Here is a 57671-nt window from a genome sequence, read left to right on the forward strand (position 1 = left end):
GCGCCGATGGTACTGCAGGGGGGACCCTGTGGGAGAGTAGGACGCCGCCGAACAATTCGTGGGAAAACCCCCGCATCGATGATGCGGGGGTTTTCTGCGTTTAGGGTGTTGCCATGCGCTACGACCTCGTCATATTCGACAACGACGGCGTCCTCGTCGACAGCGAGCCCCTTTCCAACCGGCTCCTGGCCGCCTATCTCACCGAGCTCGGGCACCCGACGTCGTACGAGGACTCCATTCGGGACTACATGGGGTCGGCGTTGCATCGGGTTCACGAGCTGATCCTGGAGCGGACGGGGCAGCGCCTGCCGGAGGACTTCGACGACGTGTTCCACGCGCGTGTCTTCGCCGCGTTCGAGCGGGAGTTGCGGCCGGTACCCGGAGTCGTCGGCGTCCTGGAGAAGCTGGCCGCGGACGGGGTGCCGTACTGCGTGGCGTCGTCGGGGAGTCACGAGCGGATCCGGGTCGGGCACCGGGCGACGGGACTGGACCGGTGGTTCGGCGAGGACCGGATCTTCAGCTCCCAGGACGTGGGGCGGGGGAAGCCGGCGCCGGACCTGTTCCTGTACGCGGCCGAGCGGATGGGCGTCGCGCCGGAGCGGTGTGTGGTCGTCGAGGACTCGCCGCTCGGGGTGCGGGCGGCCGTCGCGGCCGGCATGGACGTCTACGGGTTCACCGCGATGACGCCGGCCGGGAAGCTGGCGGGAACCACACATCTCTTCTCGGACATGGGGGAGTTGGCCGACCTGCTGGCCTGACCGCCCGGGAACGCCCGCCCGGCGGGCTCTCCGCGTGCTTCCGCGCACCCCGGTGACGCTGAGCCCCGGCGGAGCTGAGCGGGATTCACCTTTGGCCGGATCTACCCACAGGTAGTCCGGAGCCCTACGCTCGCCGCCATGACTGATGTGCTGCGGCGCGGCAGGGTCTCGCTGGCGTTCGGTTTCTTTGCGCAGGGCGTGGCGTTCGCTCTGCTGGTGACGCGGATTCCGGCCGTCCAGGACCGGTACGGGGTCTCCGACGCGCTGCTGCCCGTCTTTCTGGCCGCTGTGCCGATCCTGGCCGGGGTGGGCAGTGTCACGACCGAGCACCTGGTCAAGCGGGTGCGGCCGAGCCGGGTGCTGCGCTGGTCGCAGCCGGTGGTGCTGCTGGCGCTGCTCGGGGTGGGCTCCGGTGACCGGATGGCCGGGCTGGGTGCTGCGCTGGCCGCGTTCGGGCTGGCGGTGGGGGCGCTGGACGCGTCCATGAACATGCTCGGGGTGAGCCTGCAGCGGGCGTACGGCCGCAGCATCATGCTCAGCTTCCACGCCGCCTACAGCCTCGGCGGGATCGTCGGCGCCTCGTTGGCGTGGGCGGGGGCGCACTGGCATGTGGCGCTGTGGGTGTCGTACCTGCCGGTGGTCGCGGTGCTGCTGCCGGCGGTGCTGGCGGGGAGCCGATGGTACGTCGACGGGGGCGGCGGGCCGGCCGAGCCGGAGGACCGCGCGGGCGGGAGCCGGAGCGGCGACGGAAGCGGAAGCAGCGATGGGAGCAGCGGTGGGAGCGGCAGGGGAGGCGTGGTCTTCAGGCTGCTGCTGCCGCTGTGCCTGGTGATGACGTTCGCGTACATCGGGGACTCGACCGTGTCGAATTGGAGCGCGAAGTACCTGCGGGACGTGCTCGGCGGCTCCGAGCAGATGGCGACGGTCCCCTACAACGTGTACATGGTGACCACGCTGCTGGGGCGGTCGCTCGGCGACTTCGGGGTGCGGCGGCTGGGGGCCGTGACCGTCGTACGGCTCGGCGCGCTGGTGGCGGCGGGCGGGTTCGCGGTGGTGGCCGTGGCGCCCGGGCCGTGGGTGGGGATGCTCGGGTTCACTCTGCTGGGGCTGGGGTTGTGCGTGCTGGTGCCGCAGACGTTCGCGGCGGCCGGGCGGTTGTTCCCCGGGGCCTCGGACGCGGCGGTCGCGCGGCTCAATGTCTTCAACTACGTGGGTTTTTTGGTGGGTTCGCCGTTGGTGGGGGCGCTGGGCGATGCCTGGAGCTATCGGGGGGCGATGCTCGTGCCGATGGTGTTGGTGCTGGTCACATTGGTGTACGCCCGGTCGTTCGCGCCTCAACGAGACCGATACGGTGGCGGACATGAGCGGCCGCGCACAGCTGATGTGGGACGAGGCAGTAACGGGCTATGACTTCGGCCGGGACCATCCGATGGATCCCGTCCGGCTCCACCTGACCCGCAGACTCGTCGACGCCTTCGGGCTCGACCGGGAGGTGGACGTGGTGGCGGCCAAGGCGGCCGGGGAGTCGACGCTGCGGCTCGTCCACCGCGAGGACTACATCGAGGCCGTGCGGGCCGCGTCCGCCGATCCCGCGTCGGCCGACGGGTCGTACGGGATCGGAACCCTGGACGACCCCGCCTTCGCCGGGATGCACGAGGTGTCCGCGCTGATCGCCGGGCAGTCGGTCGGGGCGGCCGAGGCCGTGTGGCGCGGGGAGGCCCTGCACGCCGTGAACTTCGCCGGCGGGCTGCACCACGCCATGCCGGGCGGTGCCTCCGGCTTCTGCATCTACAACGACGCCGCGCTCGCCATCGCGCGGCTGCTGGAACTCGGTGCCGAGCGGGTCGCCTACATCGACGTCGACGTGCACCACGGGGACGGGGTGCAGGCCGTGTTCTGGGAGAACCCGCGGGTGCTGACGATCTCGCTGCACGAGCATCCGCGGACCCTGTTCCCGCAGACCGGGTGGCCGGAGGAGACGGGGGCCGAGACGGCGCAGGGGTCGGCGGTGAACGTGGCGCTGCCGGCCGGCACCGGGGACGCGGGGTGGCTGCGGGCGTTCCACGCCGTGGTGCCCGAGCTGATCGCCGACTTCCGGCCGCAGGTGCTGGTGACGCAGCACGGCGCGGACACCCACTTCGAGGACCCGCTGGCCCACTTCGCCGTGTCGCTGGACGCGCAGCGGGCCGTGCAGGTCGCCTGCCACGACCTGGCGCACGAGTACGCCGACGGGCGGTGGGTCGCGCTCGGCGGCGGCGGTTACGCGGTCGTCGAGGTCGTGCCGCGGTCCTGGACGCACCTCGTGGCCATCGCCGCCGGGCGGGAGATCGCGCCGGAGACGGTGATCCCCGAGAGCTGGCGCCAGGAGGTCTTCGCGCGCACCCGCCAGCTCGCGCCGGCCCGGATGACCGACGGGCGCTGGCCGGTGCCGTGGGCGTCCTGGGAAGCGGGGTACGACCCCGCCGACCGGTTGGACCAGGCGGTGCTGGCGACCCGGCGGGCGGTGTTCCCGCTGCGGGGGCTGCTGACGTAGCGGGCGGGAGGGCGGCCGGGCGTCCGGGGCTCCTGGCGTCCGTGTCTTCCGGTGTCCGGACCTCCTGGCGTCCGTGCTTCCGGTGTCCGTGTCTCCTGTTGTCCAGGTGGTCCAGGTGGTCCAGGTGGTCCAGGTGGGCCAGGTGGGCCAGGTGGTCCAGGTGTCCCGGTGTTACGCCGACCGTGCGGTGTTCCCCCGTTCCCCCGCCGCGCTTGTCCTCCGTCCGTCACCATCGCTTCCGTGTCGAGCCGTGCCGCCCTCCGCGCCCATCTGCTGGCCGCCCGCCTGGCCGGGCCGGTGGCCACCTCCCGGGAGGAGAGCCTGCGCCGGTACCGGCTGTTCGCGGCCGGGGACCCCCGGGTGCTGATCGGAATCGATCCCGAACGGGTATGGGGGGAACGGGAACTGGTCGAGCTGATGGCGGAAAAGTGTGGGGGCTCGGCCGATCCGGGCCATGTGTCCGGCCAGGACGTGATCGACCCGGAGCGCACGCTGGGCGCCCTGGACGCCTTCGCGGACCGGCTGGCCGCGGCCGCCCGGCGCGGCGCACCGGTGCTGCTGGGCACCGGCCACCCGCGCCGGCTGCTGGGTTTCTACGCCGCTCTCGCAGACGCCCTGTCGGCGGCGGGGTGTGCCGTCCTCACCCCGGCGCAGGGTCGCTCTGTCGACATATTGACCCGGTTCGGGCTACGCACGTACAACCTCGCCTACGTACGGGGAGTCGCGCTCGTACGGGAGCCCGGTGCCTCCCGCCCCGGTGGTGAGACCGGCGCACACACGCACTCGCCGCTCCCGGTCCGTGCCGCGCTGGACGCGGCGGCCGAGGCCGGCGGGCCGCTGCCGGAATTGGTGGTGGGGGACCACGGATGGGTCTGCGGTGCAGGTCAGCTGGGGTTCGAGGCGATCGGGCTGGCCGATGTGAACGACCCCGCGCCGTTCGTGGGGCAGGCCGAGGGGCGGGTGTCCGTCGTCGTTCCCCTCGAGGACGGCGCGCGGTCCGCTTACTACCGCCCGCTGACCCGCTACGTACTCAATCGAGCGTGTCTGTCACAGTAGGCCGCCGATGGGTGCACCTCTTCCCCACTTGCATCACCCGCCCCTAGTCTGGGGAGTGAGCACGCAGCGACGAAGAGTCATCGGAAGGGGAAGCCGGTGGCCGTCGAGTGCGGAAGGTGCAGGTGTGTGTCATGGCTGCAGCTGGTGACAACAGGCCTCTGAACGAGGTCCGGTTTCTCACCGTGGCGGAAGTCGCCTCGGTGATGCGAGTGTCGAAGATGACCGTGTACCGGCTGGTGCACAGCGGTCATCTGCCCGCGATCCGGGTGGGGCGGTCGTTCCGCGTCCCGGAGCAAGCGGTGCACGACTACCTCCGCGAGAGCTATGTGGGGGTGGAGACCGCCTGACGACGACCCCCTCGATTTACGACCTCGGCTCGTGGTTGGGTAGGCTAAGCCCTCGTAGGTCGTGTGGGCCCGTGGCGCCCAGGCGCACCGAGTTGAGAGAAGTGAGCGAGGGTAGTCGTGGGCTCTGTTATCAAGAAGCGGCGTAAGCGGATGGCCAAGAAGAAGCACCGCAAGCTGCTGAAGCGCACGCGTGTCCAGCGCCGCAACAAGAAGTAGGCGGCGCAGGCACCGCTTCGTGGCCCCCCACCCCGTCGGTGGGGGGCCACACGCATGTCCGGCACCAACCCGGCGCACGGCTCCGTCCGCTCGTACGAGGGCGGCTCGTACGAGGGCGGCTCGTACGAGGGCGGCTCGTACGAGGGTTGCTCGTACGACGGCTCGCCCCGGCCGCACGGCGGCCCTGCCCGACGTCCCCGCCCGGCCGCCCGACGGTCCCGCCCCGCCACCCGACGGCCCCGTCCGGTCGTACGACTGCACGCGATCCGGTCACGCCGCGCGGCGGCGGTCGTCCCGGTGCGACATCGACCCGCTAAGTTGGCGGCATACGGGGAACGCGGCAGGCTACGAGCGGTGGCACGGTGAGGCGGAAGGAAGGCGCTGATCTTGGGAAAGGTCGTGCTCGTGACCGGAGTGGCCCGCCGACTGGGGGGCCGGTTCGTACGACGGATCCAGCGTGACCCCGGAGTGGACCGGGTCGTCGCCGTGGACGCGGTCCAGCCCGAGCACCACCTGGGCGGCGCGGAGTTCGTCCGGACCGACATCCGGCAGCCCGGCATCGCGCGGGTGCTCGCGGAGACCGGTGCCGACACGGTGGTCCACCTGGACGTCACCGGCACGGCGCTGGGCGGCGGCAGCCGGGCGACGGTGAAGGAGACCAACGTCATCGGCACCATGCAGTTGCTCGGTGCCTGCCAGAAGTCGCCGGCGGTCAGGCGGCTGGTGGTGAAGTCCAGCACCAACGTCTACGGCTCGGCCCCGCGCGACCCGGCCGTCTTCACCGAGACCACCCCGCCCAAGTCGCTGCCCAGCGGCGGCTTCGCCAAGGACGTCTGCGAGGTCGAGGGGTACGTCCGCGGCTTCGCGCGCCGCCGCCCGGACGTGGCGGTGTGCGTGCTGCGGTTCGCCAACATCCTCGGCCCGACCGCGGACACCCCGCTGGCGTCGTACTTCTCGCTGCCGGTGCTGCCGACCGTGTTCGGCTACGACCCGCGGCTGCAGTTCGTACACGAGGACGACGTGGTCGAGGTGCTGCGCCTGGCCGCGCACGAGCCGCGCCGCGGCACCCTGAACAGCGGAACGTTCAACATCGCCGGCGACGGGGTGCTGCTGCTCTCCCAGTGTGCCCGGCGCCTGGGCCGGCCCACGGTGCCGCTGCTGCTGCCCGCCGTGACCTGGGCCGGGTCGCTGATGCGCACGGTCGGTGTGACGGACTTCTCGCCCGAGCAGATCCGGCTGCTCACCCACGGCCGTGTGGTGGCGACGGACCAGATGCGCGAGACACTGGGATTCACACCGAAGTACACGACCGCGGAGACGTTCGCGGACTTCGTCCGCAGTCGCGGACCCGGGCTGCTGCCTCCGGAGGCCCTCGCGGGGGCCGTCGACCGGATCGCCGCGCTGCCCTTCCCGGGCGGTGGCCACCCTCCGACCCACCTCCCGACGCAGAGCGCCAACTGAGGAGCGCATCAACGATGGCGGACGCCAAGGTCATTCCGTTCGACGACGACCGGTCCCGCGGGAGCGCCGCGCAGCGGCCGTCGCGGCGCCGCGCGGCGGGCACCCGGCGCGCGGAGGAGTCCGGCGCGGTGGGCGAGGTCCAGCCCCTGACGGGGCGGGCCCGCGCCCGCGACGATGTTCCCGTGACCGGTCAGGAGCCGCGGCAGGCGGACGGCGGGGCCGCGCCGCGGGACGCCCACGGGGAGCGCGGCGGGGGCGGCCTGGAGCGGCGTGTCGCCGCCGGCCTGGCCTTCCTGCGCCGCCGCCTCACCGGGGACTACGAGGTCGACGACTTCGGCTACGACGCCGAGCTCACCGACCAGGTGCTGATGTCCCTGCTGCGCCCGGTGTACGAGAAGTACTTCCGGGTCGACGTGAAGGGCGTGGAGAACATCCCGGAGGAGGGCGGCGCGCTGATCGTCGCCAACCACTCCGGCACGCTGCCGTGGGACGCCCTGATGATGCAGGTCGCCGTGCACGATCACCACCCGGCCGGCCGGCACCTGCGGCTGCTCGCCGCGGACCTGGTCTTCGTGCTGCCGGTCGTCAACGAGCTGGCCCGCAAGCTCGGCCACACCCTGGCCTGCACGGAGGACGCCGAGCGGCTGCTGGGGCAGGGCGAGCTGGTCGGGGTGATGCCGGAGGGCTTCAAGGGCATCGGCAAGCCCTTCAGCGAGCGCTACAAGCTGCAGCGCTTCGGCCGCGGCGGCTTCGTCTCGACGGCTCTGCGCCGGCGGGTGCCGATCATCCCGTGCTCGATCGTCGGAGCCGAGGAGATCTACCCGATGATCGGCAACGCCAAGACGCTCGCGCGGCTGCTCGGCTTCCCGTACTTCCCGCTCACGCCGACCTTCCCGTGGCTCGGCCCGCTCGGCGCGATCCCGCTGCCGACGAAGTGGACCATCCAGTTCGGCGAGCCGATCCCGACCGACGCGTATCCGCTGGAGGCCGCCGAGGACCCGATGCTCATGTTCAACCTCACCGACCAGGTGCGCGAACAGATCCAGCACACGCTGTACAAGCTGCTGGTGCAGCGGCGGTCGGTCTTCTTCTGAGGCTCCTGCTTCCGGGACTGCTTCCCGGGGCTCCTTCTTCGGGGTTCCTTCCTCGGGGTTCCTTCCTCGGGGCTCCTTCCTCGGGGCTCCTTCTTCCGGGGCTCCTTCTTCCGGGGCTCCGAGGTCGCCGGCCCGCACCGGATGGGCCGACGGCACGGCGACGGGGCACCCCCCGGGAGGGGTGCCCCGTCGCCGTGCCGGTCGCTAGCCGTTGTTCTCGCCGTCGATGCCCAGGTCGGGCAGGAGGCCGGGCAGGAGCGGGGGGATGGTCACGTCCGGGCGGGAGCCGGACGGGGTGCCGCTCTGCGAGGGTGAGGCGCTGCCGCTGGTCTTCGGCGGGTCGATCAGGCCGCCGGTGCCGCCGCCGAGGAGGCCCTCGTCGTCGCCCGGGCCGGCCGACCGGCTGGGGCTGCCGCCGGAGCGCTCGCCGCCGGTCGCGGAGTCGCCGCCGCTGCTGGGCGCGGTCGGGTGGCCGGAGCCGGCGGGGCCGCCGGTGGCGGACTCCGACGCGCTGCCGGTGCCCGGGCCCGGCCGTCTGCTGCTGCCGCCGTGGGCCGGGGGCTGGGGGAGCAGCGACTGCAGCGGCGCGACTTCCTGGTCTATGGCGTCGAACACCGACGTCACCTGGTCACTGACGTCGCCGAGCTGCACGGGCAGTTGGTCGCGCAGGGCGCCCCAGGTCTCGCGGTGCGAGCGGGAGAACGCGGACAGGGCCTGAATGGGGCCGAGCGAGTCGGGGTCGCGCGCGTACGCCTCGTGCAGCAGGCGGTGGCCTTCGGAGGCGTCGTGCTGCACGCCGTTCAGGGTGCGGCGGATCTCGCCGAGGGTCTCGTGGTCGAGGTGGCCGCCGCGGCCCCGGTCGAGCAGTCGGCGGGCCTCGTTGAGCCGGGTGGAGGCCTGGTCGAGGTAGGCCTGGCCGCGCTCGTCGTCCCCGTGGGCGAGGTAGTTGAGCTTGAAGTCCTCGATGCCGCGTTTGAGGCCGTAGAGCGAGTCGCCCGGCAGGGCGTTGTCGCTGGCGGCGGCGACTCCGCCGAAGGCCCCGGCGGCGACGCCGACGCTGAGCCCGCCCGCGGCGAGCCCTTTGGTCAGCCGTGACCGGGGCCGCAGCCCGCGCAGCGAGGCCGCGCGGTGCGTGCCGCGACCCTGCTGGGCGGAGCGCTGCCCGGGTACGGTCGCGTCCGCCTCGCCCGCCTGGGCCATGGCCTCCATGGCGGCCACCAGCCGGGCCCGCTGGACGGTCTTGACCTCGGGGTCCAGCTGCGGCCGGGGCAGGGCGCCGAGTCCGGCGGCCAGGGCCAGCAGACGGCTCTGTTCGGTCCGTTCGGTCTGTTCGGTCTGGTCCCCGGCCTTCGGGGGCGGTGCCTCTCCCGCGGACGGCTCGGCCGCCGTGCCCCGCTCGGACTGCTCCTCCAGGGCCTGGGCGAAGGCGTTCGCCCGCCGGTGCGCCGATACGTTCGCGATCACTGGCGGCACCTCCTCTCGTCATGACGGTCGGCTCCCCAGGGGGTCCTGAGGGTTGCACGGCCTGACCGCATGCACACGATCGGATGATCGAAGGGGGTCAGGGTGTGACCACAGGGAGCCTGTATCCCGGACAACGAGCGGCTCGGCACTTGGGTTACGGACGACGGATGATCCGACAGCGAAGCCAACGGACTTTCACCGAGGGTGAGTTGACGGGGACAGTGCGTACACGCCCGGTGTCCGCGCGGCCGTCCGTCTCCCTCCGGGCGGCCGCAGGCCGTCAGCGGGCCGTCAGCGGGCGTCGTCAGGGAGGAGCCGGGCGAGGGTGCGCACGGCGCGGTACTGGAGGGTCTTGATGGCGCCCTCGTTCTTGCCCATGACGCGGGCGGTCTCGGCGACGGAGAGGCCCTGGAGGAACCGGAGGGTCACGCACTCCTGCTGCTGGGGGTTGAGCCGGCGTACGGCGTCCAGCAGGGCGGCGTTGGACAGGTGCTCCAGGACGGAGTCCTCCGGGGAGCGCTCGACCTCGTTGGCGTCGAGCATCTCGCCGGTGGTGATCTCCAGGCGGAAGCGGCTGGACTTGAAGTGGTCGGCGACCAGGTTGCGGGCGATGGTGACCAGCCAGGCGCCGAAGTCGCGGCCCTGCCAGGTGAAGGTGCCGATGCGGCGCAGGGCGCGCAGAAAGGTCTCGCTGGTGAGGTCCTCGGCGGTCGCCTTGCCGTTCACCCGGTAGTAGATGTATCGGTACACGGTGTCGCTGTACTGGTCGTAGAGGCGGCCGAAGGCCTCGGCCTCGCCGGCCTGGGCGCGCTCCACGAGGTCCATCATCCGGGCGCTGTCGCTGTCCGCGGCCGGGCGGCGGGTGGTGGCGGCACCGCCGGAGCGTCCTCGTCTGCTCACCGCGGCGCCACCGTCGGCCAGCGCGTAGCACGGGTCGGCGAGGGTGGCGGTGGCGAAGGCGGGGACGGCGTACGCGGTGGGGACGAGACCGCGCAGCAGGTCCTGGACCGTAGCGACCTTTGCGCGCAGCGTAGCCAGGCCCGAGGCGTCAACCCCGACGTGTGGATACACGGGACTCCCAGAGGCAGAGCTTCCATCACGTGCAGTGCGGGACCGTTCACCCGTCGTAGCGACGGAGGGGTACCGGTTTGCGTCTGAGGAGAATAACGCTTCGTACAGGCGCTGCTACACCGAGTTGCTCAAATCATCGATTACGTCGCTTCTGTAACCGATTGACACCCGGTCGGCTGTCGGAGAGTGACCGATTCCTGAACGGATCGGACCGGATCGGGTTGGGTGTCGGACGAGTTGTGGCCGTGTACCGCCAACAGGACTGGACAGGGCCGGTCGGGGGTAAGGAGCTCGGTTCGGCCCGGCGGACCGGGTGTGTCCCGGGGGCCGTCCCCGGGTGCGTCCTCGAGCCTGTCCGTCCGGTTCGACGCCGGGTCCATCCGGCCGGCCCGGCGCGGGTCCGTCCGGTGTGGCTCCGGCGGGATCCGGGCCGGCCCAGGCGGGATCCGGTCCGGCGCTAGCGGATCCGGCGCTAGCGGAAGCGGCGCTAGCGGAAGCGGCGCCGGTGCAGGGCGATCGCCGCCGCCGTGCCGCCGGCCACCGCGCCGACGCCGGCGGCCGCGGGAATGCCGACCTTGGCGGCCTTGCGGCCGGTGCGGTAGTCGCGCAGCCGCCAGTCGTGCTCGCGGGCGTACTTGCGCAGCTTGTGGTCGGGGTTGATGGCGTACGGGTGGCCGACCAGCGACAGCATCGGGATGTCGTTGTGGGAGTCGCTGTAGGCGGCGCAGCGGGACAGGTCCAGGCCCTCGGCGGCGGCCAGCGCGCGCACCGCCTCCGCCTTGGCCGGGCCGTGCAGGGGCTCGCCCACCAGCTTGCCGGTGTAGACGCCGTCCACGGACTCGGCCACCGTGCCGAGCGCGCCGGTCAGGCCGAGGCGGCGGGCGATCACCTGGGCGATCTCCACGGGGGCGGCGGTGACCAGCCACACCTTCTGGCCGGCGTCCAGGTGGGCCTGGGCCAGGGCGCGGGTGCCCGGCCAGATCCGCTCGGCCATGTACTCGTCGTAGATCTCCTCGCCGATGGCCTTCAGTTCCGCGACGCGGTGGCCCTTGACGATGGACAGCGCCGAGTCCCGCGCCTCCTGCATGTGCTCGGGGTCCTCGATCCCGGCCAGCCGGAACCAGGCCTGCTGCCAGGCGAACCGCGCCAGGTCGCGCGTCTCGAAGAACTTCCGCTTGTACAGGCCCCGGCCGAAGTGGAACAGCGCCGCGCCCTGCATGACGGTGTTGTCCAGGTCGAAGAAGGCGGCGGCCCGTTCGTCGCCGCGGACCGGGAACTCCGGTTCCTGGGGCGTGCCGGCGCCCTCCTGCGAAGACTTGCGGGCTGCCTCCGCCGAGGCTTCGCCGGCCAGCACGCTGCGAGCGGTGGCGGAGCGCCTGCGGGGGGTGAGCCATCCGAGAGCGGCCATGGCGTGAGCATAGCCAGTCCGTTCGGCGGTTCCGGAGCCGAGAGGTTGGCGAGCCGTGAACTCTTCGCGACCGGATGGGTGAGGGAGCGGCACGACCGGTGTGGCGGGGGAGGTGTGCGGGCGGGGCGGGTGCGCCGGGCCCGGCGGGGCGGCGGGGCGCGGGGGCTGTGCGGGGCGGTCGTGTGAGGCGGCCGTGCGGGACTGTGCGGGGCGGTCGTGTGAGGCGTCGTACGGACGCTGGGAGCGGTCGCCGCAGGGGTGACAATGGCCGGTATGAGTCCTCTCTTCCGCCGCAGGCCGGCTCAGGACCGTGTCGTGACGCTGATCCGCAAACCCGGTTGCCACCTGTGTGACGACGCACAGGCGGTGGTCGAGAAGGTGTGCGCCGATCTCGGCGTGCGCTGGGAGCAGAAGGACATCACCGAGGATCCCCGGCTCCACGACCAGTACTGGGAGCAGATCCCCGTGGTGCTGATCGACGGCGAGCAGCACACGTTCTGGCGGGTCGACGAGGGCCGGCTGCGCCGGGCGCTGACGGACTGATGACGGACTGAGACGGCTTCTGCCCGGGTCTCCCGCGGTCTCCCGCGGTCTTCCGGGTCTCTTCGGGCCGACCCTTGGTCTTCCGGGCCGCGCCCTGGTCGCCCAAGCCGCTCCGGTCCTCCGAGCCGCTCAGGTCCTTCGGACCGCCCTGATCGTCCGGCCCGCCGGAGGTGTCCGGACGGCCGAGGCGTCCGGATCTTCCAGGGCGTCCGAGTCGTCCGAAAAGTCGCTTAGGATCGACGAGGACGTGAATTCGGGGGCGACGGATCGTTGAGGAGAGTGGCGGTCGTGTCCCCATTCGGAGAGGAACGTCGGCGGCTGTGCGCCGGTTCCCGCCGCGCGCGCCGGGGGTGCGTGAGCCCGGTCACGTTGGCCGGGCAAATCGGACACCATCTTTGTGCACACGTTCACAAAGACATAGCCTGCTGTCGACGGGGCGGTCCGGGGACGAGTGACCGCCCACAGCCCCGCTCTACCCGCAGGAGCACCGTGGCAACTGGCCGAACTCACCGACCGGCGACCCGCAGCCGAGGGATTCCCGAGGCCACCGTCGCCCGGCTTCCGCTGTACCTCCGAGCCCTGACGGCGCTGTCGGAACGCTCGGTCCCCACGGTCTCCTCCGAGGAGCTGGCGGCCGCCGCGGGGGTGAACTCCGCCAAGCTGCGCAAGGACTTCTCCTACCTGGGTTCCTACGGCACCCGCGGCGTCGGCTACGACGTCGAGTATCTCGTCTACCAGATCTCCCGGGAACTCGGCCTGACCCAGGACTGGCCGGTTGTCATCGTCGGTATCGGCAACCTCGGCGCCGCCCTCGCCAACTACGGCGGCTTCGCCTCCCGCGGCTTCCGGGTCGCCGCGCTCATCGACGCCGACCCCGACCTCACCGGCCGGGTCGTCGCCGGCATCCCGGTGCAGCACTCCGACGACCTGGAGAAGATCGTCGAGGAGAACGGCGTCTCGATCGGCGTGATCACGACCCCGGCCGGCGTGGCGCAGGAGGTCTGCGACCGCTTGGTGAACGCCGGCGTCACCTCCATCCTGAACTTCGCGCCGACCGTGCTGTCCGTCCCGGACGGCGTCGACGTGCGCAAGGTGGACCTCTCCATCGAGCTGCAGATCCTCGCCTTCCACGAGCAGCGCAAGGCCGGCGAGCTGGCCGCCGACGCGCCCCTGCCGGAGACCCCGGCCGACGCGATACCGGCCACCACCCGTCAGCAGATCCCGGCCGAGGCCGCCGCCCAGGACGCCGCGCGCGCCCGCCGTGGCGCGGGAAGCGCGGGGGGCACAGGAAGCGCGAAGGGCGCGGCAAAGACCAAGGACCCGGCCGACCAGGGGCCCGACGGGGACGTCCCCGCCGTGATGCCGGCATGAGTCTCCTCGTCGTCGGACTGAGTCACCGCAGCGCACCCGTCAGCGTCCTGGAGCGTGCCTCGCTCAGCGAGGACGCCCAGGTCAAGCTGGCGCAGGACACCGTCGCCGCCGAGCCGGCCACCGAGGCCGCGGTGCTGGCCACCTGCAACCGCATCGAGCTGTACGCCGACGTGGACAAGTTCCACGCCGGTGTCGCCGAGCTGTCCACGCTGCTGGCCCGGCACAGCGGGGTCGGCCTGGACGAGCTGACTCCGTACCTGTATGTCCACTACGAGGACCGGGCCGTCCACCACCTGTTCTCGGTGGCCTGCGGCCTGGACTCGATGGTCGTCGGCGAGGGCCAGATCCTCGGCCAGATCAAGGACTGCCTCGCCCGCGCCCAGGAGCTGCACACCGCGGGGCGGCTGCTCAACGACCTGTTCCAGCAGGCGCTGCGGGTCGGCAAGCGCGCCCACTCCGAGACCGGCATCGACCGCGCCGGGCAGTCCCTGGTCAGCTTCGGCCTGGAGCAGCTCGCCGCGGGCGCGCCCGTGGCGCGGTGGGCGCGGGGCAAGCGGGCCCTGGTCATCGGCGCCGGCTCGATGTCCTCGCTGGCCGCGGCCACGCTCGCGCGCGCGGGCGTCGCCGAGATCGTCGTCGCCAACCGCACCTTCGAGCGCGCCGAGCGCCTCGCGCGCATCCTCACCGAGGGCGGCGAGAACGCCGTGACGGCGCGCGCGGTGCGGATGGACGCGGTGCGCGACGAGCTGACACGTGCCGACGTCGCCGTCTCCTGCACCGGCGCCACCGGGATCGTGCTGACCGCCGAGGAGGTCGCGGCGGCCGTCGAGGGCCGCACCGGGCACCCCGCGGAGGTCGTCCGTGAGGCGCACGGCGGCGGCCGTACGGCGGCGGTGGCGGCGTCGGCGACGGCGGAGGTGCGCGAGACGCCGCTGCCGCCGGCCTCCGTCGGCTCCGACGAGGACTGCCCGCTGGAGCTGGCCGCCCCCGGTTTCTCCGTGGCGGGCGAGGCCGCCGTGGCCGGCATGGACGCGGCCACGCTGGAGCAGCACGCGGCCTGGGTGGACAACGGGACCGTCGACCGCCGCGCGGAGCTGCGCCGCAGCGTCGAGGCCGACGCCGAGCTGATCACCGCGCTCGCCGCGACCGCGGCCACCCTCGGCCGCATCCCCGAGCGGCGCCGGCCCGAGCCGGTGGCGCAGCCGCCGCGGCCCGCACCGGTGCTGTTCCTGCTGGACCTGGCCATGCCGCGGGACGTCGACGCGGCCGTGCACCGGCTGGCCGGGGTGCGCCTGGTGGACATCGAGACGCTCGCCGAGGCGTCCGCGGACGCGCCGATGGCCGCCGACGTCGACCAGGTCCGGCGTATCGTCTCCGACGAGGTCGCCGCCTTCGGCGCGGCCCAGCGCGCGGCGCACATCACACCGACCGTGGTGGCGCTGCGCAGCATGGCCGCCGAGGTCGTCGCCGCCGAGATCGCCCGCCTGGAGGGGCGGCTGCCCGATCTCGACGACCGGCAGCGCGGCGAGATCACCCAGACCATACGCAGGGTCGTGGACAAGCTGCTGCACGCGCCGACGGTGCGGGTCAAGCAGCTCGCGGCCGAGCCCGGCGGCGCCGGGTACGCGGACGCGCTGCGCACCCTGTTCGACCTCGACCCCGAGACGGTGGCCGCCGTCTCCCGGGCCGACGGAAGCCCCCAGAACAATGGCGAGAACAGAGGGCCGGTATGAGTGACACGCGTGAGCCGCAGGGGCGCGCCGGCGCCGAGAGCACGTGGGGGCGCCCCCACGGGAGCGCATCCGAGCGTGGGGGAGCGCGGAGGCCCGAAGGGGTGAGCACGGTCGGGCTCTCGGCGCCGGCTGGAGCGCCCCGGAGGCGAACCTCCGGGAAAGGGGCGCCGTTGAGGCTCGGAACCAGGCGCAGCAAGCTCGCCATGGCCCAGTCCGGGCAGGTGGCGGACGCCGTGAGCCGGGTGACCGGGCGGCCCGTCGAACTCGTCGAGATCACGACGTACGGCGACACCTCCCGCGAGCACCTCGCGCAGATCGGCGGGACCGGCGTGTTCGTCACCGCGCTGCGTGACGCGCTGCTGCGCGGTGAGGTCGACTTCGCGGTGCACTCGCTGAAGGACCTGCCGACCGCGCAGCCCGACGAGCTGGTGCTGGCCGCGGTGCCGGTGCGCGAGGACCCGCGGGATGTGATCGTCGCGCGGGACGCGATGAAGTTCACCGACCTGCCGCGCGGCGCCCGCGTCGGTACCGGTTCGCCGCGCCGCATGGCGCAGTTGAACGCGTACGCGCGCAGCCACGGGATGGACATCGAGACGGTGCCCATCCGCGGCAACGTCGACACCCGCATCGGGTACGTCCACCAGGGGGAGCTGGACGCCGTCGTCCTGGCCGCCGCCGGGCTGAACCGGATCGGCCGCATCGAGGAGGCGACCGACTTCCTGTCGGTCGACACGGTGCTGCCCGCCCCTGGCCAGGGGGCTCTCGCGATCGAGTGCGCCGCCGCCGACGCGGACCTCGTCGCCGCGCTCGCCGTGCTCGACGACCCGTTCACGCGGGCCGCCGTGACGGCCGAGCGGTCACTGCTCGCCGCCCTGGAGGCCGGCTGCAGTGCCCCCGTGGGCGCGCTGGCCGACCTTCCCCCGCTTTCGGCGCCGCTCGAGCGGGGGAGTTCCCACGCCGACGGGCAGATTGTCCAGGAAATGCGTCTGCGGGGCGTCGTCGGAACCACCGACGGCACCACGCTGGTGCAGTTGTCCACCACCGGTCCCGTGCCCGGGACGCACGAGGGCGCTGTGGCGCTCGGCCGCGAACTCGCCGCCGAGATGCTCGCCCAGGGCGCGGCCGGTCTGATGGGGGAGCGAGCACATTGAGCCCCACCACCCTTCCCGCCGGTTCGGAGCACGGGCACGTCACCTTCCTGGGTGCCGGACCCGGAGATCCGGGACTGCTGACGCTGCGCGCCGTGGAGGCGCTGGCGCACGCGGACGTCCTCGTCGCCGCCCCCGAGGTGGCCGACGTGGTCCGCAGGCACGCCAGGCAGGGCGTGACCGTCGTGCACACGGACGCGGACCCCTCGTCGGACCCGCAGCCGGGCACGGGCACGCCGCAGCTCACGGTCGTTGACGGCACGTCAGCAACCGTTCCCGCCCCCGCGGCTCGGGATGCCGCACATCTTGTCATGGAGGCCGCGCGGGGCGGCAGGCGGGTCGTGCGTGCGGTGCTCGGCGACCCCGGCCTGGACGCCTACGCCGCCGACGAGATGCTGGCCTGCGCCGCCGCGGGCGTGCCCTTCGAGGTCGTCCCCGGTGTCGCCACCGGTGTCGGCGTGCCCGCCTACGCCGGTGTGCCGCTGCGCGACGCCCACGGCACCGACGTGCGCTTCGTGGACGCCCGCACCGCCACCGACCGCTGCTGGACCGAGCTGGGCGCCTCCGACGGCACCGTGGTGCTGAGTACGACCCTGGACTCGGTGCCCGCGGCCGCCGGCGAGCTGGTGTCGGCGGGCCGCAAGCCGGACACCCCCGTCACGGTCACCGTGGCCGGGACGACGACGCGGCAGCGCACCTGGACGGCGACCCTCGGCACGATCGCCCAGACCCTGAAGCAGGCCAAGGTGCTGCCCTCCCCGCAGGGCGGGCGCCCGGTGATAGCCGTGGTCGGCGACCGCAGCGCCGCCGCGCAGCGGGACCGGCTGGCCTGGTTCGAGTCCAAGCCGCTGTTCGGCTGGAAGGTCCTCGTCCCGCGCACCAAGGAGCAGGCGGCCTCGCTCTCCGACCAGCTCCGCTCCTATGGCGCCGTCCCGCACGAGGTGCCGACCATCGCCGTCGAGCCGCCGCGCACGCCCCAGCAGATGGAGCGCGCCGTCAAGGGCCTGGTGACCGGCCGCTACGAGTGGATCGCCTTCACCTCCGTCAACGCGGTCAAGGCGGTCCGCGAGAAGTTCGAGGAGTACGGCCTCGACGCGCGCGCCTTCGCCGGCATCAAGGTCGCCGCGGTCGGCGAGCAGACCGCGAAGGCCCTCGTCGCCTTCGGTGTGAAGCCGGACCTGGTGCCCAGCGGCGAGCAGTCGGCGGCGGGCCTGCTGGAGGACTGGCCGCCCTACGACCCGGTCTTCGACCCGATCGACCGGGTGTTCCTGCCGCGCGCCGACATCGCCACGGAGACCCTGGTGGCCGGGCTGATCGAGCTCGGCTGGGAGGTCGACGACGTCACCGCCTACCGCACCGTGCGCGCCTCGCCGCCGCCGGCCGAGACCCGTGAGGCGATCAAGGGCGGCGGCTTCGACGCGGTCCTGTTCACGTCCTCCTCGACGGTGCGCAACCTGGTCGGCATCGCCGGCAAGCCGCACAACGTCACCGTGATCGCCTGCATCGGCCCGGCCACGGCCAAGACGGCGGAGGAGCACGGCCTGCGCGTGGACGTCATGGCCCCCGAGCCGTCCGTCCACAAGCTGGCCGAGGCCCTCGCCGACTACGGCGCCAAGCGCCGCCTGGCGGCCCTGGAGGCCGGCGACCCGGTGACCCGGCCCAGCGAGCGGCGAGCGGGTGCGCGCCGGCGGCGCACGACGACGTGAGACGCCCTCGGCCTGCGGACGCGCCCTGTACTGCGGTATGGGGCGCGTTCTGCTTTCCGGGTGTTCCGGGTGTTCCGGGGGTTCCGGGTGTTCTGGGGGTTCCGGGGGTTCCGGGGGTTTCCCGGGCGTCTTTCCGGGCGTCCATCCGGGGTGCCGGAATCCGATGACCGCCGGCGCGGCAGTGGGAGTGGGAGCCGGGCGGCGGTCCACGAGTCCTCAGACCCGGCGCCACATGTCCGACAGGCGTATGCCGTGGAGCACGCGCAGGCGCCGCAGTTGCCAGCGGGCCAGGAGGAGCAGGGTCACCGGGCCGGTCAGGCCCAGCACCAGGCGTACCGGCATGGAGACCTTGTCGTACATGGGGTCCCCGAGCGAGGGCAGGGCGAAGGCCAGGATGAAGAAGACGGACAGGACGGCCGGCAGACCTTCGTTGATGTCGGCGGTGCGGCCTCCGTTGAGGATGAGCAGAAGGCCCCCGTATCCGCCGAAGAGACACAGCCAGAGGCCGCAGACGGCGGACCCGGGTGAACTCGGCGGCCAGTCGAACAGGCCGGGCTGCATGAAGACGCCCCACGCGGTGAACGTGAGGACGAAGGCGAGGAGCGGGCCGCGCCACCGCGCGGCCGCGGCCCATTTCCGGCCGCGGGGTGCCCTCGCGACCGCGAACCAGGCCACGTAGAAGTTCATCTGAACGAAGCTGAAGCCCCAGGCGAGGCTCCACCGGAACTGGCCGGGGATCTCGCGCAGGGGCACCAGTCCGAGGGCCAACCAGGCACCGACGGTCAGGACCAGGCCGAGCGCGGCGCGCCAGAACTGGATCCTCTCCACCAAGGGATCCTCGACCCGGTCCTGGCGGGTCGGCGTGCACAACCGGTGCGCGGCGATCACCGGCACCAGCCAGCCCAGCCACCACAGGACGCCGCGCTGCGCCCGGGGGACGGTGCGGACGACAGGTACGGGAGCCAGGCGGGGCTGCGTTCCCGGTGGTGGCGCCGTGCTCGGACGTCTCGTACCCGGTTGTCCCACTGTTCCCCCCGTACCCGCGATGACCAGGCTTGCGCCACTGCTCGTCGTGCGTCCACCCAGTATGCGCAACTTCCATGGGAAATTGGAGGCTTGAGGTCACCCCTTCGTACGGCCCCGAACCAGGACGCCACGCGAGGACCCCGACCCGGCCCGCCTCGACCGGCGGCGTACGGCCCGGCCCGCCTCGACCGGCGGCGTACGGCAGGGTGGCCGCCGCCGGGCCGGACCCGGACGAGCCGGTCAACGCCTCAGCAGCACCGGATCGTTCGGCGTCACCGGCCCGAGTGGTCGCCATCGGCGGGGCCCGCCTGTCTGCCGGACGGACGGGTCAGCCGGAGCGCAACGCTCGTCTTGCCGCACTGACGAGGTTCTGCGCGTCGGCGCCGTAGACGGCGGACTCGCGGAGCGTTCTCCAGGTCCGCAGATAGGTGTCGACGCTCGCCTCGTCGTCGATCCACAACTCCGCGTGCCAGTTCTCGACGATCACCTGGCGGTCGTCGTAGATCCAGAAGGCGGTGGCCGGAGGGATCTTGAGCGAGGCGGACAGCGGGATGATCCCCAGCTCGACTGTGTCCAGACCGATGGCTCCTGCGAGGCGATCAAGCTGGGCCGCAAGCACCGCCGGTGGACAGATCAAGGCGTGAAGGGCGGCCTCCCACAGGAGGAGGTGGAAGCGCTTCGAAGGGTCGTACAGCGCTTCTTGCCGCTTCATGCGGGACCGCACTGCTTCCTCGGTGTCGCGTGGCGATCGCTGTAGCTCCGCGTATCTCGCGAAGATCGACCGGGCGTAGTCCGGAGTCTGGAGGATTCCGAAGATCATGGAGGACTCCCAGCCGCGGAACACGGAGGCGTCGGCATGCGCACTCAGGTGGGTGTCCTGGACCGCCTTGTGCCCCGAGGCCAGCTGACGCCGCCAGGAGCGGATGTGGGACTCGAAGCCCTTGAGCCGGGCGTCCAGTTCGTCGAAGACGTCCGGTTGGCCGACGCCCCCGGCCCAGGCCCGTAGGTCCTCGCTGGTGGCGGTCTGCCGGCCGTTCTCCAGCTTGTAGATCTTGGAGTGTGGCCAGCCGAGCCGCTGAGCCAGTTGCGTGCCGGTGAGCCGTCCTCCCGGGGCCGACAGCCGGAGTTCCCTCAAGCGCAATCCGAGAGCCTCCCTGGCCTGCTGGAAGTCTGTGCTCACTGGTTCCCGCTCGCTAGTGGTCGGCGCCGAGTTGTGCCGCGAACTCGTCGTACGGGACGGACCCGTGCACCGCGGCGTCGCGGACCTGGCAGTACCGCAAGACCTCGGCAGGTTCCGTGATGACCTCGACGTCGCGCAAGGTGTCCTCGTCATCGAAGCGCAGCACGGCCACCAGCCGACTGTCGAAGATCCAGAAGTCTTCAGCGGGCAGCCGGAGCCGCTCCGCGTCTTCGCGCCACAGGTTTCGCACGTCCTCGCCCGTGGCTGCGTTGCACCTCGCATAGTCGAGCAGGAACAACTGTCCCTCGGTCGGCGGGTTGTCGACGACGCGTACCCGCCCCACGTACTTGCCGCCGGCCGTCTGCCGACGGATGTTCGCGCACCACTCGCTGTCGAGGTCGCACGGGGCCGTGCCGGTCGCAAGGAATTCCGCGTATCCGGGGTCCTCCCGGTCTGATGCGTAGCCCTGCCGTGTCTCCAGGTGCCAAGCCGAGTGCTCGAAGGTCTCGAAGAGCCGCCCGAACTCCTCCAGGTCGATCAGCTTGGGCACGCGGGTGACCTCCTTGGGCCCGTGGTGGACGAGGAGTTCACGCGGCACGATCACTGCGGCGTCTTTGGGGCCGAAGTGCTGGAGCTGGGCGGTGTCCTCGGGGTCGGTGAGCGGTGTTCCTTGGACGATGATCTCACCGGAGTCGAGATCCTCGTGAACGGCTGGGCAGCCACCGTTCTTGCTGTCGGTGCCGTTGAAGCGCAGTCGTCGTGCCACGGTCGCCTCCCATGGTGTGGGCCCTGTCGCCCTCAGCATCACCGGCGCCGATGCGCCCGCACCACAGCGTGCGCCTCCTCGCGTGAGACCACATGAGAACATTCAGCCGGACTGGGAGAACATTCGAGAACATCGCATCGCGGCCAGTGACTCCCCGTCCTTACCGTCCTGGCCATGGTCACAGCACGCGACGATGTTGATCCCTTCGCAGCCATGGAGTCCCTACGGGCGGCTCTCGATTGCCCTACGCCACCGGACTCCTGCTCGTCCACCGCTGCACCTGCCGGTGCCACGGCTACAACCGCCGAGGCACCACCCGAGTCGCCCGTTCCAGCCGGATCACCCAGTAGCTCTCGCTCCCGTTCCGGGTTCGCCGCAGTCGACGCCCGGATCCTGGATGCGCCTCACCCTGGACACATCGGGACGCTCTTGGTCCGCGCGGTTGCTCCGTGACCGTGTAGACCGTAGAGGCCGTATAGGCCTTGTATCAGTGGGAAGTTCTGCGCGGGGGCCGGTGCGATCCGGCCCGCCTCGACCGGTGGCGTACGGCCCGGCCCGCCTCGACCGATGGCGTATGGCAGAGTGGCTGCCGTCGGGCCGGTGCTCGTGCACGGCGGCGACGGCTCTCACCCCGCCCTCGGGTCCGAGTCCGGCTCCAGCGCGCTGTCGTCGATCGCCGCTGTCGATCCAGTCAGTCGGTTGTCGGTCCACGTCAGTCGGCTGTCGGCCGCCATGTTCCGGCGGCCCGAGCGGCCGACCGTGCCGCTTTCGCGCCGATGGCGGCCGACAGAAGGGCGCAGACGGCTGCACCCGCCGTGAGAACCGCCCAGGACACGTGTCCCTCCTGGACGATGGTGATGAAGAACAGGGAGTGCCAGGAGGTGACGGCCACCGACACCGCGGTGCACACGATGAGGGGGATGGTCAGGTGCCAACGGGCGACGGACCGGAAGATGCGGGGTGTTCCGGTCAGAACGCTGATCGCGGGCAGCGTCTGCCGGATGCGAGTGAACTCCGATGCCGCACTCACTCCTCCGGCACCGGCAAGAATGATCAGTCCGGGAATGCCGAACAGCAGGATCCAGTGGTTTGCGTTCTCCCTCATCTCCTTGCCCGCGACCCATGCCAGGCCAGGGGGTTCGGCGCTCGCCATCCGTGCGAACGCGGCCTTCTTCACGTCCGGCAGCAGGCCCCGGCGGGGCGTGACCACGATGAGGGTTTCCTCGGGCTTGGTGACGGTCAGTGAGGCGACCGCTTGCACACGTGCGTTGGGGTGCCATCGCAGCATTTCCTGGAGTTTCACGTCCCGGTGGTCGTTCACGGGCGAGGGTGTGCGGGTGCAGGGCAGGCCGAGAGCCGTCAGGGCCGGGCAGGGCGCCTGCAGAAGCGTGTGCTGCACCGCCTGTGGCCCCGTGAACGTCGTAGTGGCCTTCAACAGGTGGGAACCGGAGGGAAGAGCGCGAGTGAATTTCTGTGTGTCCCGCGCGTTCATGCCGCTTCCGTAAACGTCGATCAGGGTGTCCCCGACTTTTGCGTAACTGGCGCGTGCGGCACTGGCCCCGTCGCTCGACCTGCTGGCCCACAGCTGCATCTGGGCGATGATGCCCAGGCCGATCACCATGGACGCGGTCAGGCGGACGATGACACCGGGATGAGCCGCCGTCCACCGCCCACCGATGATGCGGCCGGCGTGTCCGCGCCGGTAGCCGGCCCGGGCGATCACTGTGCCTGCCCGGCGCACCAGGGCAGCCGCTACGGACGGCAGGAAGGCCCACATCAGGACCGTGCCGATCATGAACATGGGAGTGGCGTAGCGCCGGTCGAGGTACTGACTGGTCACCACAACAGCCACGCCGACTCCGCACAGGGCCGTCCTCCACCACGGGATGCGGGAACCGATCGGGGCCGGACGGGTCGACGTCTTGGTGCGCTGGAGGCGGTTGGTACCGACAACGACAGCCACCACGGTCACCAGGGACAACACGAGCGCTGCTGCCGCCTGCGGTAGATGCCCCCGGAGATCGGTGTGGCTGAGGACGTATCCCGTAGGGGGAAGGCGCACGTCCCACAAGGAAGCGAGCACGTACGGGACGGCCCCGGCACACGTTCCCAGCAGTGCCGGTACGACTGCCTCCGCGGCCGACGCCAGACTGCGGTGCCACCATCCGGCGCCCAGAGCGTGCAGAAGAGCCGTGCGCCGGTCGCGCGTGGAGGAGCCGACGCGGGCGGCCACGACCACAAGAGCGAGAGCGGGAAGGCCGACTGCGGCCCACAGGGTTCCGACGGGGGACCACAGGGGCCGCTGATTGAGCATGTCGATGCTGGAGGTGGCCCCGTTGCCGTATCCGTGCGCGTACAGCACCGTGGTGGTGCCCGAGTCGGGCCGGTGGGTGATGCCCACGTAGGCAAGGCGTTCGGAGGGTGAGACAAGGCCCTCGTCGCCGATCGTTCCGGAAAACGTGCCGTACCGGTCGAGTACGCCCTCGCCCTTGCCTTGACGGACGAGTTCCGGCGAGAGGTAGACGTGCCCGGGCTCGGGCCATTTCGACAACCCTGCCGGGGGAGGGGCGTCCTTGCGGAGCGGACGCACGTACAACACGGTGTGCTGGAAGGCCCTGACCGTGTCGATCCGCTCCACGACCATCGCGTCCGCTCCCTCGGGCACGGTGGTCAGGAGAAAACTGCGCGCATCCGCCCGTTCCTGTCGGCCCGCGTAGGTGGCGACCACGGCGACGACGGACGTCGCGACGACAGCGAGGGCTGCGGCCGCAGCGAACAGGGCCCACCAACGGGTGCGTTCACCAGGCGTGGAACGTCCGGCGGCCAGGCCGATACGCACCATCTGCCCGCCCACGCGCTTTTTCACGACCCCACCCCTACCTCGGTCAGAACGCCGTTGCGGAGCTCATGCCTGCGGTCTGCCTGATCGGCCACTGACTCGTCGTGTGTGACAAGGAGCAGGGCACAGTTGTGATGGCGAGCCGTGGAGAACAGCAGGTGTGCGACGTCCTGTTTGGCCTCTGGATCGAGGGCGCCGGTCGGCTCGTCGGCAAGAAGTACAGCAGGGCGGGCGATCAAAGCTCGCGCTACGGCCGCTCGCTGCCGCTCCCCTCCGGACAGCATGCCGGTCGGCGTGGAGCCTGCCGGCACGCCCAGCTCGTCAAGGAGGCTTGCGGCTCGCCGGTAGGCCTCTTCGTGATCCCCTCCGCCGAGGAGGACGGGCAGAGCCACGTTCTCCACCGGTGTCAGTTCGGGCAAGAGTTCACCGAATTGAAAAACCATGCCCAGCAGCTCACGCCGGGCCTTCGTCAACCTGCCACCTGAAAGGGAGGTGAGATCGCGATCGTTGACGCGGACGGTGCCGGAGCGGGGCTTGATCAGGCCGAGGACACACATCAACAAGGTTGATTTCCCCGATCCGCTCGGACCGGTCACGGCAACTGACTCACCTGGGTGAACAGTGAGGTTGACGCGGTCGAGGAGCTTACGGCCGTCGACCTGATAGCTGAGATCCAGGATGTTCAATCCTTGTGAGTGCTGTTTCACCGCTGCCGTGCCGTCCTGTCGGGGAAATGGATGTGCCGCCCCGGCCGGTTACCGGCCGGGGCGGCGAGAACCATGGAAGCGGCTCCGATCAGGGGATGACCCAGCCGGAGCGGTCGTCGTCACTGCCGTCCTTGACGGCTGTTCGCCCTGAGTCTCCGTGCGCGGGCGACCAGGCGTGCGCTCCTCCGCCGTAAGCGTCGGCCGCGACAGCGGTTGCCGTGGGCACGGCGAGCACGGCGGTGAAAAGCGCGGCAGCAACGAATCTCGTTCTGCGCAAGATGATTCCCCTCCAAGTGACGCCCCTGTCCACGCCGGCTGACGTGGATTTCCGGGCTGGACCGGGATCATAAGCGCATCGCGGAACGGTCAAGCAACGGTCAAGAGATCATTTCTTGCCGAGGTGCGAGCAAAGCGGACTCGGCAATGAGATGGATATGAGCCATGGGAGACAGGGTGGCGCTTATGTTGCTTGCGTGAACCGGAGGATTCTTGTTGCGCCCAAAATCGTACGGAAGATGGCTTGAACGGTTCGACATTCGATCGGGTTCAGCGGCGTAGGTGCCGGCGGAACACCGGGCGTGGTCTGCCTCTTCTCCCCGAACGCCTGCTGTCTTCATGCTCTTGACCGGTGAGGCGCGCCCCTGCAGCAGTCGGAGATCGTCGAGAACCTTCAGACAGCCCTGGAGGAGTTCACCGCGATCGCGGAGACGCTGCAGCAGGCCCGCGATGTCGTGCGCTTCCTGTGCGAGGCGGCCAAGCCCTCCGTGGGGGACGGTCGTTGGTCCGACCGTGTGCTGACCCCCGCGGCCATGCGCCGGGCGTTGGGGGCGTGCAGCCAGGCGGAGATCGAGGAGGTCAACCAGGAGAAGCCCCGCCTGGGCAAGCTGCTGCGGCGCATGTCGGAGTTCTCGAAGTCGGTGAAGATGCCGTTCGAGGCGGCCGACGTGGATCTGACCGCCGACGACGTGGAGGCCCTCGAACAGTGGGGCGCCCTGGCCAGGGACGCCGACGGGCGCTACCGCATGCCCGAGATCTACCGCCACGCTCTCGGTTTCCGCACGCAGGGCAGGGCCCGGGTCGTCAGAGGACTGTGAACGGCTTGGGCCGCCGGCCCGGGAGGCCGGTCGGACGGGCAGCGCGAACAGGATCCACTCCGGGGTGCGTATCGGCCCCGTGCGACGCCGCTCCGGCAGGCGGTGAGGCCGTGTCGCAGTGCCGCGTCACATGCGACGGACCTGGTTACGGCTCCGGTGACTGCCGTGGGATCGTCCGGCTCGCGAGATGAGCCGCTCAGTCCTCACTTGCTCGCTCTCGTAGCACAGCCAGATCCTCGATGAGGGGGTGGGCAACCGTCTGTGCTCGGCCGGCTCCGGACTCGTCGGGTAGGTGCGCGACTTCCCTGAGCGCCGCCGAGGGTGACATGCCGTGCTCGTAAGCCGACTGCAGACGGTCAAGCCACACCAACCCGGCTTTGAAGCCGTCCTCGTCCGCATCGTCCCGGGGTTCGAAGCTCGCCGCTCCGTGGGCGTCCGAAGCCCAGAGATAACCCAGTACGCGACCACGTTTATCGTGCACCGGCACATACAGAACCTCGCCATCCGCTGAACGTCGATACCCTTCCGCGAACGGGGGCACAGACCGGAAAACCCTATTCCGGTACGGGATCTCTCGCCCGCGCCAGAGGTCGGGAACACTGCCGTCGGCGTTTGTCAGGTTCTCGGCGCCGTCCTCCGTCGGCCTGGCGAAGTAGGTCGGATCGTCCGGCTCGGTCTCGGAATGCAGGACCTCGGCAAGCTCTTGCAGAGCCGCAGCCAGGCGAGGCGCGTTGGCCCGGTAAATAATGGGTTGTGCACGTCCCTTCAAGTCATACGGCAGCCATGCATCCGACGAAGTCGTCAGGTTGACCGTGACAAAACCAGCGAATGCGGAGCTGCCCAGTTGGAAAAGGTCGTCCTGTCGCTCGTCCGTTCCGTCGGCCTTCACTATGCCACTGCATGAGGAATAGGTGTCGACGGACCCAACGGTGCCCGGGCGCAAGTGTTCACGGACTCTGCCGATCAGCTCCTCCGCCACCACCGACACGAGTCCCTGATCAACGGAAAGCGGAAACTCGCCATCGAACAGACGGCTCTCCGGCCTGCCGGCCTCGGTTACAGACACCCGCATCCGCACTTCACCGACCGCGAGACGATGCCTGCCCAGCGACTCCAAGGCGATCAAAGCGTCACGCAGACCGCTGGCAAGGGCATCCTTCCTTTCGTCATCACGACCCCATGTCCATCCGGCAACAGGCGTACTTGCGATCACGGTGCTTCCTTCGGCATGAACCTTCCCCCAGGAGGGATGAATATATTACCGTCCGGCGTTCGGATGACGAATTGAACGCCCTTGTCCTCAAAGCCCCGCTGCAGGCGGTTGATCTGCTCCTGCATATCGGCCAGGGATGCCTTGGTGTCAACTACGAACGTTTTTATGTCCGCATTGGAGTCCGTGAGCTGGTGCAGCTTCTGGTAGACCCTACTGACAACCTTGCGCGCGTCGCTCGGCGATTTTGGTCCGGTCATGTCCTTGAACTGCCATGCATGCGTGCGGCCTTGAGTATCCCGGGCCATCACGTCCATGTCCGTCCTGGGCCCCGAGACGACTCCCGGCCTCAGCTCGTGGCCGCCCTGCTTCAACTCGAATGAGATATCGGTGATTCCCTGCTCGTGGAGTCGATTGCCAAGGCGAATCTGTTCCAGGGGTCCCGATAGTTCATCAGAACGAATCAGGCTGGACAAGACATCCGAGAATCCGGTGGCATCCCTGAAGCGTCCCGAGGCGATCGTTTCGGCTATCTCCTTGCCGGCCGGTTTCTCGCCGAGTATCTTGATGATGGCGTCCGCATTGCCGATTTTTACCTTGGTGCGCCGGATCTGTTCTCGCACCTGCTGCTCAAGTTCACCACCGCGCTCCATGGGCCCTGAAGGCTCGACCGGACGTTGCCAGCCGTGGAGTTCGTGCTCGCCACTCAGCCCTGGAGCATTCCCCGTATCGGGGTCTTCGGGGCCATCGCCGCTGGTGATCGGTTCTTCGCGGTCACTGGTGATGGCTCGCTCGGTGTGACCTCCGGGCACTGGATGGCCATGACCGGTGGCGGGTGCCTCATGCGCCGTGCTGCCCGAGCCGACGGTGTGACCACTGCTGTCGTGTTCACTGCTGTGACCACTTGACGACTCGTGACTTGAGGAGGCGCCTGCACCGTGCTCGTGGGTGGATTCGCCGGGCAGATGGTCGCCTGTCGTGCCGCCGGGTAGATCCGCACTCGCATGGGCTGTGGGTATGCCGCCACCGGCGTGGCTCGTGGGTGCCGCGGGGACGTCTTCGCCGATCCGGCCGACATCGCCGAGGCCGGTGTCGAGGCTGTCGCCCAGGCGGAGGTGCTGCCCGGCCTGCTCGGCGGTGTGTGCGCCGGCGCCGGCCATCGCCGGCTGTTCGACCGGGGTGGGGGTGTGCGGGGTGTCCGCGCCGGCGGTCGGGGTGTTGCCCGGTTCCGGCCGATCGACGATGTCGGTGGGGGCGTGGCCGGCGTCGTGAAGGACGTTGCCGTGCTCGTCGAGGAGGTTGCCTTGGCTGTCCAGATAGCGCGCCGGGGCGCCTTCGCCGGTGGGGAGTCTGGTGGTGCCCTCGGGAAAGGCGGGGGTGTCATGCGGCAGCCGGATGCGGCCGTCCGCGAGTCTGGTCGCACCCTCGGGCACGGCCGAGCCCTCCGGCAGGTGAACGGTGCCGTCCGGCAGCTTCAGGCTGCCCTCGGGCAGGGTGAGGGCGTGCTCCGGCAGGTGGGGGATGGCGATGCGGCCGGCGCCCTTGAGGGCCTTGGCGATGTCGCCGAGTTTCGACAGTCCGGCGCCGGCGGCCTTGCCGACGTAGGTCATGGGGTCGATCAGCTCGCCGGCCTTGCCGACCACGGACAGGGTGCGGGCCACCGCGCCGGCCTTGCCCGCGCCCGCGGCGGCCTCGCCCGCGCCGCCGGTCAGGACGGTGGTGACCACGTTGAAGGTGACCGCCCCGGCGGCCCGGGCGGGGTTCTTGCCCCACTCGTCCCAGGCGACCAGTGCCTTGCCGGTCTCGGCCATGGTGCGGCGCGAGTCGCGCAGCCAGCCGGGCAGCTCGTCGTCCGGCAGGCTCAGAAACAGCCCGTTCACCCCCGGCGTGATCATGAGGCTCACGGCGGTGCCGAGCTGCGCCAGGCCCTTCCACGCCTGGCCGGCCGCGTCCCAGCCGTCCACGCCGACCAGCGTGCCCAGGCCCTTGATCGAACCCCACACGCTGTCGACGACGATGCCGTCCCACACGAACGACTTGACCCAGTGGCCGATCTCCCAGGCGTGGTGCTTCTTCTGCACCGGATCGCCCCACGGCACCTTGGCGTCCTTCAAAGCGGCGGCGGCGAAACCGTACTGGTGCGGCTTCTTCGCCCCGTCGCCGGCGACCATCCGCGGGCCGTTTCACAACGCGACGATCGTGTTGTAGCAGGCGCGCTCCGCCGCCCAGAACGCCGCCACCGTCTCACTGATCTCGTCCCGCAGCCGGTTGTGCTCGGCGACCTTGTCCCCGTCGTACTGCCAGTCGTCATCGCCTTGGACGGAGTCGACGAACGTGCGCGCCCGATCCCGCAGGTGCTTCAGCCTGTCCGCCAGGGGGCGGATGTCCGAGGCGTAGGCCGCCAGCGCGCCGGAGACCGTCTCCGCGTCGTCGGCGAAGCCGTCCGCCCGGTCCTTCACCGGCTGGGTGGTCGCAAACAGCTGCTCCGCCTCCGGCGCCCGGTAGTACGCCGCCAGCCCCTGGAAGCGGTGGTGCACGTCCCGCCCGGTGCCCCGGATGTGCCCCGCGTCCGCCTTCAGGCCCGCGTAGGCCGCCTCCAGCTTCTCCAGGTCACCCGTACTGAGGTATCGCCTCCGGATCGAGCACGCTCGTCCGCCCCCCCGCTCCCGCTGATCGCAGACGTCACCGACTCGATCATCTGTACCAACCGGGGCGTTGCAGACGCAACGCAGATCCGGCCAAAGACGCGCCAGTGACAAAGAAGGGGTGCGGCCCCTGGCGACCTGAAACGGGGAATGCCGGTCGAGGCGGGCCGGGCGGGGGCCTCACATGGCGTCCTTGTTCAGTGCCGCAACGTTCGAGGTGATGTAGCGGTTCACGCACGTCGTCGGCTGGATGTCGACCTTGTAGCCGTTCCAGTGGCTGTAGGTGCCGGAGGCGTGCCCCGTCTCGGTGCCACCGGTGATGGTCACCGCGCACCCGCTCGCCCTCTTGAAGTCGATCACCCCGGCGACGGTGCTCCGGTTGATGCGCTCGAAGGACGTACACCTCCTGTTGTGGCGGTTGCTGCACCCACCCGACGAGGTCCAGGTGATGCCCGCCGCCCGCAGTTTCCGCGCGGCGGCCGCGTGCGAGTACTTCGCGGGTGCGGCGGAGGCGGCGGGCACGGTCGCCGCCAGCAGGCCGCCCGCCAGCAGGGTGGTGGTGGCGGCCAGCGTGACGGGACGGACCATGCGTCGACTCAGGCGCGGTCGGTCGACGGAACGTCACGACGACAGGGCGTGGGCGGAGTCCGACCGGTGCGGCCCTGGAGGCCGGCGACCTGGCAGGAGGGTGGATTCGCGCGGTGGCCCGTTCCCGCCCTTGCGATTTCGCTGTTCCCAAGTCCCTTGCCGATTGGCTCCGTTCATGTCATCCTGCAAGGCTTTGCCCGTGACATGACGACTGGGATCTGGGGGGAACATGGTGACGGCGGTGGTGGGCGGTCCGGCCGACGGCGACGACGAGCAGGTCGCGCGCCTGGCGGCCGGCTCGTCCAACTTCGGCCACCTGCTCCGGCACGAACCGCTGCTGGTGACGCTGGGCTGCGCCGCGGAGTCGTACGTCCACACCGATCCCCACGCGGCCATGATGAAGGCCCGCCTCTTCGGCGAGGTCATGACGCGGCATCTGGTCACGCTCCTCGGCCTCACCGTTCCGGGACCCCGGCAGGTCGACCGGATCAACGCCCTCACCCGGTCCGGTGTCCTCGTCCCGCAGGTGCGCGCCTGGTTCGAGGCGATCCGCACGACGGGCAACAAGGCGGTCCACGAGTACTACGCCAACGTGCGCGAGGCGCTGCAGTCGGTGGAGATGTGCTTCCGTCTCGGCGACTGGCTGCACCGCGCCCTGGACCCGTCCGACACCGCCCACCGGGTCTTCCTGGCGCCCGCGCCGCCCTCGACCGCGCCGGCGCCCGCGACCGCCGCCGACCGGCAGGAGCTGGAGCAGCTCCGTGCCGAGCTGGCCGTCTACCGCCGCCGGCTGGAGGAGGCCCGGCTGCGTTACGACGGCAAGCAGAGCCGTCTGGAGCGCGAGCGGGCGGCCCGTGCCCAGGCCGAGGCGGAACTGGCCCGCGCGGAGGCCGAGCGGGCGGCGCTGCAGGATCTGATCGCCGAACTGAGCGACAAGATCACCGAGTTGACGGATCCGGCGGCCATGGAGTCCCGTTCGGCCGCCCGCCCGCTGGACGGGGCGTCGCAGCGCGACGAGTTCATCGCGCACGCGCAGAAGGCGGCCCGCCCGCCGATGAGCGAGGCGCAGGTCCGTACCGAGCTGGACCGGCTCCTGGAGAAGGCGGGCTGGGCCGTCCAGGACGACAGCGCCAAGAACCTCTTCGCGGCTCGTGGCGTCGCCGTCCGGGAGGTCTCCACCGCCGTCGGCCGCGCCGACTACCTCCTCTACGTCGACCAGCGCCTGGTCGGGGTCATAGAGGCCAAGCGGGAGGGCGCCGACCTGGAGGCCGCCATGCAGCAGGCGGCCCGCTACGCCACCGGCCTCACGCGCAGCCAGCAGCTCAGCGCCTGGCGCGCCAGTCTGCCCTTCCGGTACGTCGCCGACGGCAACACGGTCCGCTTCCACAACGCGCTCGACCCGTCCCCGCGCACGCGTGAGGTTTTCGCCGTGCACCAGCCGGAGACCATCGCCCGCTGGATGGACGAGGCCGACGCCGATCCGGCCGCGCCGACCCTGCGCGCCCGGATGCGCCGCCTGCCGCAGACCTTCCTCGACCCCGAGCCGCTGCGTCCGGCGCAGTTCAAGGCGATCACTGGTCTGGAGCGCTCCCTGGCCAAGGACGACCCGCGTGCCCTGATCCAGATGGCGACCGGCGCCGGCAAGACGTACACGGTGGTCAGCGAGAGCTACCGGCTGCTCAAGCACGCGGGCGCCAAGCGCATTCTGTTCCTCGTCGACCGCAACAACCTCGGCAGCCAGGCCGCCACCGAGTTCGAGAACTTCGACACCCCGGACGACGGCCGCAAGTTCACCGAGCTGTACGTCGTGCAGCGTCTGGCCGGCGACACGGTCCTGGGCTCCGCGCACGTGGTGGTCTCCACCGTGCAGCGGCTGTGGCTGGCGCTGACCGGGCGTGAGGTTCCCGGCGCCGACGACAACGACGAGGCGCTGGACCGCTACGACCTCGTCGACGAGCCGGTCCAGGTCTGCTACAACCCGGACCTGCCGCCGGAGACCTTCGACCTCATCGTCGTCGACGAGTGCCACCGCTCCATCTACGGCAAGTGGCGCGCGGTCCTGGAGTACTTCGACGCCCACCTGGTCGGCCTGACCGCCACCCCGGTCAAGCAGACCTTCGGCTTCTTCTTCCAGAACCTCGTCAGCGAGTACCCGTACGAGCAGGCCGTCGCCGACGGCGTCAACGTCGACTTCGACGTCTTCCGCATCCGTACGGAGCTGGGGGAGAACGGCGGGACGATCCCGGCGGAGACGGTCGTGCCCCTGCGGGAGCGCAAGACCCGCCGGGAGCGCTACCAGGAGCTGGAGGAGGACCTGGAGTGGAAGGCGTCCCAACTGGGCCGGCAGGTCATCAGCAAGGGACAGCTCAAGCTTGTCATCGAGACCTTCCGCAAGCACCTGTTCACGGACATCTTCCCGCCGGTCGGGGAGGGCGAGGCACAGCGGTCGCGCACGCACGTGCCCAAGACGCTGATCTTCGCCGTCGACGACCACCACGCCGACGAGATCGTCCAGACGGTGCGGCAGGTCTTCGGCGAGGGCGACGACTTCTGCACGAAGATCACGCACGCGGCGAAGCGGCCCGCCGAGCTGATCAAGGCGTTCCGCAACAGTCCCGAACTGCGGATCGCCGTCACAGTGGACATGATCGCCACGGGGACGGACATCCCTCCGCTGGAGTGTGTGTTCTTCCTGCGCGATGTGAAGAGCTGGGCCTACTTCGAGCAGATGAAGGGGCGGGGCTCGCGGACGGTGGACCCGGCGGAGTTCCAGGCGGTGACGCCGGACGCCGAGGTCAAGGAGCGGTTCGTGATCGTCGACGCGGTCGGTGTCACGGACTCGCCTCGCGTGGACGCGCGCCCGCTCAACCGCGTCTCCGAGCGGAAGATCCCGCTGGAGCGGCTGATGGCGAAGACGGCCGGCCTGGCGATGACGGAGGACGAGATCGCCACGCTGGCGGGCCGCCTGGCGCGCCTCGACCGCCAGCTCACCCCCGAGGAGCGGGAGGAGATCGAGGAACTCGCCGGGCAGCCGCTCCGGGAGATCGTCGGCGGCCTGGTCCGGTCCGTCGACCCCGACCAGCAGGAGAAGGCCCGGCGCATCGGCGGTGACAAGCAGGTACGCCAGGAGATGCTGGAGGCCCTGAAGCCGATCGCCGCCAACCGCGAGCTGCGGGACCGGCTGGTGTCCATGCGCCGCGCCCACGACATCGTCATCGACGAGGTGAGCGTGGACGAGGTGAAGGAAGCACGCGGCATCACGGCGGACGAACTGGCGATGCGCAGGGTGACCTCCTGGAAGGAGTACATCAAGGAGCACCAGGACGAGATCGCCGCGCTCAGCCTCGCGTTCAGCGAGCGGCGGGACCCGAAGGAGGTCTACCGGCGGCTGAAGGACCTGGCCCGCAAGATCGAGCGTCCTCCCTTCCAGTGGACCCCGGCACGGCTGTACGACGCGTACGTGCAGCTGGGCAAGGCGGCCAAGCACCCGCGGGGAGCGGCGGGCGTGGTCGACCTCATCGGGCTGCTGCGCTTCGAGCTGGGCCTGGACGAGGAGGTACGGCCGTACCGGGCGCTGGTGGAGGAGCGGTACGCGGCGTGGCGGGCCCGGCAGGAGCAGGCCGGGGCGGTGCTCACCGAGGACCAGGTGTGGTGGCTCGACCGGATCGTGGACGTGATAGCAACGGATGCGGCGATCGAGCCCGAGCATTTGAAGGACGTACCCTTCATCGAGCGCGGGGGCGTGGACGGGTTCCTTCGGGAGTTCGGGGCGGATCGGGGGGCTGAGATTTTGGATGAACTGGGACGGGAGTTGGGTGCGTGAGCGAGGGCGATATTCCTTCGGAGCTGCCGAAGGGGTGGGCACGTGTTCGGCTCGGCGACATTCTCAATCGCATCGAGGCGGGTAAGTCCTACAAGTGTGAGCCTCGTCCGGCCTCGCGTGAGGAGTGGGGAGTCATCAAGGTCAGTGCGATGACCTGGGGCGACTTCGATGAGGGCGAGAACAAGGCGGTTCCTGCAGGATTCCCCTTCAATCCCGAATACGAGATCCGGCCGGGGGACATACTGCTGAGCAGGGCGAACACGGCAGCCTACGTAGGGGCGTCTGTGCTCGTGCGTAAGTGTCGCCCCCGGTTGCTCCTCAGCGATAAGAGTCTACGCCTCATCCCGGCTGAGGGAATTGACCGGGAATGGCTGGCCTATCTGCTCTCATCACCGAACATTCGAGACCAGATCTCTGAGCGTGCCACCGGAACTAAGGACTCGATGCGGAACATCTCGCAGGGAGCCCTTGCGGACATTGAGTGCCTTCTGCCCCCTGTGGAGGAGCAGCGGCGCATCGTTGCCGCGCTCGAAGAGCAGTTGTCGCGACTCGACGCGGCCAGCGATACCCTTCGTGTCAGCGGCCAACGCATCGATCGATACCTTCAGTCGGTACTGCATCGGATGACGTCCGCATACGAGCCGGTTCGATTGAAAGATGTTCTGGTTTCCGGTTTGACGAACGGGCGATCCGTCCCAACCCGTGCAGGCGGTTTCCCTGTACTTCGCCTCACTGCCTTGTCCGACACCTACGTTGATCTAGCGCAACGTAAAGAGGGTGATTGGGGAGAGGAGGAGGCTGCGCCATTTCTTGTTCAGCAAGGGGATTTTCTTATCGCTCGCGGGAATGGTTCACTTTCTTTGGTTGGCCGTGGGGCGCTTGTTGCCGATGTCCCAACCCCGGTCGCCTATCCTGACACTATGATTCGGGCGCGCCTTGACGCCAGTAAGATTTTGCCGGGGTATCTGCGTGTAATCTGGTCATCTCTTGCTGTCAGGCGACAGATTGAAAGCCGAGCGCGCACTACAGCGGGCATTCACAAGGTGAACCAGAAGATTCTCGAGTCGATCGAGTTCCCGCTGCCGGACTTGCCGACTCAGCGTGCGCTGTGTGCTCAATGGTCCAGCACAGAGCAGCAAGCCCGGCACCTTGCGCACACTGTGTCCGTCAGCAAGCGGCGGAGTGCCATTCTCCGCCGCTCCCTCCTAGCCGAAGCCTTCGCTGGCCGCCTGGTTCCCCAGGACCCCGCCGACGAGCCCGCCGATGCCCTGCTCGCCCGCGTCCGAGCGGAGCGCGAGGCGGCCGGGGCGACCAAGTCCCGTCGCCGGAGCCCGCGCCGGGCGCCCGCGCAGCGGAAGCGTACGTCCGACACCGCACCCGCACCGGACGCGCCCCCGCCGCCCCGAGCGGACACCCCCGCCCTCACCGCCGCCACCCAGCCCACCCTCGACCTGGAGATCCCCTCGTGACCACGACCGAGGCCCGTCGGCTCGTCGACAAGCTCTGGAGCTACTGCCACGTCCTGCGCGACGACGGCGTCTCCACCATCGACTACGTCGAGCAGTTGACGCTTCTCGTGTTCCTGAAGATGGCGCACGAGGCGCAGTCCCGCCCGCCCATGTTCCGCGAGCAGATCATGCCCGAGGGGCCTGTCTGGGAGGGACGCGGCTGGCCCGAGCTGCTGAGCAAGGACGGCGCCGCGCTCGAAACCGCCTACACCGAGCTGCTCGAGGACCTCGGCGCCCAGCGCGCCGGTAGCACCTTCCACCTGATCTTCAACGGGGCCAGGAACCGCATCCACGACCCCGCCAAGCTCAAGCGCCTGGTCAAGGACCTGATCGACAAGGAGAACTGGTCGGGTCAGAACACCGACATCAAGGGCGACGCCTACGAGGAGCTGCTCTCCCGTGGCGCGGAGGACATCAAGTCCGGGGCGGGGCAGTACTTCACTCCCCGCGCGCTCATCCAGGCGATCGTCGACTGCGTACGCCCGACTCCCGACGACACGATCACGGACCCCGCCTGCGGCACCGGCGGCTTCCTGCTCGCCGCCGCCGAGTACATCATCCGCGAGTACGGCAACCGGCTCACCCCCGAGCAGCGCAAGCACCTCAGCAACGGCGGCATCTGGGGCACCGAGCTGGTCCGCAACACCGCCCGCCTCGCCGCGATGAACCTCTTCCTGCACGGCATCGGTCATCCCACCGGGCCCGCCCTGGTCCGTACCCGCGACGCCCTCGCCGCCCCGCCCGACAAGCGCGCGAGCCTCGTCCTGGCCAACCCGCCCTTCGGCAAGAAGTCCTCCATCACCGTCTACGGCGACGACGGTTCCGCCGCCCGCGAGGCCATCGCCTACGAACGCCGCGACTTCTGGGTCACCACGACCAACAAGCAGCTCAACTTCGTCCAGCACATCGCCTCGCTGCTGGAGATCCACGGCCGCGCGGCGGTCGTCGTCCCTGACAACGTCCTCTTCGAGGGCGGCGCGGGCGAGACCATCCGCCGACGCCTGCTGAACGAGTACGACGTCCACACGCTGCTCCGCCTGCCCACCGGCATCTTCTACGCGGGCGGCGTCAAGGCCAACGTCCTGTTCTTCGAGCGCAAGCCGGCCCGCCCCCACCAGCCCTGGACCGAGAAGCTGTGGGTGTACGACTTCCGTACGGCCCAGCACTTCACCCTCAAGCAGAACCCCCTCACCCGGGCCCACCTTGAGGACTTCGTGCAGTGCTACCGCCCCGGCGAGGACCGCTCCCAGCGGGTGGAGACCGAGCGCTTCAAGGCGTTCACGTACGAGGAACTGATCGCTCGCGACAAGGCCAACCTCGACATCACCTGGCTCCGCGACCCGAGCCTCGACGACGCGGACAACCTGCCCGCGCCCGAGGTGCTGGCCGCCGAGATCGTCGAGGACCTTCAGTCGGCCCTGGAGGAGTTCGCCGCAATCGCCGAGACGTTGCAGCAGGCCCGGGGCGAGGGCGCGGCAGCGGAGGCGGCTCCGGCCGCCGAGTGACGGCGTACGCGCGGCCCGCACCCGTGGGCGTGGGTGCGGGCCGCGTGCGGTCGGTCCGTCAGTGGGCGGCGGCGTACGGCAGGAAGGTCGCCCAGGCGGTGGGGGTGAGGGCGAGACGGGGGCCGTGGGGGTTCTTGGAGTCGCGGACGAGGATGTGGTCCGGGATCGCCGCCACCTCAATGCAGTCGGGGCCGTCAGCTGTGCTGTAGCTGCTCTTTATCCACTCCACTACCGCATCGGCCCCGGAAGCCTTGAGTGTCATGTCCCTTTTTCTCCCAGTACTTTCTCGATGAAGGCCAACGACTCCCGAGGGCTGAGAGCCTGTGCACGGATGACTCCGTAGCGGATGTCGAGGACCGTGGTTTCTTTGGGGTTGGTCATCACCCGACTGGTGAGGGGAGCTTCGCTGAACGCCACTGTGGCTCCGTCCTTGAGCTTGAGAAGCCTGAACGAACCATCCGTTCCCGAGTTCTCCTCACGGTCGAGGGGCAGGACCTGGAGGTCCACGTTGCGTTGCTGCGCCAACTCCAACAACCGTTCGAGCTGCCGCTGCATCACCATCCTGCCCCCAATGGGCCTGCGCAACGTCGACTCACACTGAACGAAGCTGAAGACGCGCCGTCCTGTCGCGGGGTCGAGGATCTCCTGGCGTGCCAGGCGCGCTGCGACCTGCTGGTCGACCTCTTCTTCGGTGAACGCGGGCCGACGTGCGCTGAACACCGCCCGCGCGTACTCCTCCGTCTGCAACAGCCCATGTACGACGGAGTTGTTGTAGGCGCACAGCTCGACCGCTTCCGCCTCCAGTTTCTTCAGGTCCCGCACCTTCTTCGGGTACCGGACCTCCGCCACGTCCTTCTTCATCGCGGCGATCCGGCCACCCGCCCCCAGTACCTCGTCCGCGCTGTCCAGGTACTCCGGGCGGGGAATCCGTCGCCCGCGCTCCACCGAGGAGACCAGTTCCTCGCCGTAGCCGATGGCCGCGCCGAACTCGGCCTGGGTGAGGCCGGCGGCCTCCCGCCACAGCTTCAACTGCCGTGCGACCGTGCGCATCACGGCTCCGGCCTCCTCGTCCTCCAGCCCCGCGTCCCAGTCGCCCACGTCCGCGCCCTCCCGCCGCGCCCTCGCCCTTCCCGGCCCAACTCCGGCCGCCCGTACCCGGTCACCCCGGACGGCCCGGACGGAACCGGACGCCTCGCGGACAGCCACCGAGCGCACGGGCCGTCGTTCTTCACAGGGTACGCACGGGTCAACACGCTGAGTGATGTGAATCAGGAAAGTCAGCAGACCGTCGCCGTGCAGGCGCCGCTCCACCAGTTCTCCGTACCGCTGTCCGCGACCCGCCGTGCCGCTCGGCTCGCCCGGCTGCTCGCAGCCGAGCAACTGGGCGCGTGGGGGCTGCCGTTGGATCCGGCCCGGCTGATCGTGGCGGAGTTGGCCGCCAACGCCGTCCTGCACGGCAGGGTGCCGGGCCGGAGTTTCCGGCTCGCTCTCACGGTGACGGTCCAAGGCGTGCTGCGGATCGAGGTCACCGACACGCGGGGGGACGTATTGCCGGTCCGGGAGGCCGGTGTCGCCGGAGCTGCCGAGTCCGGTTACGGCCTGCTGCTGGTCGAGGAGTTGGCGGATCGGTGGGGTGTGCGGAGCGGACCGGTGCCGTGCAAGACGGTGTGGGCGGAGCTTGATCCGGATCGGCTCCGGCCGGCCCGGCTCGATGCGGCCCGGCTCGATGCGGCCCGGCTCGATCCGGCCCGACTCGATCCGGCCCGAGCCGATCCGGCTCGTCCGTCTGCGCACGTCGCGCCGGAGCCCGGAAACACGTGATCCGGTGCCGCTGCGGTCGGGGCTTCGGGACGTAAAAGACCAAAGAACCCGGGAAAAAACCAACCAACCAAACCAAACCCCGCGTAGGTCACCCGCGCGGGTGAAAGCGGTCGATCCGGCTGGCGTGGCGGCGCTCCGGGCGTGCAGTCTCGCCCCGAGGCGCGAGCGCCTCATCCCTCCACGACCGCAGACATGCGTCGGCCCCCGCCGGGAGCGCAAATCCCAGTGCGAGGGCCTGACCAACGAGGAAGAACGGACCTCTTCCCCATGGCTGAGCAGAAGCCTAACGCCGTCCCGCGCCCGATTCGAGGCGTTCGCCGATCCGCCACCCACTCCGGTGTCATCCACGTACGGACGTACCAGCCCGACCAGTACGTCATCGTGGGCAACCACATCGCCCAGCACCCCGAGCTGTCGCTGACGGCCGTCGGGCTGGTGACGCACATCCTGTCGGTGCCCGAGGGCACCCCGGTCGACATCCGCAGCCTCGCGGACCGCTTCCCCGAGGGGCGGAGCCGGATCGCGTCCGCGCTGCGCGAGCTGGAGGCGCACGGCTACCTGGAGCGGGTCCGCGAGCACACGGAGTCCGGCCGCCTGGTCACGCGCACGTACGTCCACCACGTCCCCGCCCCGGCCCGGGGTGCCGCCACCCCCGCGTCCCTTCGCGTGGCCGGGCGTTCCGAGGCGCCTCGGGCCCGCGACCCGCAGCCGCAGTCGCAGTCGCGGCCCGGGGCGGGCGCGGACGTGCCGGACGTGGCCGAGGAGGACGACCAAACCCCTCGGCGACAGACGCTCGACCCCGACCCCGACCTCGGCCCCGGCCCTGACCTCGCCCCCGAGCCCGAACCGGTGCTCGCGTACCCCACGCCCCCTGCGCACCCCGCGCCGGACACCCCCGTCGAACACCCCGAAGCGTCCGCGCCCGCCCCGTCGTCCACGGCGCCGGGCGAGCACGGCCGCCCCCGCGATCATTGGCACGACCGCGACCACCGGCCCGACCGCGACCACCGGCACGACAGGGCCGTCGCCCTCCTCGCGGGCCTGCGCCGCAGCGACGACCGCCTCGTCCTCTCCCGCCGGGACGTGGACCGGCTCGCGCCGGCCGTCGTCGCCTGGCTCGACGTGGGTGCGACGCTCGACGCCGTGCACCGTGCCCTCGTCGCCGATCTCCCGCCGGACCTCAAGCACCCGGCCGGGCTGGTCGCCCACCGCCTTCGGGAACTGCTGCCCCCGCCCCTGCCCGCCCTCGCCCCCAGGGATGCCCTTGTCCTCGGGGATGCCGGGCCGTCCCGCCGTCCCCATCCCTTCCAGACCTGCGACGGCTGCGACCGGGCGTTCCGCGCCCCGGTGCCGGGTCGCTGCCGCGACTGCCGGTCCGGCCGGACGGCGGCGGACCCGTTCCGGACGACGGCGGATCCGCTGAGGGCGGCTTGACGACGGTCCGGTCGGCCTGCCGGTGGTCCGGTCGGCCTGGCGGCGGCCGAGCAGGCGGGCCGCCGCTCCGGCCACGCAGGGGCGGCGTTCCCTCGGGAGCCGGAGCCGCATCGGTCGGCAACAGGTCTGGACCAAGTCATTGACAGGTTCATTTAACGGAAGCACGCTGAGAGCGCTCTCACGCGCCAACGTTCACCACTTCACCCCCACAGGAGGACGAGCGTGCTCTCCCCACGCAAAGCGCTGGTCTCCGCCGTCGCCGCAGCTCTCTGCGCCCTCGGTCTCACGGCCGTCGCCCCCGCTCCCCGCGCGCAGGCCGCCGTACCGGACACCATTCCGCTCACCGTCAAGAACGACTCCGGCCGCAACGAGCCGGTGTACCTGTACAACTTCGGGATCCTGAACGGGCAGCAGGGCTGGGCGGACGCCAACGGCACCTTCCACGCCTGGCCCGTCGGCGGCAACCCGCCGGTGCCCGCGCCCGACGCGGCCATCCCCGGGCCAGCCAACGGCCAGTCCACGACCATCCGCATGCCGAAGCTCGCGGGCGGCCGGATCTACTTCTCCTACGGGCGGAAGCTCGTGTTCAAGCTGGCCACCGGCGGCCTGGTGCAGCCGGCCGTGCAGAACCCGAGCGACCCCAACCGCGACATCCTGTTCAACTGGTCCGAGTACACGCTCGACAACTCCACGCTGTGGATCAACAGCACGCAGGTCGACATGTTCTCGGCCCCCTATGCGGTGGGGGCGAAGCTCCCGGACGGGACCGTGAAGACCACCGGCCACCTCAAGCCGGGCGGCTACAACGGCGTCCTCAACACGCTGCGCAGCCAGCCCGGCGGCTGGGGCAACCTGATCCAGACCCGTTCCGACGGCACCGTCCTGCGCGCCCTGTCGCCCCTGTACGGCGTGGAGACCGGCGCCCTGCCGGCCGGTGCGATGGACGACTACATCAACCGGGTGTGGCAGAAGTACAGCACCTCCACGCTGACCGTGGTGCCGGACGCGGCGCGTCCGGACGTCAAGTACTACGGCAGGGTCTCCGGCGGCTCGATGGTCTTCACCAACGGCTCCGGGGCCGTGGTCACCACCTTCCAGAAGCCCGACAGCGCCAGCGTCTTCGGCTGCCACAAGCTGCTGGACGCGCCCAACGACGCGGTGCGCGGCCCGATCTCCCGCACCCTGTGCGCCGGCTTCAACCGCGGGACGCTGCTGACGAACTCCACCCAGCCCGACACCAACCCGGCCAACTACTACAAGGACGCGGTCACCAACCACTACGCCCGCGCCATCCACGCCCAGATGGCCGACGGCAAGGCCTACGCCTTCGCCTTCGACGACGTGGCCAACCAGGAGTCGCTGGTGAGCGCCACCGACCCGCAGCAGGCCTACCTCACGCTCGACCCGCTCAGCTGAGCCACGCCGAGCCACGCCGCATCGCGCCGAGCCACGCCGCGTCGCGCCGAGCCACGCCGCATCACGTCGAGCCACGCCCGCAGCAGGCGGGGGAGCCGGCCCCGCGGCGCCCGACACGGCGTCGGCAAAGGCTCCCCCGACCCGGGCGTAGCGTAGAAGGCATGGCGAAGTACGGATCCTTCCCGAACACCCGTCCCCGGCGGCTGCGGGGCACGCCCGTGATGCGGCGCATGGTCGCGGAGACGCGGCTGCACCCGGCCGACTTCATCCTCCCCGCCTTCGTCCGGGAGGGCGTCGGCGAGCCCGTGCCGGTCGCGTCGATGCCCGGCGTCGTGCAGCACACCCGGGACAGCCTGAAGAAGGCGGCCGCGGACGCGGCGGCGGCCGGGATCTCCGGGATCATGCTGTTCGGGGTGCCGGAGGAGGACAAGAAGGACAACCTCGGCACCGCCGGGACCGACCCCGACGGCATCCTGCAGGTCGCGATCCGGGACGTGCGGGCCGAGGTCGGGGACGAGCTGCTCGTCATGTCCGACCTGTGCCTGGACGAGTTCACCGACCACGGGCACTGCGGGGTGCTGGACGAACACGGGCGGGTCGACAACGACGCCACGCTCGAGCGGTACGCCGAGATGGCCCGCGTGCAGGCCGAGGCCGGCGCGCACGTGGTCGGGCCCAGCGGCATGATGGACGGGCAGATCGGCGTCGTCCGCGAGGCGCTGGACGGTGCCGGGTACCAGGACGTGGCGATCCTCGCCTACACCGTCAAGTACTCCTCCGCCTTCTACGGCCCCTTCCGCGAGGCCGTCGCCTCCTCCCTCCAGGGCGACCGCAAGACCTACCAGCAGGACCCCGCCAACTGGCGCGAGTCGCTGCGCGAGCTCTCCCTCGACCTGGAGGAGGGCGCCGACATGGTCATGGTCAAGCCGGCCGGGCCGTACCTGGACATCCTGGCGCGCGTCGCGGACGCCGTGGACGTGCCGGTGGCCGCGTACCAGATCTCCGGCGAGTACGCGATGATCGAGGCCGCCGCCGAGAAGGGCTGGATCGACCGCGACCGGGCCATCCTGGAGACCCTGACCGGCATCAAGCGGGCCGGGGCGCGCACCATCCTCACCTACTGGGCCACCGAGGTCGCGCAGCGGCTGCTCGGCTGATCCGCCGGGGACGTTTGGGGGCGTCCGCGGGCGGTGGCACCCCGTGGGCTCGCATCCCGTGGGCTCGCGTCCTGTGGGCTTGCGCCCCGTGGGCTCGCGTCCTGTGGGCTTGCGCCCCGTGGGTTCGCGTCCTGCGGGCTCGCGCCCCGTGGGCCCGCGGGCCGCCGGCCCGCGCGGACGGCGCCCCGCCGGGACACCGCCCCGCCGGGACACCGCCCGGGCGCCGTCCGGCTGTCCGACCGTCCGGTCGTCCGGCCGTGTGCGGGATCGGGCACTTTCAAGTCGGCCGGGAAGTTAGGTTGTTGACCAACCGAACTCCCAGGAGACGCTCATGTCCGGTGACGCCCTCAGCCAGGACCCCGCCGAGATCAGAAGACGCATCGACACCACGAAGGCGCACCCGGCCCGGGTCTACGACGTCTTCCTCGGCGGCAAGGACCACTACCCGGTCGACCTCGAGGCGGCCGCCGCCGCGCTCGCCGCCAACCCGCGCGGCTACCTCGACGTCCGGCACAACCGCGACTTCCTGCGCCGCGCCGTGACGACCCTGGCCGGGGAGGAGGGCATCCGCCAGTTCCTCGACATCGGCACCGGGCTGCCCACGGCGGAGAACGTCCACCAGATCGCCCAGCGCATCGCCCCCGACGCGCGCGTCGTCTACGTCGACAACGACCCCGTCGTCCTCGCCCACGCCCGGGCCCTGCTCACCTCCGGCCCCGAGGGACGCACGGATTACATCGACGCCGACCTGAAGGACCCGGACCGCATCCTCGAACAGGCCGCCCGGACGCTCGACTTCAGCCGGCCGATCGCCCTGTGCCTGGTGGCCGTCCTGCACTTCGTCGAGGACACCGAGGCCCACGCGGTCGTACGGCGCCTCGTCGAGGCCCTGCCCCCGGGCAGCCACCTGGTCCTCAGCCACCTCACCGAGGACCTCAACCCGGAGAACATCCGCGCCGTCCAACGCACCTACACCGAGCGCGGGTTCACCTTCGTGCTGCGCTCCCGCGCCGAGGTCGAGCGGTTCTTCACCGACAACGGCCTCAAGCTGGCCGAGCCCGGTGTCGTCCCCGTGCACCACTGGCGGTTCGACCACGACGCGCCCGTCCCGGAGCAGCCCGACGAGGACTACCTCGCCACCCTCGACGCCCTCGAGAAGGTGCGCTACGCCGACATCAACGACGTGACGGACGCGGACATCAACGTCTACGGGGCGGTGGGACGCAAGGGCTGACGGCCGAGCCCGGGGCGCCGCAGATCCTCTGACGGCACGACAGCCGTCCTCTGACGGGACGACAGCCGGGGGACGCCCGCTGTCGGGGGCGTTGTCAGTGGCGGCTGTTACAAAGGGGGTGCGGGCGTTCACTGGAAGCGCCCGCACCACTACGGAGGGGGATCATCCGTGCGTACACGCACCAGATGGCGGCGTTCCCTGGGCGGCGCGCTGACGGGCCTGGCCGTCGCCGTCGGCCTCACCACGGCGCTCGCCGAGCCCGCCGCGGCGGCCACCACCACCCCGGTGGCCGTCACCAAGTACAGCTACACCAGTGCCGCCGGCGACTACATCGGCCAGGGCGGCAGCGCCTCCTACACCCCGTCGACGGCCACCATCACGGCCGGCGGAGACGCGCAGTACGTGCGTTTCCGGGTGTCCACCGACACCACCTGGTGGGACGTCGAACTCGCCGCGCCCACCGGCGAAAAGCTCCACCCCGGCATCTACCGCGACGCCGAGCGCGCCGCCTTCCGCACCGGCCGCTCCCCGGGCCTGGACGTCTCCGGCGACGGGCGCGGGTGCAACGAGGTCTACGGCCAGTTCTCGGTCAACCAGATCGAGACCGACGCCTCCGGCGCGATCACCGTCCTGGACGCCACCTACACCCAGCACTGCGAGAGCGCCGACGCCCCCGCCCTCAAGGGCGTCGTCAAGTACCGCGCCCACCCCCTGTCCTACGCCTACACCAGTGACCCCGGCGACTACATGGGCCAGGGCCTGAGCCAGACCCACACCGGCGCCACCAGCACCTTCTCGCTGAGCGGCTACGGCGCCGGGGGCATCCAATACGGCGTCTCCGGCAAGCGCGAGTACTGGACGGCGCTGATCACCCCGCCCACCGGGGAGAACCTGGAGGCCGGGCGCACCTACCGGACCGCGCGCAGCCACGCCGAGGGCACGGCCGGGCTGGACGTGTTCGGCAACGGGCGCGGCTGCAACACCTCCACCGGCACGCTGACCGTCACCAAGCTCGCGCGCGGGGACGACGGCACCGTCAAGGCGTTCGCGGCCACCTTCGTCCAGCACTGCGAGGGCGGCGACCCCGCACTGCACGGCACGATCCACTACTACGCCTGATCCCGCGGCCCCTCGGCCCCGCGGCCCCGCGATCCCGTAAGGCCGCAGGATCGCAGGGACGGTCCTCCGGGTGGCCCTGACCGGGTCACCCGGAGGACCGGTGCCGCCTCGACCGGGTCATCCGGAGGAGCGGGTCGCCGGGACACGGGCGGCGGCGGCCACGCGGGCGGTGACGCACTCCGTCCTCCCGCCCGCCGCCGGCCGGAAGCAGGCGCGGAGGACGGTGCCGGGGCGTGTGACCAGCATGGGGGTGTAGATGTACGACATGGCCTCGGTGCCGTTTTTGATCGTGACGGAGCGGGTGCGGCCGGACGCGGTGACCTCCAGCCGGTCGCCGACGCGGGTGTCCCACATGCGGGCCCAGCCCGTGCCGCACTCCGTGCTGAAGCGGATCTCCACCCCGGCGCCGGTCGCGGTGTGGTGGAAGGCCAGGTTGGCCGGGTGGGCACCGCAGTGCGTGGTCATCGGGTCCCCGCCCTCGCAGGCGGCGCCACGGCACAGCGGGGCGAGGACGGACGGGGACGGACGCGGAGCGGCGCCGTCCGGGTGCGGCAGCAGGAAGAAGGCCAGCGCGACGGCTCCCGCGGCCACGGCGCAGACGGCGGCGAGCAGCGCGGCGGCCGCCCCCTTGCGGTCGGCCCGCGCCGTCTCCTCGACCGTGGCCGCAGGCCCGGACGAGGCCGGAGCCGCAGACGGCGGGGGCGTCGGCGGGGACGGCGCCGGGGACGGCGCCGGAGGCGGCTCCTTCCGCGCGCGTCCACGTGCCTCCGCCTCCGCGAACTCCCACAGGGCCAGGCAGCGCCCGGCCGGTTCGCGGGCCAGGCGGCACAGCTCCTGCACGGCCTGACGCGGAGGCAGCGTCTTGCCGTTGAGGTAGCGTTCCCAGGACGACTTGCTGTACGGGGTGCGTTTCTCCAGGCCGACCAGGCTGAGGCCCGTGCGGGCCTTCAGCTCGCGCAACGTGGCGGCCAGCCGCGCGCCCTCCGAACTCTCCGTGGTCTCCGTGGTCTCCGTGGTCTCCGTGGTCTCCGTGGTCTTCGGGGTCTTCGAAGACTCCGCAGGCTTCGCAGGCTTGGGGGGTTTCGGAGAGGTCCCGCCCGTGGTCCCCGGCGCTCCGGTCGCGCTCGTCGGCCCGGTCATCGGTCCGGTCATCCGCGCAGGACCTTCCAGGTGTGCGGCCCGACGATGCCGTCCGGGGGCAGGCCGACCCGATGCTGCAGGTCCTTGACCGCGGCTTCGGTCCGCGGGCCGTAGATACCGTCGACGGCCCCCGGCGAGAAGCCCGCCCGGCGCAGCAGGCACTGCGCTTCGGCGACGTCCGCACCGGCCTGGCCCTGTCCCAGGATGGCGTCCCGGGTGCGGCTGTTGCCCGCGTACCACTGGCCGTGGACGCGCTGGACGTGGCAGGTGTAGACGGGCGGCGATCCCGGTTCCGGTCCCGACGCGGCGGCGGTGGAGAGCGGGGGCGCCGTCGTCCGGCCGCCGGTGCCGTCGTCCGTGAGGCGTACGACCAGCAGGACCGCCGAGGAGACGGCCAGGACGAGGGCCACGGCCCCCGCCGCCACCGCGACCCGCAGCGCACGGCCGTGCGGACGGGCCGGTTTGCCGACCGCCGCCGGGTCCGCCTGGTCCGCCTGGTCCGCCGAGTTCACCGGGGCCGCCGAGTCCGCCGTGCCCGACTCCGGCCGTGCGGCGGCCGCTTCGGGCGGGGAGGGGGAACGGCGCCCCCGTTCCCAGCCCTCGGCGGCGAGTTCGTGCAGCACCAGCAGTCGTGTCGGATCCTCGCCGCCGATCCGGGCCAGCGCTTCCACGGCCTCCCGGGGCGGCAGCGACCTGCCGTGCAGGTACCGTTCCCACGACTTGCGGCTGTACCCGGTCTTCGCCGCGAGCCGGTGCATGCTCAGATCGCCGTGGTCCTTCAACTGCCGTAATCGCACCACCAACTGCCGCACCCGCGGATCCAGTTCGGCGGGCAGCGCCTTCCAACGCGACATGTTCCCCCCTACTCGCGTCCCGGGACCTCGGTCATCGGTCCCCGTTGGTCATCGGTCCCCGTTTCCGCCGGACTTCCTTGAGTTTCCACGGCCTGCCCCCCGCGGCGGTTCCCGTTCGGCGGTGAATCCACCTGTTCGGACTACCCACCCTGGGCGGACGTTCCGCCGCCCGCCCGCCCGGTGCGGGCGTCCCGCCGAGACGTCCCACGGGACCACGTCTTTGCAGGTCAGCGCATGAGACGTCCCGCGAGGACGCCACTTCGGCGGCAACCGTGGCGGCCCGCGCCGCCCGCCCCGCAGTCTCGAGGTGCCGGCGGCGCCCACCACGTCGGGCGCCGCCCGACACCCGAACCCGACATCCGACATCCGAAAGGGAAACGCATGCGACCGAACCTCATGGCGAGGACCCTCGTCGCCGCCACCGCCGTCGCCGGGATCGCCGCCGGGAGCCTCGCGGGTGCGACGGCCGGCTTCGCGGCCCCCGCCCCGGCCGCCAAGCCGGCGGTGAGCGCGCAGGCCGTCTCCGCGCAGGCGGTGAACAACCTGGGCCTGACCAAGGCGGAGGCCAAGAAGCTCCAGCGGGTGCTGAAGGCCAACTGGGGCTACCGCGGCCCGATCGACGGGCTGCTGGGCACCGGGAGCTGGCAGGCGATGCAGCGCTTCCTCAAGCGGTACTACCACTACAACGGCCCCATCGACGGGATCGTCGGCAAGGGCACGGTGAAGGCGCTGCAGCGCTGGCTGAAGGCCAACTGGGGCTACCGCGGCCCGATCGACGGCATCCCCGGGGCGAAGACAAAGGCCGCCTTCAAACGGTACTGCGACTCGCTCTAACGGCGACCCCGCCCCCTCCCTGCGAACGGGCGAACCGAAGCGACCGCGGCCCGCCCTCCCACGGGGGAGAGGGCGGGCCGCGGTACACCGCGTCGGAGCCGAAACTCGGGACTTCCCGGGCCGAAGCCCGGGAAGTCCCGAGCGGGTTGCCTCAGAGCCGCTCGGGTGTCCTGATGCCCAGGAGGGCCATGCCCTGGTGCAGGGTGCGGGCGGTGATGTCGCACAGGAACAGGCGGTTCTCCACCTGGGCCGGCGACTCGGCCTTCAGCACCGGGCACTTGTCGTAGAAGCCGGTGTAGAGGGTGGCCAACTGGTAGAGGTACGCGGCCAGCTTGTGCGGGGCGTACTCGGCGGCCGCCTCGTGCACCGTCTCGGCGAAGGCGTCCAGGTGCAGGCCCAGGGCGCGTTCGGCCTCGGCCAGCTCCAGCTCCGGGTGCGCGGCCGGGCGGTGGTCGCCGGCCTTGCGCAGGATCGACTGGATACGGGCGTAGGCGTACTGGAGGTAGACGGACGTGTCGCCGTTGAGCGAGACCATCTGGTCCAGGTCGAACTTGTAGTCCCGGCTCGCCGACGTCGACAGGTCCGCGTACTTCACCGCGCCGATGCCCACCTGGGCGCCGCGCTCGGCGATCTCCTCCTCGGAGAGCTGCCCCTGGGTGTCCTTCTCGCGGACGACGGCCGTGGCCCGGTCGATCGCCTCGTCGAGGAGGTCGACCAGCCGCACCGTCTCGCCCTCACGGGTCTTGAACGGCTTGCCGTCCTTGCCGAGCACCGTGCCGAAGGCGAGCTGGTGCGCCTTGACGTCGTCGCCCAGCCAGCCGGCCCGCCGCGCCGTCTCGAACACCATCCGGAAGTGCAGCGCCTGCCGGGCGTCCACGACGTACAGGATCGTGTTCGCCTTGAGGTTGAAGACGCGGTCGCGGATCGCGGACAGGTCGGTGGCCGCGTAGCCGTAGCCGCCGTCCGACTTCTGCACGATCAGCGGGACCGGCTTGCCGTCCGGGCCCTTGATGTCGTCGAAGAAGACGCACAGCGCGCCCTCGGAGCGCACCGCCACGCCGGCCTCCTCCAGCAGGCGGCAGGTCTCGGCGAGCATGTCGTTGTAGCCGGACTCGCCGACGATGTCCTCGTCGCGGATCTCCATGTCCAGCTTCTCGAAGACCGAGTAGAAGTAGATCTTCGACTCGTCCACGAACCGCTGCCACAGCTCGCGCGTCCGCGGCTCGCCCGCTTGGAGGTCCACCACCCGGCGCCGGGCCCGCGTCTTGAACTCCTCGTCGGAGTCGAACAGCTTGCGCGCCGCCTTGTAGAGGCGGTCCAAATTGGACATCGCCTCCTGGCCGGAGGCCGCGGTGTCACCGGTGTCGGCCTTGTGGTCCAGCTCGTGCGGGTGCTCGTCCAGGTACTGGATGAGCATGCCGAACTGGGTGCCCCAGTCGCCGATGTGGTGGCGCCGGACCACGTTCTCGCCGGTGAACTCCAGGAGCTTCACCATCGCGTCGCCGATCACCGCGGAGCGCAGGTGGCCGACGTGCATCTCCTTCGCCACGTTGGGCTGGGCGTAGTCGATCACCGTCGTGCCGGGGTGCTCCGCGAACGGCACGCCGAGGCGGCCCTCGGGGTCGGCGGCGCGCGCGGCGAGGTTCTCGGTGATCGCCCGGTCGGCGATCGTGATGTTGAGGAAGCCGGGCCCGGAGACCTCGACCTCCTTGATCACGTCACCGGTCGTGACCTGTGCGACGACCTGCGCCGCCAGGTCCCGCGGGTTCGTCTTCGCCTTCTTCGCCAGCGCGAGGATGCCGTTGGCCTGGTAGTCCGCCCGGTCGCTGCGTCGCAGCAGCGGGTCCGCGTCGGTCTCCGGCAGCACGGCGGAGAGAGCGGACGCGAGACGCTGGTGGACGGAAGCGGTGAGGGACGTGACCGGGGCCATAGGTGTGGGTGCCGTTCTCCTCGGGCGTATGGGTTTACCCGGCCAGTATCCCACGGGGGGTAAAGCGAATTTCCGCCGCGTTCTTCCAGCGGGTTCTTCCGCCGCGTTCTTCCAGCGGGTTCTTCCGCCGCGTTCCGGCGGGTCCTTCCGCCGGGTTCTTCCAACGGGTTCTTCCACCTGGTTCATCCGTCGGGCCCCGACGGGCCCCGGCGGATCTCGGGTGTCCCCCGTCCGCGCCCCGCTCCGGCGCCCGGACGGGGCGCGGCCCGCGTACGCAACAATGGAATCGCCGGCCGCGGGACCGTGACGGTCGCGCCGGCGGAAATTCCAGGAACTTCCAGGAAGAGGACGTGCCGATCGTGGCTCAGAGCACCGAGACCACCGACTGGGTCTCCCGTATCGCGGACGAGGTCATCGAGGAGTCGGAGCGCCGGGCCCCGGGCAAACCGGTTGTCGTCGCGTCCGGGCTGTCGCCCTCCGGACCCATCCACCTGGGCAACCTGCGCGAGGTCATGACCCCGCACTTTGTCGCCGACGAGATCCGGCGCCGCGGGTACCAGGTGCGGCACCTCATCTCCTGGGACGACTACGACCGGTACCGCAAGGTGCCGGCCGGCGTGACCGGGATCGACGAGTCGTGGGCCGAGCACATCGGCAAGCCGCTCACCTCCGTGCCGGCCCCGAAGGGCTCCCCGCACCCGAACTGGGCGGAGCACTTCAAGGCCGCCATGATCGAGTCGCTGGGCGTGCTCGGCGTGGAGTTCGACGGCATCAGCCAGACGCAGATGTACACTTCCGGCGCCTACCGCGAGCAGATCCTGCACGCGATGAAGCACCGGCACGACATCGACGCCGTCCTCGCCCAGTACCGCATCAGGCCCAAGCCCGCCGAGCAGAAGAAGCAGCAGGCGCAGAACGAGCCGGTCGACGAGGCCGAGCTGCAGGCGGCCGAGGGCTCCGGCGCGGCCACCGAGGACGACGGCTCCGGTTCGGCCGGTTACTTCCCGTACAAGCCGTACTGCGGCAACTGCGAGAAGGACTTCACCACCGTCACCGCCTACGACGACGACACCACCGAGATGACGTACGCCTGCTCGGCGTGCGGCTTCTCCGAGACGGTGCGGCTGAGCGAGTTCAACCGCGGCAAGCTGGTGTGGAAGGTCGACTGGCCGATGCGGTGGGCCTACGAGGGCGTCGTCTTCGAGCCGTCCGGCGTCGACCACTCCTCGCCCGGCTCCTCTTACCAGGTCGGCGGGCAGATCGTCGGCATCTTCGGCGGCAAGCAGCCCATCGGCCCGATGTACGCCTTCGTCGGCATCACCGGCATGGCCAAGATGTCGTCCTCCCGGGGCGGCGTGCCCACCCCGGCCGACGCGCTGAAGATCATGGAGCCGCAGATCCTGCGCTGGCTCTACGTCCGCCGCAAGCTCAACCAGTCCTTCAAGATCGCTTTCGACCAGGAGATCCAGCGCCTGTACGACGAGTGGGACCGGCTCGTCGCCAAGGTCGCCGACGGCACCGCGCTGCCCGCCGACCGCGCCGCCCACCTGCGCGCCGTCGGCACCGCCGCCGGCGAACTGCCGACCACCCCGCGCCCGCTGCCGTACCGCACCCTGGCGTCCGTCGCCGACATCACCGCCGGCCACCAGGACCAGGCGCTGCGCATCCTGTCCGACCTCGACCCGGCCAACCCGCTCACCTCCCTCGACGAGGTCCGCCCGCGCTACGACCGGGCCGAGGCGTGGATCAACACGCACGTCCCCGCCGAGCAGCGCACCATCGTGCGCGACGAGCCCGACGTGGACCTGCTGAAGTCCCTCGACGAGCAGGCCCAGCAGTCCCTGCGCCTGCTCCTGGACGGCCTCGCCGACCACTGGTCGCTGGACGGGCTGACCCACCTCGTCTACGGCGTGCCCAAGGTGCAGGCCGGGTTCTCCGCCGACGCGACGCCCAAGGAGCTGCCGCCGGAGATCAAGACCGCCCAGCGGTCCTTCTTCGCGCTGCTCTACCGGCTCCTGGTCGGCAAGGACACCGGGCCGCGCCTGCCCACGCTGCTGCTCGCGGTGGGGCAGGAGCGGGTGCGCAGGCTGCTCGGGGAGTGACAGTGACACCGTGAGCGAAGCGCCCGGTGCCCCACGGCACCGGGCGCTTTCTCATGCGTTCTCGTGCGTTCTCGTGCGCTCTCAGGCGGAGGCGATGGCCTCATGCGGATGTGACGGCCTCGTGCGGATGCATGCGACGGGCCTCACGCGATGTGCTCTTCCTCCATCTCCCGGTAGTGGCGGTTCTGGAAGCGGTCGACCATCTTCTTGGCCTCCGCGCCGTCCAGACGGATGCCGAACTCCGCCTCGACGTTGTCGCCGAACTCACGCGGGGTCGGGTAGCTGCCGTTGATCGACTGCTTGAAGATCTGGTAGTACGCGTCCTCGTCCGGCTCCGGCGGCTCCTGGCCGGCGGCGCCTCCCTCGCCCAGCGGGCGGGTGCGGCCGGGGCCGGCGGGGATGGGGAAGCTGCCGGTGTCCTCCGGCGAGGGTGACTGCTCCTGGAACTCCTGGGGCTCCTGGTGTTCCTGCTGCTCCTGGGGCTGCCGCTGCTGCGGCAGCCGCCGGGCCTGCGGCTGCCGGGTCTGCGCCTGCTGCTGCTCGTACCACTGCTGGTACTGCTCGTCCGGGTCGTACGTCGGGTCGTAGCCGCCGTGGTAGTCCACGTCCAGCGGGGCCGCGAACCACGGGCTCTCGTCGGGGACGTACTCCGCCTGCCCGCCGTAGTGGTCCATGGCGAACTCCGGCTGCTGCTCGGCCTGCTGCTCGGCGTACGGCGGCTCGGCCTGCGGCTGCGGGGCGCGCCGCGGCTCGGCCGGGCCGGCCGCCGCCGTGAGCGCCGGGGCCGGCTCGGACTGCTGCGGGGCCGGCGGCAGCAGCGTCGGTTCGATGCCCGCCGCCGCCAGGCCCGCCGGGGCCGTCTGCGCCAGCGGCACGCCGTAGCGGGCCAGCCGCAGCGGCATCAGCGACTCCACCGGGGCCTTGCGGCGCCAGCCGCGGCCGAAGCGGGAACGCAGCCGGGCCTGGTAGACGAGACGTTCCTGCTCCAGGCGGATCACCTCGTCGTAGGACCGCAGCTCCCACAGCTTCATCCGGCGCCACAGCAGGAACGTCGGCACCGGCGACAGCAGCCAGCGGGCCAGCCGCACGCCCTCCATGTGCCGGTCGGCGGTGATGTCCGCGATCCGGCCGATGGCGTGCCGGGCCGCCTCCACCGCGACCACGAACAGCACCGGGATCACCGCGTGCATGCCCACGCCCAGCGGGTCCGGCCAGGCCGCCGCGCCGTTGAACGCGATCGTCGCCGCCGTCAGCAGCCACGCCGTCTGCCGCAGCAGCGGGAACGGAATGCGGATCCAGGTCAGCAGCAGGTCCAGCGCGAGCAGCACGCAGATGCCCGCGTCGATGCCGACCGGGAAGACGTAACTGAAGTTGCCGAAACCCTTCCTGATGGCGAGTTCGCGGACCGCCGCGTACGACCCCGCGAAACCGATGCCGGCGATGATCACGGCACCGGTGACGACCACGCCGATGAGAACGCGGTGCATCCGAGTCAGCTGTAGTGGCGCGGCCACCCGTACTCCCCTCCCAGTGCGTGTTGTTGCGCGCAACAGGGTGGCACATGCGTACGGGGAACGGGTGACCGGTCCGCGGCGAAGGCCCCGCCGGCCCTTCCGGGCGCCGGAAGCCCAGCCCCTCTCGGGGCCGGGGACTCAGCCCGCCTTGGCGCCGGGGACTCAGCCCGCCTCGGCGCCGGAGGCTCAGCCCTCCTTGGCGCCGGAGGCCGACGGCGACGGGGACTTCGCCGCCCCGGACGCCGACTTCGACGCGGACGGCGACGCCGACTTCGACGGCTTGGCCGACCCGGACGCCGACTTCGACGGCGACGCGCCCTGCCCGGCGCCCGGCGCGGCACCGCCGCCGTCACCGTTGGCCTTCGCCACCGCGGCCACGACCTCCTTGGCCGCCTTCTCGGCCGCCTTCGTCAGGTCACCGGCGTCCGGCGTCTTGTCACCGGCCAGGCCGGCGCCGTTGTAGTCGAGGGTGACGACCACGTTCTCCACCCGGGCCACGACCGTCTGCTGCTTGAAGAGGCCCTCCTTCTTCTTCAGGTCGTAGCGCACCGCCGTCGCCTCGTCGCCCGCCCCGGACACCGGCTCCGACTTGGTGTTCTTCGCGCCGTCCGTGGACTGGGCGCCCTGCACCTGCTTGGCGTAGAACTCCTTCGCCTGCTGCTCGCCCGAGCCCCGCGCGGTGTCCGACTCGAACCGCAGCAGCGAGACGTTCAGCCAGCGGAACTGCGACCCCTTCACGCCGTTGTTGTCCAGGCTGCTCCAGTTGCAGCTCGCCCGCGCCGAGACGTCGTCCGACGCGCCCTCCTTGCCGGACTTGACCCCCTTCGGCACCAGATCACCCAGTGTCTTCTTCGACAGCACCGCGCACGGCTCCGGCAGCTTGCCGTACGCCGCCGCCTGCACCGTCGGGGACGGGCTCGCCGACGCGCTCGCCGCGGCGCTCGCCTCCTGCGTGACGTCGCCGCCGCCCTTCGCGCCGGAGTCCGAGCCGGAGTCGGAGGAGCAGCCGGCGGCGGCCAGCAGCACGGGGGCGGCGGCCGCGCAGGCAAGGACGCGGCTCAGGCGCCTCGCCCGCCGCTCACGCCGGTCACCCTGGTCTCGCTGTGCTGCTCGCTGCATGGTTCCTTCACTCATGACGCTCATACGCTCGTGGCTCCTGCGGTGTTCCTGCGGTGTCCCTGCCGGGATCCTGCGAGGACCCTGCGGATTCGCTGTGGTGGAACGGGTCCGAGGGGCCACGGTACGCCGTGCCGCCGGCACCCGGTCGCCCTTCCCGGGCATCGCGACGAGCGCCACAGCGGGCGCCGGACTCCGCTAACCGTTGAGCGCGTCGGCCAGCCGAGCCGCCAGTTTCCGGGCCTTGTCCTGCATTTCCGCGCTATCCGGAACCACGCCCGCGGTCGCCGGCTGCTCCACGTACTCCACCGTCACGATCACGTTCGACGTGCGGAACACCACAGTCACCGTCCGCTGCTTGGCCGTCGAACCCGAGCTGCTGAGGGTGTCGTCCACGAACGCCTCGTCACCGAGGTCGTCCAGCGTGCGCGGCTGGAGATCGGACGGCGTGACACCCGCGGAGGGCGACGACGCAGACTCCGACGGCGCCTTCGACCCCGACGGCGAGGCGGAGCCGGACGGCGACGGCGAGGAACCGGTCCCCGCGTCCGCACCGTCGCCGGAGTCACCGGAGTCGGAGTCACCGGAATCATCGGAGTCGCCGGACGCCGACGCGCTCGCGCTCTCCGGCGACGTCTGGGACCCCGACGGCTCCGGCAGGTCGGCCGCGTCCTCCTTCTTCGCGAACACCTCGCGCGCCTGATCGTCGTCGCTCACGGCGTTGTCGTAGGAGACGACCCGCTCGAAGTCGACGTACAGGTGGTCGGTGGCGTCCGCCGACTCCACCTTCCAGCGGCAGCCCACCCGGCGGTCGGTGTCGTAGGTCAGGGTCGGCTCGCCCTCGTACGCCTTCTCCCGCTGCGTGGCGTCCGCGAGCTGCTTGATGCCCGGCAGCAGCGAGTCCAGCGTGCCGTGCCCGACGGCGCCGCACGGCTCCGGCAGCGTGCGGTACTTGCCCGGCTGGCCCGCCTGCACCGCCGTCCCGGTGTCCCCCGGGTTCGCGTCGTCCGTCGCGGTCCCGCCGTCCGAGCCGCCGGTGCAGCCGGCCAGCAGCGCCACGAGGAGCGCCGCGACGCCGGACACGTACGCCTTCCGCTGCACCGTCGGGCTCCTCTCGCCGCTGTGCCGTGGTCTTCGCCTCCCGGCGTCCCCGCCGCCCGACTGCCGCTCGACCAGTGCTCGGCCGGTGCTCGACCAGTGCTCGGCCGGTGCTTAATCGGTTGCCGCGCGGGGGTGCGCCCTGAGGACAATGTCTACCGCACTGTTTATCGCACGCACTGCCGTGGACGCCGGTCCGTCATCCCTTTCGCCGACCTTGACACGGCTATTGCGGTTCAGGACTTCTCTTCTGCTTTCGGGGGACTGAGAACGATATGTCGTACGTGGAGATACCGGGCGCGAAGGTCCCCATCCGCATGTGGGCCGACCCCGCGACCGTCGAACCCGCGGCTCTCCAGCAGCTCCACAACGTCGCCACCCTTCCCTGGATCAAGGGTCTCGCCGTCATGCCCGACGTCCATTACGGCAAGGGTGCGACCGTCGGCTCCGTGATCGCCATGCGGGGAGCGGTGTGCCCGGCCGCGGTCGGGGTGGACATCGGGTGCGGCATGTCGGCGGTGCGGACGTCGCTGACGGCGGACGACCTCCCCGGCGACCTGTCCCGGCTGCGCTCGCGGATCGAGCAGGTGATCCCGGTGGGGCGGGGCATGCACGAGGAGCCCGTCGACCCGGGCCGCCTGCACGGGCTGGCCACCGCCGGCTGGGAGGACTTCTGGCGGCGGTTCGACGGGGTCGCGGAGGCGGTCAGGCTCCGCCGGGAGCGGGCGGCGAAGCAGATGGGAACGCTCGGCAGTGGGAATCACTTTGTCGAGGTCTGTGTGGACACCTCCGGATTTGTCTGGCTGATGCTGCACTCCGGTTCCCGCAACATCGGCAAGGAGCTCGCCGAGTACCACATCGGCGTCGCCCAGAAGCTCCCGCACAACCAGGGCCTGGTCGACCGCGACCTCGCGGTGTTCGTCGCGGACACGCCGCAGATGGCGGCCTACCGCAACGACCTGTTCTGGGCGCAGGAGTACGCGCGCCACAACCGCTCGATCATGATGGCGCTCCTGAAGGACGTCGTCCGCAAGGAGTTCAAGAAGGCCAAGCCGACCTTCGAACCGGAGATCTCCTGCCACCACAACTACGTGGCGCAGGAGCGGTACGAGGGCATGGACCTGCTGGTCACCCGCAAGGGCGCCATCCGCGCGGGCGCCGGCGACTACGGGATCATCCCGGGCTCGATGGGCACGGGCTCGTACATCGTGCGCGGCCTCGGCAACGAGGCGTCGTTCAACTCGGCCTCGCACGGCGCCGGCCGCCGGATGAGCCGCAACGCGGCCAAGCGCCGCTTCACCACCAGGGACCTGGAGGAGCAGACCCGGGGCGTGGAGTGCCGCAAGGACTCCGGCGTCGTCGACGAGATCCCGGGCGCCTACAAGCCGATCGAGCAGGTCATCGACCAGCAGCGGGACCTGGTGGAGGTCGTGGCGAAGCTGAAGCAGGTCGTCTGTGTGAAGGGGTAGGTCCGGTGGGTCAGGTTCGGTGGACCTGGGCCGGTGGGCCGGGTCCGATCGACGGGCCGGGGGCGTCCCGCATCCTCGCGGGGCCCCCGTTTCACTTCGCGTGCCGTACCGCGTAGATCATGACGAACGCCACGACGTGGATGCCGAAGAGGAAGTACGCGAGGTAGTACCAGACGTAGCGTTCGCGTTTCTTCTCCAGGGACAGGCGCCGGCGTTCGGAGTCGTCGTCGGGCATCAGCTCTCTCGGTGGACCTGGGAGCTCTCTCGGTGGACCTTGGTGTGGGAGGCCTGGGCGCGGGGGCGGACGACGAGGAGGTCGACGTTGACGTGGCTGGGGCGGGTGACGGCCCAGGTGATGGTGTCGGCGACGTCGTCGGCGGTCAGGGGATCGGGGACGCCCTCGTAGACCTGGGCGGCGCGCTCGGCGTCGCCGCCGAAGCGGGTGAGGGCGAACTCCTCGGTCTTGACCATGCCGGGGGCGATCTCGATGACGCGGACCGGCCGGCCGACGATTTCCAGGCGCAGGGTCTCGGCGAGGACGTGGGCGCCGTGCTTGGCGGCGACGTAGCCCGCGCCGCCCTCGTACGTGCCGTGGCCCGCGGTGGAGGAGACCACGACGACCGTGCCGTCGCC

48 protein-coding genes (1 of these 48 running past the window's edge) are annotated in these 57671 nt (G+C 70.9%); 26 read left to right on the plus strand and 22 right to left on the minus strand.

Annotated features, from left to right (window positions below):
- Positions 1-113: 113 nt before the first annotated feature.
- The 8 genes from IE225_RS27220 to IE225_RS27255 all read left to right on the plus strand — a co-directional run bounded on the left by IE225_RS27220 (position 114) and on the right by IE225_RS27255 (position 7465).
- Positions 114-758 (plus strand): HAD family hydrolase, encoded by a 645-nt coding sequence (locus IE225_RS27220; protein WP_190060278.1) that lies wholly within the window; start codon positions 114-116, stop codon positions 756-758.
- 138 nt (positions 759-896) lie between these two features.
- Positions 897-2168, plus strand: a complete 1272-nt coding sequence (locus IE225_RS27225) for an MFS transporter (RefSeq protein ID WP_190060279.1) — start codon at positions 897-899, stop codon at positions 2166-2168.
- On the plus strand, positions 2119-3291 hold the full coding sequence (locus tag IE225_RS27230) for an acetoin utilization protein AcuC (RefSeq protein ID WP_190060280.1): 1173 nt from the start codon (positions 2119-2121) through the stop codon (positions 3289-3291). Before IE225_RS27225 ends, IE225_RS27230 begins: the two co-directional genes overlap by 50 nt.
- Before the next feature lie 240 nt (positions 3292-3531).
- The gene (locus IE225_RS27235; protein ID WP_190060281.1) at positions 3532-4347 is read left to right on the plus strand and encodes a phosphatase; all 816 of its coding nucleotides are present in this window, start codon (positions 3532-3534) and stop codon (positions 4345-4347) included.
- A 131-nt stretch (positions 4348-4478) separates the two neighbouring features.
- Positions 4479-4694, plus strand: a complete 216-nt coding sequence (locus tag IE225_RS27240) for a helix-turn-helix domain-containing protein (RefSeq protein ID WP_190060282.1) — start codon at positions 4479-4481, stop codon at positions 4692-4694.
- A 117-nt stretch (positions 4695-4811) separates the two neighbouring features.
- Positions 4812-4910 carry a 30S ribosomal protein bS22 gene (locus IE225_RS27245; RefSeq protein ID WP_003948845.1) on the plus strand — a complete coding sequence of 33 codons (99 nt, stop codon included), beginning with the start codon at positions 4812-4814 and terminating at the stop codon, positions 4908-4910.
- Positions 4911-5297: 387 nt separating this feature from the next.
- On the plus strand, positions 5298-6371 hold the full coding sequence (locus IE225_RS27250) for an NAD-dependent epimerase/dehydratase family protein (RefSeq protein ID WP_190060283.1): 1074 nt from the start codon (positions 5298-5300) through the stop codon (positions 6369-6371).
- Positions 6372-6385: 14 nt separating this feature from the next.
- Positions 6386-7465: a lysophospholipid acyltransferase family protein gene (locus IE225_RS27255; protein ID WP_190060284.1), complete on the plus strand. Its 1080-nt coding sequence runs from the start codon at positions 6386-6388 to the stop codon at positions 7463-7465.
- Between the two features lie 204 nt (positions 7466-7669).
- Here IE225_RS27255 and IE225_RS27260 read toward each other — a convergent pair whose 3' ends face one another.
- The 3 genes from IE225_RS27260 to IE225_RS27270 all read right to left on the minus strand — a co-directional run bounded on the left by IE225_RS27260 (position 7670) and on the right by IE225_RS27270 (position 11408).
- On the minus strand, positions 7670-8929 hold the full coding sequence (locus IE225_RS27260) for a DUF5667 domain-containing protein (protein WP_190060285.1): 1260 nt from the start codon (positions 8927-8929) through the stop codon (positions 7670-7672).
- Between the two features lie 291 nt (positions 8930-9220).
- Complete coding sequence (locus IE225_RS27265; protein ID WP_190060286.1) at positions 9221-10000, minus strand: ECF subfamily RNA polymerase sigma factor, BldN family; 780 nt, start codon at positions 9998-10000, stop codon at positions 9221-9223.
- A gap of 487 nt (positions 10001-10487) precedes the next feature.
- Complete coding sequence (locus tag IE225_RS27270; RefSeq protein ID WP_190060287.1) at positions 10488-11408, minus strand: HAD family hydrolase; 921 nt, start codon at positions 11406-11408, stop codon at positions 10488-10490.
- 264 nt (positions 11409-11672) lie between these two features.
- Here IE225_RS27270 and IE225_RS27275 point away from each other — a divergent pair, with 264 nt between their 5' ends.
- The 5 genes from IE225_RS27275 (at position 11673) to IE225_RS27295 (ending at position 17909) form a co-directional block, all read left to right on the plus strand.
- On the plus strand, positions 11673-11951 hold the full coding sequence (locus tag IE225_RS27275) for a glutaredoxin family protein (protein ID WP_190060288.1): 279 nt from the start codon (positions 11673-11675) through the stop codon (positions 11949-11951).
- Positions 11952-12440: 489 nt separating this feature from the next.
- Complete coding sequence (locus tag IE225_RS27280; protein WP_190060289.1) at positions 12441-13322, plus strand: redox-sensing transcriptional repressor Rex; 882 nt, start codon at positions 12441-12443, stop codon at positions 13320-13322.
- Complete coding sequence (locus tag IE225_RS27285) at positions 13319-15055, plus strand: glutamyl-tRNA reductase (protein ID WP_190060290.1); 1737 nt, start codon at positions 13319-13321, stop codon at positions 15053-15055. The genes IE225_RS27280 and IE225_RS27285 overlap by 4 nt, the downstream gene beginning before the upstream one ends.
- A 170-nt stretch (positions 15056-15225) precedes the next feature.
- A complete protein-coding gene (hemC, locus tag IE225_RS27290; RefSeq protein WP_190060291.1) occupies positions 15226-16206 on the plus strand; it encodes a hydroxymethylbilane synthase in 981 nt (326 codons plus the stop codon).
- Positions 16203-17909 carry a bifunctional uroporphyrinogen-III C-methyltransferase/uroporphyrinogen-III synthase gene (locus IE225_RS27295; protein WP_190060292.1) on the plus strand — a complete coding sequence of 569 codons (1707 nt, stop codon included), beginning with the start codon at positions 16203-16205 and terminating at the stop codon, positions 17907-17909. Before hemC ends, IE225_RS27295 begins: the two co-directional genes overlap by 4 nt.
- Positions 17910-18125: 216 nt before the next feature.
- Here the strand turns inward: IE225_RS27295 and IE225_RS27300 are convergent, their stop codons facing one another.
- The 5 genes from IE225_RS27300 to IE225_RS27320 form a co-directional block, all read right to left on the minus strand.
- Complete coding sequence (locus IE225_RS27300) at positions 18126-18737, minus strand: hypothetical protein (RefSeq protein WP_190060293.1); 612 nt, start codon at positions 18735-18737, stop codon at positions 18126-18128.
- Positions 18738-19263: 526 nt separating this feature from the next.
- Positions 19264-20115, minus strand: a complete 852-nt coding sequence (locus IE225_RS27305) for a helix-turn-helix domain-containing protein (RefSeq protein ID WP_190060294.1) — start codon at positions 20113-20115, stop codon at positions 19264-19266.
- 13 nt (positions 20116-20128) lie between these two features.
- Entirely contained in the window at positions 20129-20881 is a 753-nt protein-coding gene (locus IE225_RS27310) for a DUF6879 family protein (RefSeq protein WP_190060295.1), read from the minus strand.
- Positions 20882-21593: 712 nt separating this feature from the next.
- Positions 21594-23747 carry a permease gene (locus IE225_RS27315; RefSeq protein ID WP_229880117.1) on the minus strand — a complete coding sequence of 718 codons (2154 nt, stop codon included), beginning with the start codon at positions 23745-23747 and terminating at the stop codon, positions 21594-21596.
- Complete coding sequence (locus IE225_RS27320; protein ID WP_373303281.1) at positions 23744-24406, minus strand: ABC transporter ATP-binding protein; 663 nt, start codon at positions 24404-24406, stop codon at positions 23744-23746. Before IE225_RS27320 ends, IE225_RS27315 begins: the two co-directional genes overlap by 4 nt.
- 812 nt (positions 24407-25218) lie before the next feature.
- Here IE225_RS27320 and IE225_RS27325 point away from each other — a divergent pair.
- Positions 25219-25521, plus strand: a complete 303-nt coding sequence (locus tag IE225_RS27325; RefSeq protein ID WP_229880119.1) for a hypothetical protein — start codon at positions 25219-25221, stop codon at positions 25519-25521.
- A gap of 196 nt (positions 25522-25717) precedes the next feature.
- Here IE225_RS27325 and IE225_RS27330 read toward each other — a convergent pair whose 3' ends face one another.
- The 4 genes from IE225_RS27330 to IE225_RS27340 form a co-directional block, all read right to left on the minus strand.
- Positions 25718-26734: a hypothetical protein gene (locus tag IE225_RS27330; RefSeq protein ID WP_190060296.1), complete on the minus strand. Its 1017-nt coding sequence runs from the start codon at positions 26732-26734 to the stop codon at positions 25718-25720.
- Entirely contained in the window at positions 26731-28902 is a 2172-nt protein-coding gene (locus IE225_RS27335; protein ID WP_229880120.1) for a hypothetical protein, read from the minus strand. Before IE225_RS27335 ends, IE225_RS27330 begins: the two co-directional genes overlap by 4 nt.
- A gap of 12 nt (positions 28903-28914) precedes the next feature.
- Positions 28915-29268, minus strand: coding sequence for a hypothetical protein (locus IE225_RS33555; RefSeq protein WP_229880121.1), 354 nt, complete (start codon positions 29266-29268; stop codon positions 28915-28917).
- Between the two features lie 288 nt (positions 29269-29556).
- Positions 29557-29964: a hypothetical protein gene (locus IE225_RS27340; protein ID WP_190060297.1), complete on the minus strand. Its 408-nt coding sequence runs from the start codon at positions 29962-29964 to the stop codon at positions 29557-29559.
- Positions 29965-30193: 229 nt separating this feature from the next.
- Here IE225_RS27340 and IE225_RS27345 point away from each other — a divergent pair, with 229 nt between their 5' ends.
- Genes IE225_RS27345 through IE225_RS27355 form a run of 3 tightly spaced genes read left to right on the plus strand, consistent with a single transcriptional unit; the run spans position 30194 to position 36800 of the window.
- The gene (locus tag IE225_RS27345; protein ID WP_190060298.1) at positions 30194-33787 is read left to right on the plus strand and encodes a DEAD/DEAH box helicase family protein; all 3594 of its coding nucleotides are present in this window, start codon (positions 30194-30196) and stop codon (positions 33785-33787) included.
- Positions 33784-35256 (plus strand): restriction endonuclease subunit S, encoded by a 1473-nt coding sequence (locus tag IE225_RS27350; protein ID WP_190060299.1) that lies wholly within the window; start codon positions 33784-33786, stop codon positions 35254-35256. The genes IE225_RS27345 and IE225_RS27350 overlap by 4 nt, the downstream gene beginning before the upstream one ends.
- Positions 35253-36800 (plus strand): HsdM family class I SAM-dependent methyltransferase, encoded by a 1548-nt coding sequence (locus IE225_RS27355; RefSeq protein ID WP_190060300.1) that lies wholly within the window; start codon positions 35253-35255, stop codon positions 36798-36800. The genes IE225_RS27350 and IE225_RS27355 overlap by 4 nt, the downstream gene beginning before the upstream one ends.
- A gap of 58 nt (positions 36801-36858) precedes the next feature.
- Here IE225_RS27355 and IE225_RS27360 read toward each other — a convergent pair whose 3' ends face one another.
- Both IE225_RS27360 and IE225_RS27365 read right to left on the minus strand, forming a co-directional pair.
- Complete coding sequence (locus IE225_RS27360) at positions 36859-37062, minus strand: DUF397 domain-containing protein (RefSeq protein ID WP_190060301.1); 204 nt, start codon at positions 37060-37062, stop codon at positions 36859-36861.
- Positions 37059-37898, minus strand: coding sequence for a helix-turn-helix domain-containing protein (locus tag IE225_RS27365; protein WP_190060343.1), 840 nt, complete (start codon positions 37896-37898; stop codon positions 37059-37061). The genes IE225_RS27360 and IE225_RS27365 overlap by 4 nt, the downstream gene beginning before the upstream one ends.
- A gap of 156 nt (positions 37899-38054) precedes the next feature.
- Between IE225_RS27365 and IE225_RS27370 the strand changes: the two genes are divergently transcribed.
- From IE225_RS27370 to IE225_RS27395, 6 genes are all read left to right on the plus strand, one after another.
- A complete protein-coding gene (locus tag IE225_RS27370) occupies positions 38055-38621 on the plus strand; it encodes an ATP-binding protein (RefSeq protein WP_373303283.1) in 567 nt (188 codons plus the stop codon).
- A gap of 267 nt (positions 38622-38888) precedes the next feature.
- Positions 38889-40055, plus strand: coding sequence for a helix-turn-helix domain-containing protein (locus IE225_RS27375; protein ID WP_190060302.1), 1167 nt, complete (start codon positions 38889-38891; stop codon positions 40053-40055).
- A 222-nt stretch (positions 40056-40277) separates the two neighbouring features.
- Positions 40278-41471, plus strand: a complete 1194-nt coding sequence (locus tag IE225_RS27380) for a glycoside hydrolase family 64 protein (RefSeq protein WP_190060303.1) — start codon at positions 40278-40280, stop codon at positions 41469-41471.
- Between the two features lie 161 nt (positions 41472-41632).
- Positions 41633-42628, plus strand: a complete 996-nt coding sequence (gene hemB / locus IE225_RS27385) for a porphobilinogen synthase (RefSeq protein ID WP_190060304.1) — start codon at positions 41633-41635, stop codon at positions 42626-42628.
- Between the two features lie 331 nt (positions 42629-42959).
- On the plus strand, positions 42960-43862 hold the full coding sequence (locus IE225_RS27390; protein WP_190060305.1) for an SAM-dependent methyltransferase: 903 nt from the start codon (positions 42960-42962) through the stop codon (positions 43860-43862).
- Between the two features lie 168 nt (positions 43863-44030).
- Positions 44031-44981 (plus strand): hypothetical protein, encoded by a 951-nt coding sequence (locus tag IE225_RS27395; RefSeq protein WP_190060306.1) that lies wholly within the window; start codon positions 44031-44033, stop codon positions 44979-44981.
- A 117-nt stretch (positions 44982-45098) separates the two neighbouring features.
- Here the strand turns inward: IE225_RS27395 and IE225_RS27400 are convergent, their stop codons facing one another.
- Both IE225_RS27400 and IE225_RS27405 read right to left on the minus strand, forming a co-directional pair.
- Complete coding sequence (locus tag IE225_RS27400) at positions 45099-46133, minus strand: helix-turn-helix domain-containing protein (RefSeq protein WP_229880122.1); 1035 nt, start codon at positions 46131-46133, stop codon at positions 45099-45101.
- On the minus strand, positions 46130-46975 hold the full coding sequence (locus tag IE225_RS27405; RefSeq protein ID WP_190060307.1) for a peptidoglycan-binding protein: 846 nt from the start codon (positions 46973-46975) through the stop codon (positions 46130-46132). The genes IE225_RS27400 and IE225_RS27405 overlap by 4 nt, the downstream gene beginning before the upstream one ends.
- A 381-nt stretch (positions 46976-47356) precedes the next feature.
- On the opposite strand from IE225_RS27405, the gene IE225_RS27410 reads away from it, so the two are divergent.
- Positions 47357-47809, plus strand: coding sequence for a peptidoglycan-binding domain-containing protein (locus IE225_RS27410; RefSeq protein ID WP_190060308.1), 453 nt, complete (start codon positions 47357-47359; stop codon positions 47807-47809).
- Between the two features lie 151 nt (positions 47810-47960).
- Here the strand turns inward: IE225_RS27410 and argS are convergent, their stop codons facing one another.
- Entirely contained in the window at positions 47961-49739 is a 1779-nt protein-coding gene (argS, locus tag IE225_RS27415; RefSeq protein ID WP_190060309.1) for an arginine--tRNA ligase, read from the minus strand.
- Between the two features lie 350 nt (positions 49740-50089).
- Here argS and lysS point away from each other — a divergent pair, with 350 nt between their 5' ends.
- Positions 50090-51841 (plus strand): lysine--tRNA ligase, encoded by a 1752-nt coding sequence (gene lysS, locus IE225_RS27420; protein ID WP_190060310.1) that lies wholly within the window; start codon positions 50090-50092, stop codon positions 51839-51841.
- A gap of 143 nt (positions 51842-51984) precedes the next feature.
- Here lysS and IE225_RS27425 read toward each other — a convergent pair whose 3' ends face one another.
- The 3 genes from IE225_RS27425 to IE225_RS27435 form a co-directional block, all read right to left on the minus strand.
- Positions 51985-53328: a DUF2637 domain-containing protein gene (locus tag IE225_RS27425; protein WP_190060311.1), complete on the minus strand. Its 1344-nt coding sequence runs from the start codon at positions 53326-53328 to the stop codon at positions 51985-51987.
- A 213-nt stretch (positions 53329-53541) separates the two neighbouring features.
- The gene (locus IE225_RS27430; RefSeq protein ID WP_229880123.1) at positions 53542-54474 is read right to left on the minus strand and encodes a DUF3558 family protein; all 933 of its coding nucleotides are present in this window, start codon (positions 54472-54474) and stop codon (positions 53542-53544) included.
- A gap of 195 nt (positions 54475-54669) precedes the next feature.
- Positions 54670-55572, minus strand: coding sequence for a DUF3558 domain-containing protein (locus tag IE225_RS27435; RefSeq protein ID WP_190060312.1), 903 nt, complete (start codon positions 55570-55572; stop codon positions 54670-54672).
- A 272-nt stretch (positions 55573-55844) separates the two neighbouring features.
- Between IE225_RS27435 and IE225_RS27440 the strand changes: the two genes are divergently transcribed.
- Positions 55845-57038, plus strand: coding sequence for an RtcB family protein (locus IE225_RS27440; protein WP_190060313.1), 1194 nt, complete (start codon positions 55845-55847; stop codon positions 57036-57038).
- A gap of 91 nt (positions 57039-57129) precedes the next feature.
- Here the strand turns inward: IE225_RS27440 and IE225_RS27445 are convergent, their stop codons facing one another.
- Both IE225_RS27445 and IE225_RS27450 read right to left on the minus strand, forming a co-directional pair.
- The gene (locus IE225_RS27445; protein WP_190060314.1) at positions 57130-57273 is read right to left on the minus strand and encodes a hypothetical protein; all 144 of its coding nucleotides are present in this window, start codon (positions 57271-57273) and stop codon (positions 57130-57132) included.
- On the minus strand, positions 57273-57671 hold the end of the coding sequence (locus tag IE225_RS27450) for an SDR family NAD(P)-dependent oxidoreductase (RefSeq protein WP_190060315.1). The gene runs 399 nt beyond the window's last position; 399 of the gene's 798 nt are visible here — the last part of the coding sequence; the start codon falls outside the window, past its right edge — the gene reads right to left on this strand; the stop codon is at positions 57273-57275. Before IE225_RS27450 ends, IE225_RS27445 begins: the two co-directional genes overlap by 1 nt.

The organism is Streptomyces echinoruber (assembly GCF_014651135.1).
Lineage (GTDB): Bacteria > Actinomycetota > Actinomycetes > Streptomycetales > Streptomycetaceae > Streptomyces > Streptomyces echinoruber.

Bases quoted from the DNA above. Each gene is read 5' to 3' on its own strand.
- IE225_RS27240 (WP_190060282.1), top strand. From the start codon at position 4,479: ATGGCTGCAGCTGGTGACAACAGGCCTCTGAACGAGGTCCGGTTTCTC.
- IE225_RS27405 (WP_190060307.1), bottom strand. From the start codon at position 46,975: ATGTCGCGTTGGAAGGCGCTGCCCGCCGAACTGGATCCGCGGGTGCGG.
- IE225_RS27345 (WP_190060298.1), top strand. From the start codon at position 30,194: ATGGTGACGGCGGTGGTGGGCGGTCCGGCCGACGGCGACGACGAGCAG.
- argS (WP_190060309.1), bottom strand. From the start codon at position 49,739: ATGGCCCCGGTCACGTCCCTCACCGCTTCCGTCCACCAGCGTCTCGCG.
- IE225_RS27430 (WP_229880123.1), bottom strand. From the start codon at position 54,474: ATGCAGCGAGCAGCACAGCGAGACCAGGGTGACCGGCGTGAGCGGCGG.
- IE225_RS27230 (WP_190060280.1), top strand. From the start codon at position 2,119: ATGAGCGGCCGCGCACAGCTGATGTGGGACGAGGCAGTAACGGGCTAT.
- IE225_RS27340 (WP_190060297.1), bottom strand. From the start codon at position 29,964: ATGGTCCGTCCCGTCACGCTGGCCGCCACCACCACCCTGCTGGCGGGC.
- IE225_RS27270 (WP_190060287.1), bottom strand. From the start codon at position 11,408: ATGGCCGCTCTCGGATGGCTCACCCCCCGCAGGCGCTCCGCCACCGCT.
- IE225_RS27410 (WP_190060308.1), top strand. From the start codon at position 47,357: ATGCGACCGAACCTCATGGCGAGGACCCTCGTCGCCGCCACCGCCGTC.
- IE225_RS27445 (WP_190060314.1), bottom strand. From the start codon at position 57,273: ATGCCCGACGACGACTCCGAACGCCGGCGCCTGTCCCTGGAGAAGAAA.
- IE225_RS27335 (WP_229880120.1), bottom strand. From the start codon at position 28,902: ATGGTCGCCGGCGACGGGGCGAAGAAGCCGCACCAGTACGGTTTCGCC.
- IE225_RS27285 (WP_190060290.1), top strand. From the start codon at position 13,319: ATGAGTCTCCTCGTCGTCGGACTGAGTCACCGCAGCGCACCCGTCAGC.
- hemB (WP_190060304.1), top strand. From the start codon at position 41,633: ATGGCGAAGTACGGATCCTTCCCGAACACCCGTCCCCGGCGGCTGCGG.
- IE225_RS27400 (WP_229880122.1), bottom strand. From the start codon at position 46,133: ATGACCGGACCGATGACCGGGCCGACGAGCGCGACCGGAGCGCCGGGG.
- IE225_RS27425 (WP_190060311.1), bottom strand. From the start codon at position 53,328: ATGCACCGCGTTCTCATCGGCGTGGTCGTCACCGGTGCCGTGATCATC.
- IE225_RS27220 (WP_190060278.1), top strand. From the start codon at position 114: ATGCGCTACGACCTCGTCATATTCGACAACGACGGCGTCCTCGTCGAC.
- IE225_RS27390 (WP_190060305.1), top strand. From the start codon at position 42,960: ATGTCCGGTGACGCCCTCAGCCAGGACCCCGCCGAGATCAGAAGACGC.
- IE225_RS27375 (WP_190060302.1), top strand. From the start codon at position 38,889: ATGGCTGAGCAGAAGCCTAACGCCGTCCCGCGCCCGATTCGAGGCGTT.
- IE225_RS27360 (WP_190060301.1), bottom strand. From the start codon at position 37,062: ATGACACTCAAGGCTTCCGGGGCCGATGCGGTAGTGGAGTGGATAAAG.
- IE225_RS27440 (WP_190060313.1), top strand. From the start codon at position 55,845: ATGTCGTACGTGGAGATACCGGGCGCGAAGGTCCCCATCCGCATGTGG.
- IE225_RS27275 (WP_190060288.1), top strand. From the start codon at position 11,673: ATGGCCGGTATGAGTCCTCTCTTCCGCCGCAGGCCGGCTCAGGACCGT.
- IE225_RS27255 (WP_190060284.1), top strand. From the start codon at position 6,386: ATGGCGGACGCCAAGGTCATTCCGTTCGACGACGACCGGTCCCGCGGG.
- IE225_RS27225 (WP_190060279.1), top strand. From the start codon at position 897: ATGACTGATGTGCTGCGGCGCGGCAGGGTCTCGCTGGCGTTCGGTTTC.